Raw genomic sequence first — 57,671 nt, 5'->3', positions numbered from 1 at the left:
TCCAGCGCTACCTTGGCAATACGCCGGGTTTCATCGCCAATCCGTTCCAGATCAGCAATAGTCTTTAAAATTGCCATGATCAAGCGTAAATCACTGGCCGCTGGCTGGCGCTTAGCAATAATCCGGGTGCACTCCTGATCTATCTGCAATTCCCAGTCGTTTACCTTTAAGTCGTTCTGAATGACTTGTTGCGCCAACTCGCTGTCGCTATTGGCAATGGCCTCCAGGGCATCAAACAGCTGTCTTTCAATTAAGCCGCCCATCGCCATCACGTGGTTACGAACCTGCTCTATCTCTTCGTTAAACTGACTGGAGATATGCTTTGATAAATTTAACTTGTCCATTGAATGACCCTTGCTGCTAGTAAATGTGCTGTCTGCTGAACCTGCTAACCAAAGCGTCCGGTTATGTAATCCTCGGTGGCGCGCTGGCTGGGATCAGTAAACATTTTATTTGTTTCATCAAACTCTATCAGCTGGCCCATGTTTAAAAAAGCGGTGTAATCCGACACCCGGGCAGCCTGTTGCATATTGTGTGTCACTATAACCAGAGTATAGTGCTGTTTTAAGTCGTACATCAGTTCTTCAATCTTCAGCGTTGAAATCGGGTCTAACGCTGACGCGGGCTCGTCCAGTAACAGCACTTCCGGTTCTATCGCTATCGCTCTGGCAATAACCAGACGCTGTTGCTGACCCCCGGATAAATTAACCGCACTGTCATGTAACCGGTCGCGTACTTCTTCCCATAATGCGGCTTTACGTAACGCCGACTCAACCAACTCATCCAGCTGACGGGCCTGCTTAATACCCTGTAAGCGTAGGCCAAAAGCCACATTTTCGTAAATGCTGTGAGGAAAGGGATTCGGCTTTTGAAAAACAATACCCACCCGACGCCTGAGCTCGGCCACTTCAACCGCAGCATGGTAAATATCCTGACCATCCAGCAGCACCCTGCCCGTTGTTTCAGTGTCTTCTAATAACTCATTCATCCGGTTAAAACTGCGCAATAAGCTAGACTTACCGCAGCCTGACGGGCCGATAAAGGCGGTAATTTTATGCTCAGGAATGCGCAAATTAACTTGCTGCAACACGGTTTTATCGGCAAATTTCAGCGATAAATCGTGCACTTCCAATTTTGCGGTAACCTCTGCCGTCATATCCTACCCTACTATTGTTACAGTTTTATTACTCTGAGACCGACTGGTGGCGATAGCGCGAATTTAAACGCTTGCGCAAGCGATAAGCCGTCAGATTCATTATAAATATTAAGGTGATCAGCACCAGCACTGAGGCAAAGACCAGCGGCTCAGCCCGCTGCGCGTCGGGGCTTTGTAAACCGGCATCATAAATATGCATACTTAGACTGGTAATTTTCTGTTGCAGCTGCAGATAGGGAAATTCGCTGCTTAGCGGCAGCGAAGGTGCAGATTTCACCACACCGACAAACACCAGCGGCGCGACTTCACCGGCGGCGCGGGCTATCGCCAGCATCAACGCCGTTACCATCGCCGGCGATGCCTGGGGTAACACAATTTTCCAGATAACTTCTGCCTTGGTTGCGCCCAGGGCGAAACATCCCAGCCGCAGATTTTTTGGAATGCCAGCCAGCCCCTGTTCAGTCGCCACAATTACCACTGGCAGGGTCAGGAGCGCCAGGGTTAAAGATACCCATAACAGGCCAGGCGTGCCAAAGGTTGGTGTCGGCAAACTGTCACGATAAAACAGATTGTCGATGCTACCGCCAAGAAAATAAACAAAAAAACCGAGGCCAAACACGCCAAACACAATAGAAGGTACTCCCGCCAGGTTGTGCACAGCCACCCGGATCAGGCGGAGCAGCGGCCCCTCTTTGGCATACTCATGTAAATAGACTGCCGCCAATACCCCTAATGGTGTCACCAATACCGACATCAGCAGCACCATCAGCACCGTACCGAGTATCGCCGGAAATATACCGCCATCGGCCGATGAACCACTAAGGAATTGCCACCAGTTAACCAGATATTGCAAGAGTTTGTTGCTAATATTGCCCTGCATATCGCCGGGCCAGAACACGCCGATACTTTGCACCACAATAAACGCCAGTAACCCACCCACCAGCAACAGGCTCAATGCTACTGCGCCGGCGTTTAACCAAATCCAGGGCGTACCCTGACGAAACCAGTTAGCGAGCATGGCTACAACCTCTGATACTTTTTGCGTAACCGCTGCCGGATAACCTCAGCGGCAGTATTAGCAACGAAGGTAAACAATAGCAAGACTAAGGCGGCTACAAATAACACTCTGAACTGACTGCTACCAACTGTCGCTTCAGGCAGTTCTATAACCAGGGTGGCGGTTAAACTGCGCAGTCCTTCAAATATATTAAAATTAGTTATCGGGCTATTACCGGTTGCCATCAGAATAATCATGGTTTCACCAATTGCCCGGCCAAAACCGACCAGAATGGCGGCAATCAACCCTGGTGCAGCCAGTGGCAAGCTGATCCGCAGCACAGTCTGCCATTGCGTAGCGCCCAGCGCCAAGGCGCCGCGGGTTAGCTGCGGTGGTACCTGATACAGCACATCATCTGCGATAGTGAAAATACCCGGAACCACCGCAAAACCCATCGCAATACCAATAACAAGCGCATTTCGTTGTTCATAAAAAATACCCAGCTGATCCAGATACAACCGTAAACCACCGGCAAATAATGTGCTGTCCAGACGGTGTGCCACGACAAATACTAAAATGCTCACCAACGCCAGCCACGCCATCAGTAGCAGTATTTCCCGTCCGCCACTACAATGTTGCCGCCAGCTAACCGGCAACCGGGGCCATAGCGCTGCCAGCGCCAGAATACTCAGTGGCAGCAATACGACCCATAGCAATAACGCCAACAGATGGCTTTCAATAATCGGTGCCAGCCAGACTGCGGCAATAAACCCCAGAATAACAGTAGGAAACGCCGCCATCAGCTCAATTAAGCCTTTAATCCGGCGACGCGGCCCGGCCGGCAGAAAACAAGCGGTATAAATGGCTGCCATTACAGCCAGTGGTGCGGCAAAAAGCATGGCGTAAAAGGCTGCTTTCAGGGTACCAGCGGTTATCGGAACTAATGAGAATTTCGGCTGGTAATCATCAGCAGCAGAAGACGTCTGCCAGACAAAATCAGGCCGGGCAAAACCTTCGTACCAGACGCTATGCCACAGGGTTTGCCAGTTTACCTCGGGGTGCGGATTATCGATGGCATAGGCATGCTGACTAGTCGAAGTGAACACGTTAAGCTGCTGATTATCTTCAGAGAATTCTAAAGCAGCGGCATCAGTAATACCGCTGGCATGTTGCCACAGCGGCCTGGCCATCGCCGAGTAATATAACGCCAGCCGGCCATCAGCCGCCAGCGTAGCGAAGCCCCGCCGGTTATGCTCGGGCGCTATATGGATTATCGCAGCCTGCTGGCCCGGCAGTTCCCGTATCAGCCGCAAATGGGCAGCGTTACTGTTCTCTGCCAGCAAAAACCACTGCTGCAGGCGGCCACTCTGATAACCGGCCAGCACTGCCTGATCTGCAGCCAGCCAGCGTAAGCTGGTCAGGGTATCGTTGGTTGCCGTCAGCTGCCACTGTTGTAAGCAACTCAGGCTAAATTTTTCTGAATAAAGACAGGCGTTACCGTCAGCTGTTGCCAGCAGCGTATAGTCGCCATTGCCGGAAACTGCCCTAAAGGCCGGTTCAGCTGACCAGCCAGAGGGGTGTCCGCCCGCGTCTGTCTGTTCAGGCGCGGACCGGTACTGCGTTAGCACCGGCGGCAGCGCTGTGCCGCTGACATCACGAAATAACGGTACCACTTCGCTGAATAAATAAATAAACAAGGCCGCCAGCATCAATACCACGCTGACGCCAGATAAACCAATTACTGCATGTAACAGCCGGTTGTACCAGCGCCGGCGACGCTGCAACCGGTATGAGTTGCGCTGTTTTAACGGCCGTGGCAGTGTCATAACGATGCCGGCCTTGCGGGTAACCCCAGCTCCTGACGCCAGAAGCGGATTTCCTCAGCGGGCAACGGTAAAAAGCCATCCTGCCCCACTAACTGCTGGCCAGTGGCAGACAGCACCAGATCGAAAAAGGCCTGCTCGTTTGCGGTCAACGGCTGGCCCGGCACCCGGTTAACATAAACATACAGCTGTCTGGCAAGCGGGTAGTCTCCGGCCAGGGCATTAGCGGCCGTGGGTGCAATCACCCTACCGTCGGCCGTAACTAACGGCAATACTTTGACCTCTTTCGTCGCATAACCAATCCCAGAGTAACCAATGCCAGCCACCGACTGACTTATCGCCCTGAGCATGGCAGACGACCCGGCCAGCTGGTTAGTACGGGCTTTGATATCGCCATTGCACAACACGTGCTGTTTAAAATAGCCGTAGGTACCAGACACTGAATTACGGCTATACAGGCTGACAAAACGTTGCTGCCATTGCCCGCTCAACCCCAGCTGGCCCCAGGTCGTTATATCATCTGGCGCGCCACAGCGCCGGTTTATAGAGAACATTGCATCCAGCTGGCTCAGGCTCAGCTGGCTTAACGGATTTTCGGGATGAACATAGATGGCAAGTAAGTCAATCGCTACCGGTACTGCGGTTGGTGGGTAACCAAAGCGCTCAGCAAACTGCTGTAATTCGGTCTGGCGCATAGTGCGGCTCATTGGCCCCAGCTGGGCGGTGCCCTCTATTAGTGCTACTGGCGCGGTAGAGGAACCGATGCTTTGGATCTGAAAATTTACTGCCGGGTGACGACGGCGATATTCTTCGGCCCAAAGCTGCATAACCTGTTGCAGGGTATCTGAACCAACGCTGGATAAGGTACTGTCAGATCGGGCGGCCACTTGTGGCACAGCGGCATTGCTAATAATGAGTATCAGCACCGGCAATATTGTTCGCCATCTGGTTGGCACCATTTGTTTTATACCCATCCTGTCTGACTTGCTGGGGCTATCTTATAACAGCAACGCACGACAAGACAGCAAACCAAAAATAATTTGTCAGGTAGCGTTTTAAAATCAGAAAGTTGTGTCTACACTCTAAAACACTTTTTAACGTTTATTGAGCATAACTTACCGCGTCAACGGCGGTTCAACCTATAGTGATAGTAAGGGAATATCGATATGAAGCAGTTAGTCCTTACCGTTATTGGTAAAGATAAAGCAGGTTTGGTAGAGCAGTTAGCCAGAGTCGTCAACGACCATAACGGTAACTGGATGGCCAGTAACTTAAGCCATCTTGCGGGTTATTTTGCTGGTATTGTGCAAATAGAAGTGGCAGAGCCAGACTTGGGCGCTCTGGTTACCTCACTGAGTGAAATCAGTGATTTAGACATTAAAGTGCAACAAGGTGAGCAAAGTGAGCTGAATAAACAACAGCAGTTACGCTTTGTGATAACCGGCAATGATCGCCCCGGCATCGTCCGCGAGCTATCGTCGGTGATTAAACATAAAGGCACCAATATCGTCCAGTTTTCCAGTAATAAACAAAGCGCGCCAAACTGGGGGGTACCGCTGTTTCATGCCGAAGCGACCGTGCAACTGCCTGCCGGCCTGAGTCGTGACGAAGTGATTAAAGCGCTGGAGGCTATTGCTGCCGATATTGTGGTTGATGTAGAAACCTGAGTAGGCCAAAAGCCCACTACTTAGACGATATCCACAACTCATGATCAAAACTGCACCCAGCTTATTGCTGGGTTGCGTGTTTCATCATTTTGTCACAAAAATGCCATAGTGTGCTTTGCAGGCAGTAAGCAGGAGCAATCAAAATGGATCAGCCGGCATCACAACACCCAAAACACGGGGCGCACCCTGACTACCCGTTATTTCCGCGCGAACTCAGCTGGCTGGCCTTTAATGGCCGAGTATTGCAAGAAGCAGCCGATACCCGTAACCCACCCATAGAGCGGTTGCGATTTTTAGGCATCTACTCGAATAATCTCGATGAATTTTTCCGGGTGCGGGTCGCGGATGTAAAACGGCGGATCCTGCTGAAGAAATATCAGACCTGGGAGCACGAAGACGCAGAAACCCTGCTGCAGCAAATTCAGCAGCAGGTAAAAGAGTTGGGCAAGCAGTTCAATAAAATTTATCTGGATATTCAGCTGGAGCTGCGCAAGCATAATATTGAGCTTATTGATGACAGCAAACTGACTGAAGCACAGTCTGCCTGGGTAAAAGCCTTTTTCCGCAGCGAAGTAAAACGGCATATTTCGCCGATTATCCTTTCCAGCACCGATAGCTCACTCAGCAAAATTCTGGAGGATAACACCACCTATCTGATGGTAGAAATGACCGGTAGTGGTAAGCCCGACTATGCCATTATTGAAGTACCCACGGCTGAAGTGTCACGCTTTATTGAATTGCCACTGCAATTGAATACCCGCAAAAAGAACGGCCACTACCGACGGCAGATATTATTGCTGGACGATATTATTAACCATTGTGCCAGTGATTTATTTAACGGTTTTTTTCAGTTCGATAGCATTTGCACTTTTTCTTTAAAGCTGACCCGGGACGCCGAGTACAATATCAGCGACACCCTGGATCAGAGCCTGATTGACAAAATGTCTAAAGGTATTCGCCAGCGTCTGAAATCGGAGCCAACCCGGCTGGTTTACGATGCGGCTATGCCCGAACAAATGCTAAAAGTACTGACTAAACAACTCGGTACCAGCTCTACTGATGCGCTGATTGCCGGTAGTCGCTATCGCAATTTTAAAGATTTTATTGGCTTTCCGAACCTCGGCCATCAGAGCATGGAATTTCCGCCGATGGAGCCATTGCCCAGCCCGGATTTCGAGCACTATCCCACCAGTTTTGATGCGATCCGGGCCACCGATATTTTGCTGTATTATCCGTACCACAACTTCAGTTATTTTACAGAATGGGTGCGTCAGGCGTCGTTCGACCCGAAAGTCAGCCATATTAAAATGACCATGTACCGGGTGGCTAAACACTCACGGGTTATTCATTCGTTGCTGGATGCGGTGCGCAATGGTAAAAAAGTCACCGTGGTAGTGGAGTTAAAAGCCCGCTTTGATGAAGAAAATAACATTAACTGGGCGCGGCGGATGACCGATGCCGGTATCGAAGTGATTTTTGGCCAGACCACCTTAAAAATCCACTCGAAACTCTGTTTAATTACCCGGCAGGAAAAAGGTAAAGCCATTCGCTACGGCCATATCGGTACCGGCAATTTTAATGAGAAAACAGCCCGTATCTACACCGACATGAGCCTGTTTACCTGCCATAGTGAAATCACCACTGAAATTGATCAGGTATTCGAATTTATTCAATACTCTTATCGGCCTTTCAATTTCCAGCATTTGATTGTCTCACCCACCTGGAGCCGGCCACGGTTACTTAGTTTAATTCAGCGCGAAATTGACTTTGCCACCAGTGGCCGTAAAGCCGAAATATTTTTAAAAGTGAATAATCTGGTCGATGAGGAAATCGTCCAGCTGTTATATAAGGCCAGTCAGGCCGGGGTCAAAATCCGGATGATCATCCGCGGTATGTGCTCCTTGTTGCCGGGGTTGCCGGGAAAAAGCCAGAATATTAAAATCATCAGCGTGCTGGACCGTTATCTGGAGCATGCCCGGGTTTACTTATTCCATAATGGCGGCGATACCGCGCTGTATATCTCCTCAGCAGACTGGATGACCCGCAATATTGATCAACGGGTTGAGGTTGGCGTGCCGGTATATGACAACCGGATTAAGCAGCAAATTATCAGCACGCTCGATATCCAGTGGCGGGATAACGTTAAGGCGCGTATTATTGACGGCAAACATTCCAACGCTTACGTTAAACGCGGTAATAAACGCAATCTGCGTTCCCAGCAGGAAATTTACCATTTCCTGGCGCGACAACAGGCGGTACAGGTTGATACAGAAAATTGACAGATCCTGAACAGACAGCGTCCTCGAACGCCGACTATATGGCGGCCGTTGATCTCGGCTCCAATAGCTTTCATATGGTTATTGCCCGGGTAATTGACGGTTCTTTGCAACTGTTGCACCGGGAAAAACAAAAAGTACAGTTAGCCGAAGGCCTGAATGATGAGCTGGTGCTGAGCGAAGAAGCCATTGAACGTGGCTTACAGGTACTGGCACAGTTTGCCGATACATTACAGCCTTTTGCGCCGAATGCGGTGCGGGTCATTGCTACCTACACCCTGCGTCGGGCCCGCAACTCTGCCACATTTTTGCGCCGGGCCAAAGTCGTTTTCCCGTTTCCGATAGAGGTCATATCCGGCCAGGAAGAAGCGCGCTTTATCTATCAGGGTGTGGCTCACTTTGAACATTTCAGCGCCAAACGGCTGGTAATCGATATTGGCGGCGGCAGTACCGAATTTGCCATTGGGGAAGGCTTGCAGCCACTGCGTTTAAGCAGCCGCAATATGGGCTGTGTCAGCTATGGCCAGAGCCATTTCGCTCAGGGTAAAATTAGCCCTCGGCGCTTTGAGCGTGCCATTTTGCAAGCCGAACAGGAGCTAGAGCCTATCGTCAGCAGCTTTCGCAATGCTGGCTGGCAGCAGGCTGTCGGCACCTCTGGCACCATTAAAACCATCAAAGATGTCATTAGTGGCCTGGGCTGGAATAACAGCAGCCTTCGCCTGAATGATTTAACCGCACTCAAACGCCATTTGCTGCAATATAATCATGCCAGTGAACTGGAACTAACCGGGTTAACTGACGATCGCAAGCTACTGCTCTGCCCTGGCCTGGCTATTCTGATTGCCGCTTTTAATATGCTGCAAATTGATGAGATGGTGTATGTCGATGCCGCGCTACGTGAAGGCGTGTTATATGAGATGAGCGAGCGGTTGCAGCATCACGATATCCGCGAGCATACTATCAGCAGCATGATGCGCCGCTATACCGTTGACGAGGCACAAACACAGCGGGTGCAACAAACCGCAGAGGCTTTGTTTAATCAGGTACAAGCGGCCTGGCAACTGACAGACGACGATGGTTTATTGCTTAGTTTTGCCTGTCGGGTGTTTGAAATCGGCTTACATATTAATTCGTCCGGTATTCAGAAGCACTCGGCTTATATTCTGCAAAACGCCAACCTGCCGGGCTTTAACCAGGAGCAGCAGCAACTACTCGCTTGCCTGGTACGCTTTCACCGGCGCAAAATCCGGGCAGATGAATTGCCCATTTTCAGTTTGTACCAGTTGCCCCAGGTAATAAACCTGCTGGTCCTGTTGCGGCTGGCAGTGTTACTGAATCAGAAGCGGCGCGACGATTTCGTGCCGGAGTTTACTGTCAGCGCCAGTGCTCAGCAATTGCAGCTGGTGTTGCCACCAGAGTGGCTGGCTCAGCAAAGTGTGTTATCGGCTGACTTGCAGCAGGAACAAAAAGCGCTGAAGAAAATTGCGTTCCGGCTCGACTGCCCGAACCTGCCAGAGACTGTGGTTTACTGAAGGCTTACCAATTTACTAAGGGCTTAGTAAAGCAGTAGTTATGTTAAGCCGTTGCCGCCTGACAGAGCTGCAACGACTCCCGGCTCGCCTTAACCTGTTGCAAGCCGCTTATCCGGCCCGCCTGATAACCCGCTTCCAGCTGCTGTGGATGCTGACAAAAGCGGCCAACAGCAAAATCTGCCGGCGGTGCAACCACCCGAACCCTGCAATCAGCAGGCGGTCTGGCAATAAAATCCAGTGCCTGATTATATCGTTCAGTTCTGCTTAATACAGCGCTGAACATCTGGGGATACTGTTTGAAAAACGGCTTCATAAGAACTGGCAGCCGGCTGGTACGTTTGCGGTAGCCTAAAGGTTGCGACAAAATAACAGTAATATCCCGGGCGCCCATAGCATAAGCTTTCAGCACCGGAATGGCATCAGCCAGGCCGCCGTCGGTCATCTGCTCGCCGTTAATTTGCGGAAAGTCCCGGTACATTAACGGAATCGCACACGAGGCCGGAAACAGCTGATGCATATTGTCTCCTGTCACCTCAAAATAATGCGCCAGCCCGGTACTGACACTGGTTGTTACTGCGTACAGCGGTACCTGGCGGCACAGATAGTGCTCAACATTGAGGGGAACGTCATCAAAAGAGGCATGCCATAACCAGCTGACATCGCAAAAATGGCCGCCTTTCAAATAACGACGCCAATTTAAAAAGTCAGCTCGTCTGGCGTGGTCCAGTAAAATTTGCCGGCTGCGGCCATGATCCCCGGCTAAATAACCAATTAAGTTAGTCGAGCCGGCAGAGACGCCAATGGCAAATTGAAACGGCTGATGTTGCTGCTCAATAAACGCATCCAGCACGCCAGCGGCAAAAATGCCACGCATTGCGCCACCTTCGACAACCAGTGCGGACGATTTTGGCTGGCTACAATTACTCATCGTACCTCCTGTTAATACTTTTTAGCCTAACACAGCCCTGCCGGGAGTTGTAGCTCAGATTTTAACCAGTTCTTGTAATTACTTTTCCGCAGACATTTCCGGGGCGAATGCGCTGACACTTCTAAGTAAAGCTAGTCATCGGTCTGCTTAATCTGTTTTAATCGCGCTATCATTTATTAAATTGCAGTCAGAACTTAGCATGGGCATTTTTGAACGTTATTTATCGGTCTGGGTGGGCTTGTGTATTGTCGCTGGCGTGCTGCTGGGCAATCTTTTCCCTGCAGCATTTCAAGCCATTGCCGCATTGGAATACGGCCAGATTAACCTGGTGGTGGCGGTGCTGATCTGGTTGATGATCTACCCGATGATGGTCCAGATAGATTTCAGTGCGATTAAAGATGTCGGTAAAAAGCCAACAGGCCTGATGTTAACGCTGGTAATGAACTGGCTGGTAAAACCCTTTACCATGGCCGCACTGGGCTGGTTGTTTTTTAAAGTGTTTTTTGCCGGTTTAGTCGACCCACAAAGCGCAAACGAATATATCGCAGGCATGATCTTACTTGGCGTGGCCCCCTGCACCGCCATGGTATTTGTCTGGAGCCAGCTGACCAAAGGTGATGCTAATTACACCCTGGTGCAGGTGTCAATTAATGACATTATTATGATATTCGCCTTTGCGCCTTTAGCCGCCTTGTTGCTGGGGGTAAGTGATATCGTGGTGCCCTGGCAAACCTTGCTGTTATCAGTACTGCTTTATGTGCTGTTACCGCTGGTCGCCGGGGTACTGACCCGCAAAAAACTGAACAGTGCTAGCAATGAGCAACGGATTGGCCAGTTTCTGGCAAACGCCAAGCCCTGGTCGATGATTGGTTTACTGGCAACCGTTTTACTGCTATTTGGCTTTCAGGCACAAACTATCGTCGCCAATCCACTGATTATTCTGCTGATTGCCATACCATTACTGATCCAAACCTACGGCATTTTTGCCATTACTTACATAGCGGCGATAAAAATGCGCCTACCGCACAACATTGCGGCCCCGGCCTGCATGATCAGCACGTCGAATTTTTTCGAACTGGCGGTTGCCGTCGCGATAGCCTTATTTGGTTTAAACAGCGGCGCTGCTTTAGCCACCGTTGTTGGCGTATTAGTCGAAGTACCAGTGATGTTATCACTGGTATATTTTGCCAATAGAACCCGGCACTGGTTTAGCTGAGCAACGCTGGCAACCTGCTTCACCAGACAACTAACACAGGAGATATGATGACTCACCCATTTGATATGTTAAACCTGACCACAGGCAAGCTTATTTTCACGCCCTGTCCCGGCACTAAGGGCACCGATGTGGCTAATTCGATAGCACAGTTAAAAACCGCTGGCGCAGCGGCCGTTATTACCCTGATGCCCGACACTGAACTTAGCCAGAATAATGCTGAAAATGTCGGTGCTATTTGTGAAGAGTTTGGTCTGCAATGGTTCCAGCTGCCCATCGCCGATGACTGCGCCCCTGCTGCACTTTTTGAGCAGGGATATGCTAACCATAAAGCAGCAATATTGTCGTTGTTACAAGCGGATAACACTGTAGCGATTCATTGTAAAGGTGGCTCAGGCCGCACCGGTTTAATGGCGGCAATATTAATGGCTGAACTGGGCTATAGTAAAGCCGATGCCACCGCCGAGGTACAAAGCCTGCGGCCCAAAGCGCTTTGCCATCCGGTGCATCAGGCCTATTTTGCCGCGTTATAAGGTGATGCACTAAAGCCAAACAGTAGCCTGCCGATTCGCTGTGTTAAACTGTACTTTAACCTGATTTAAACCAGCAACTATAAAAACTGTCGCAAACACAGGTCTTTATAGCTAAGCACTTTGTGGAGACGCTATGATCCGCTTATTTACAATTGACCAGAGCATTATCCGCGAGATCCCGGTAGCTGGGGCCACTGATGATCTGGAGCTGATGCGCACCGCGCATTGGATAGATGCGCATGAGCCTACTGAGCCGGAGCGGGAACTGCTAAGTACCCTGCTCAGCGTTGAGCTGCCCGAGTCAGATGATGTGGAAGAAATTGAAGCGTCCGCCCGTTGTTTTGTTGATCAGGCGGGCATTCATGTTCATTCGCTGTTTCTGGCGCCGCAGGAAGGGCGCCACGTTACGGTTACTGTTGCCTGTATTTTGCAAAATGAGCGTCTTATTACTATTCGTGAAGACGACATTGCTGATTTCCGGCTGCTGCGGTTACGGGCGCGGCGTGGCCAGGTAAGCTGCTCTGATCCGGCCGGGCTGCTGGTCACTATTCTCGAGCAAAAAGTAGAAAACCATGCCGATACCGTGGAAGATTTACACCGCCAGCTGGAAGAAGTCAGTCATCTGGTGCTGGAAGAAAAAGACTCAGAGCTTTATCAGGCCATCAGCAAAATGGCGCGGCTGGAAGACAGCAATGGAAAAATCCGCTTGTGTTTAATGGATACCCAACGCGATATATCTTTTTTGCTGCGTAACCTGAAAGGCCGGCCCGCTCACGAAGAAACTCTGCGCGAAATTATGCGCGACGTTGAAACCCTGATGTCCCACACCACCTTTTTGTTCGATAAAATCAACTTTCTGATGGACTCAACCCAGGGCTTTATTAATATCCGCCAAAACCAGATTATTAAAACCTTCTCAATTGCGGCCGTGGTATTTCTGCCGCCTACCCTGGTGGCCAGTGCCTATGGCATGAACTTCAGCCATATGCCTGAATTGGAGTGGCTGCTGGGTTATCCATGGGCCCTGGGGTTGATGCTCCTTTCTGGCTTTGCGCCTTACTGGTTTTTTAAACGCAAAGGCTGGTTATAATAAGCGGTGTGGAGCAGCCGGTTTAAAATAGCCTGGTTATAACAGCTTGGCTTTTTGGCAGACAGCGCTTAAGGTAAGAGTACTTGTTGGCCACTGTTCTGGAACTCCTATGCGCCTGTCACTGCTAAGCCTTGCTGTATTACCTTTTTTATATGCGCCACTGGCCGTCGCCGAAGAGCGGCCTGAGCTGGCAAAGTCGATACAGAGCGTAATGCCCAAGGTCATTGACTGGCGGCGCGATATTCACCAGCACCCGGAGCTGTCGAACCGTGAAGTGCGCACCGCCGCTAAGGTTGCAGCGCATTTAGAAAAACTGGGCCTTGAAGTACGTACCGGCATTGCTCATACCGGTGTGGTTGGCATTTTAAAGGGGGCTAAACCCGGGCCCGTGGTGGCGTTGCGGGCCGATATGGATGCGTTGCCGGTAACCGAGCAAACCGGCTTACCCTTTGCGTCCAAAGTCGTTAGCGAGTTTAATGGCCAGCAAACCGGGGTAATGCATGCCTGTGGTCACGATGCCCATGTTGCGATGCTTATGGGTGCCGCCGAAGTGCTAAGCCTGCAACAAGCCGAGCTTGCCGGCACTATTATGTTTGTATTCCAACCTGCCGAAGAAGGCCCGCCAGCTGGCGAAGAAGGTGGCGCGAAAATGATGCTGGCCGAAGGTCTGTTTACCAACCCGACGCCCACCGCTATTTTTGGCCTGCATGTCTGGCCGGGTGAGCCTGGCCAGCTGCAGGTGAAAACCGAAGGCATTATGGCCGCTGCCGACAGCTTTCAGATAACGGTGAAAGGCAAGCAGGTGCATGGTTCCAGCCCCTGGCGCGGCATAGACCCGATAAACGTCACCGGTCAGCTGATTAATGCCATTAACCTTATTCCGGCGCGGCAGTTAGATGTGACCAAGGCTCCTGCAGTAGTATCATTTGGACAGGTACATGGTGGTATCCGCTGGAACATTATCCCGGATGACGTAAAACTAGAAGGCACCATCCGCACCTTCGACAGCGAGATGCGCGAAGATTTGATCGCGCGGATGGCCCATACCAGCGAACATATTGCCAAGGCCAGCGGTGCTGAGGCCGATTTTCATGTACATAATTTTGCGGCGGTAACCTGGAACGACCCGGCCCTGACCGACTGGGCCATGCCAAGCCTTACATGGGCAGCTGGCGACAACGGCGTGGCGCCAATCAAGCCGATTACCGGCGCGGAAGATTTCTCGTTTTATCAGCAGCAAATTCCAGGGGTATTTTTCTTTTTAGGCATTTCCCCGGATAACACCCCGCTTAGTGAGGTCCCCCCTAACCACTCACCGATGTTTGATGTCAATGAAGACGCTTTGATAACTGGCGTGCGGGCATTAACCGGCTTAGCGCTGGATTACCTGGCCGCACCGCCACAAGAGGTTGCACAGGAGGCAAAATGAGCAGTGACTTATGCCGTTGCCACTGGGTTGATTTAAGCAAACCCGATTACGTTGCCTACCATGATACTGAATGGGGCGTACCGGTGTATGACGATACTAAGCTGTTTGAGTTTTTAACCCTGGAAGCCGCCCAGGCGGGGCTAAGCTGGTATACAGTTTTAAAAAAGCGCGACAATTACCGTCAGGCTTTTGCTGATTTTGACCCGGTTAAAGTGGCCAGTTTTGATGAGGCCAAAGCCGCTGAATTACTGCAAAACCCGGGCATTATCCGTAACCGCTTAAAAGTAGCGGCCGCAATCAACAATGCCGCCCGCTTTCTGGAGGTGCAGGCCGAGTTTGGCAGCTTCAGCAACTATCAATGGCGTTTTGTCGATGGCAAACCTCAGCAGAACAGCATTGCCAGCCCGGCAGATTTTCGCGCCACCAGTCCGGAGTCAGATGCCTTTAGTAAAGATTTAAAGAAACGCGGCTTCAAGTTTGTCGGCTCTACTATTATTTACGCCCATATGCAGGCCTGCGGTATGGTTAATGATCATCATAACAACTGTTTTCGAAAAACTGCGCTGTAAAACTGATTGATATAAACCAATACGTATATATACTTTAGTGCATATGCATAGTGAGGTATATATGAAAAAGCCAACTGTCGTTTTTATTTGCACGGAAAATTCAGCCCGCTCGTTAATGGCTGAAGCTATCGCCAGACAGCGGTATAGTGATCGTTTTGAAGTATTCAGTGCCGGCACCGCACCGTCTGCGCCCGATAACAAAGCGCTGAAAGCCCTGCAAGACAATCATTTCAGTACAACTAACCTCAGTTCAAAGTCACTTAAAGAATTGACCGACATTGATATCGACTACGCCATTATCTTATGTAGTAAAGCCAATCAGGAGTGTGCAGAAGGGCTTGCCGCTAACCACGTACTAAGCTGGGACTTTCCCGACCCTAAAGTCGGCAATACTGATAAAACCTATGAAACCACCATCCATGAACTGGCTGAACGCCTGAATATGTTCGTACTACTTTACGATAAAGAGGTTAGGGTTAAGTGATTGATCCGGTCAATTTTTTTAAGTTACTGGCTGAACAACAGCGTTTGCAGCTAACCATGCTGATTATCAGGCAAGGCGAGCTGTGCGTTTGCGAGCTGACCGGGGCAACCGGGCTTATTCAGCCCACAGTATCCCGCCATCTGAACATTCTAAGGAAAGCCGGCTTATTGCTTGCTCGCCGGCAGGGACAGTGGGTGTTTTACCGGCTAAACCCACAGTTGCCAGACTGGATAACCCTTGTATTGCAACAAACGGCGCAAGCTAATGCGCCTCTGATAACGCCGCTATTGCATAATTTGCAGCAGATGCCTGAACGGCCAGGCCGCTGCAACTAAAAAGTATTGGTTCGATACGCAATCACTCTGCAAGTTTTACGTGACCAGGCGGTAAGATATTCACTCTCAGAGCTGTGCCCTGCCCTGGTTAGCTGCGATATGTTATTGCTGCCGGCCGCAAATTCAATAACCACGCGATTGATTACTGACTGCTCATTCTGGGCATAAAACCTGCTTCAGTTAAACACTATTGTCCCTGCCAACAGCCTGGAGGTGCTTAATGAACGCTCGTAATCAATACGCAATGCAAGACCCCCGCAAACAATACGCCACCGGCGATACCCATTATGACAAATCACAACCCGACCCGGGCCTTGATACCAAGCTCAGCCCGCAGGCCGACCATGGTGAAGACAGTTATCAGGGCAGCGGTCGCTTACAGGGCCGTAAAGCCCTGATCACCGGTGGCGACTCCGGCATTGGCCGCGCTGTAGCCATTGCTTTTGCCCGGGAGGGCGCTGATGTGGTAATTAGTTACCTGCCGAGCGAACAGCCTGATGCTGAAACCACCTTACAACAGCTAAAAAAAGCCGGGGTAAATGCCTATGGCGTACCGGGTGATATTGCTGATGAAGCTTTTTGTAAAGCGTTAGTGGCTCAGACCATCAGCAAGCTTGGCAGCATTGATATTCTGGTTAATAACGCCGGCAAGCAACAGTTTGTTGCTGACCTGGCAGATCTGAGCACAAAGCAATTTACCCAGACCTTTACCACCAATGTGTTTGCTATGTTCTGGCTTTGCAAAGCGGCGCTCACGCATATGCCAGCCGGAGCCAGTATTATCAATACCACCTCTATTCAGTCTTATCAGCCATCTGCTGGCCTGCTGGATTACGCTTCAACCAAAGGCGCTATCACCAGCTTTACTAAGGCACTGGCCAAAATGCTTATTGATAAAGGTATCCGGGTTAATGCCGTTGCGCCGGGCCCTATCTGGACGCCGTTGCAGCAAAGCGGTGGCCAGCCCCCGGAAAAGCTGGACAATTTTGGTAAACATGTGCCGCTGGGTCGCCCGGGCCAACCGGCCGAGCTGGCCCCGGCTTATGTCTATCTGGCGTCCCAGGAATCCAGCTATGTTACCGCTGAAGTTATCGGTGTAACAGGTGGGGAGCACTTACCTTGAGCTCCCCGTTAAAAGATACTGCCGCTGAGCCGGTCAGCTCGCCACTGGGCAAAATTAACCAGCATTTTCATCAATGCTATGCCAGGCGCAAACAGGATTTTAAAAATAAACTCAGCCAGGGCGAAGTATTACTGATTATCCGGATGGATAACAGGTTGGTCGCCAGCTGCGGCGATGACATTCAGGAGTTTACGGTAAATGGTGAAACCTATCATCAGTTAAAAGCGCTGGCCCATAGCACCCTGGCAGCCTATTACACGTTACTGCACTCAGCCCCGGAGTACGCAGTATCACTGCTAGCAAACTGGTTACCACAAATTAAAAGTGAGGCGGCGCCTGAACTGGCCAGCGCGATAGCTGCCATCATTCGCCAGCTGCTTGGCGATGCTCAGAAACACGGAACAATTAACCACTTGCAGATCCAGCGCTATGCTAACGCGCTGGAGCCGGTATTCGCGCAATTACTGGTTCTTAGCGCGGAAGATGAGGTTAAACAATTACATCGTCAGTTAACCTTGCTTACCAGCCGCTTTGATATTCCGACGTCAGATAGCTTTTTTATTGTTTTTGGCGGCCCACAAGCCCGCTCGCGCGAGTTAGCCAAACTGGTATTTACCAAATGGTGTGATGAGTCAGATGACCTGCTGGCGGATAGCCGCCACCATGTCCGCTATTTTGAAAATGCCACCACCATTGCCGATGCTATTGAGCTGGTCGCGACCCTGATGGCCGATCGGGAACTGGCGCAAACCTTCCTTGGCCGGGCCGAGGGCCTGGAGCAGGATGTACTGGGTAAGGCTGCTGAAAAAGTCATTGCGCGCTGCTGGCCCAGGCCGTAACGTAAGCCAGGCCGGTTACGGTTATTTAACTTTAAATTTGGCTTTTTTAAGCGGCGCGGTTTTATTATTACCCAGCACCAGCTCAGCCGGGAGGGTAAACGAAAAACTACTGCCGCGACCGGGTTCACTGAAAATCATCAGCTGGCTATTGTGGCGCGATAATACGTGTTTAACGATAGCCAAGCCCAGACCGGTGCCCCCGGTATTGCGGGCCCGCGCCTGGTCTACCCGGTAAAACCGTTCAGTTAACCGTTTCACATGATGCGGCGCTATGCCCTCGCCGGTATCATTTACCGCAAATATCGCCCGTTGATGCTGGCGCTGCCAGCTGACACTGATTTCGCCCCCGGCCGGGGTGTATTTGATAGCATTGGTCACCAGATTAGAAAAGGCACTGCGCAATTCTTCTGTAACCCCGGTTACTTTTAAATCAGCTTCAATATTAAAATTAATTTTGTGCTGTTTTTCGTGATTCAGCGCCTGGGCTTCCTGCTCCAAAGTCGCCAACATGGCCGGCACATCAACTTCATCGTCAAACTGCACCCGGGCCGAGGCTTCAATCCGCGACAAGGTCAGCAACTGCTGCACCAAACCATCCATCCGTTTGGTTTGCTCCAGCATCACCGTATGGGCTTTTTGCCACATGGCCGGCTCGGGCAAACGCTCGGAATCAATGACTTCCAGGTAGCCCTGCAGCACCGTTAACGGGGTGCGTAGCTCATGCGAAACATTGGCGACAAAATCTTTGCGAATTTGCTCCAGTTGTTTCAACTGGGTGATGTCCCGGATAATCAGCAAGTATTGCTCGCTGCCGTAAGGCATCATTTTGCATTCCAGCACCAAATTGCTACTGCCACTGGCGCTGATTTCCAGCGGCTGCTGAAACTGCTTTTGCTTTAAAAAGCTTTGAAATTCCGGATTACGTACCAGGTTGTCAATCCGCTGGCCCTCGTCACTGGGCCAGCGCAAGCCGACCAGCATCTGAGCCAGCTTATTACACCAGATAATAGTCCAGTCGCTGGTCAGCACCACAACCGCTTCAGGCAATGCTTCCGCACCGTCGCGGAAGCGTCGCACCAGGTTGCGCAGCTCTTTGCGCTTTTTCCGCTCACGTCGCTGCTGGTAATAAATACCATCGAATATCTGTTGCCAGAAACCTTTGCCTTCCGGCGGAGTTAACTTGCGATCATGCCAAAGCCATTTGGTGATTAAAAACAGGTGATGATAGTTAGATGCCAGCAAATAAAAGCTCAGCAGTAACATAAACAACATACTCTGGCCAAAAGGCCAGCCAACCAGCCCTGCCAGGGAATAAAAAAGGAAGACTTTACCGAAAATCTTCCCTTTAGAAAGCTGTGGCCGCATAAAACCTACTTAGCAGAAAAGCGATAGCCTGAGCCCCGCACAGTTTGTACCAGCTTATCATGCCCTGCGATAGAAATCGCTTTACGCAACCGACGAATATGGACATCGACGGTGCGGTCTTCGACATAAACATTGGTGCCCCAGACATGGTCCAGCAGCTGTTCACGGCTATAAACCCGCTCCTGGTGGGTCATAAAGAAATGCAGTAGCCGAAACTCAGTCGGGCCCATATCCAATGGCTGCTGCTGAGCCATGACCCGGTGTGCCACCGGATCAAGTTTCAGCCCTTGTACTTCAATTACTTCATCCAGACTGGTTGGCGAGACCCGGCGGATCACCGCTTTAATCCGGGCCATCAGTTCCTTCGGAGAGAATGGTTTAGTGACATAATCATCCGCGCCCACTTCCAGGCCGCGTACTTTGTCTTCTTCTTCACCGCGGGCGGTAATCATAATGATCGGAATATTGCGGGTCAGCTCGTGTTGTTTCATCTTTTTGGCAAACTGAATGCCACTGCCACCGGGGATCATCCAGTCCAGTAATACTAAATCCGGATAAGGCTCTATCAGCTGGTTGACTGCGCTGGGGAAATCTTCGGCAGTAATTGCCTGATAGCCATTTTGCTCCAATACAAAACACAACATATCGCGGATCGGGGCTTCATCTTCCACCACCAGGATCTTTCTTGCCATAAGGTTCACCACATTCTGTTAGCCGGTATTTTATCCGGACGGTTCTAACTGTCTCTGCCACCTAGTATTACTGCAGTTTATGACATTTTTATGAAAACACGAGGTTAATCTTTGTTCAGGCCGTAGCTGCCGTTCAATACAACATGTAAATAACAATTATCACAATATTAAAACCTCAGGCCACCCGCAATTGCATGACAGTAAAATGAATTTTTTTTGACAGCCAGACTGCCGCACCGCGGCCTGCCATCGCCCGCCGTCACTGTCACTCAAGCGTCGCATTACTGTAATAAAAGCGTCATTCGCCTGCTGTAGGGTGCCAGCAACTTGATTGGCAACACCTATAACAACTCAACGGAGAGATGGTAATGGCTTTACGCAAACTGTTAAAACTAAGCGCAATAGCGTCAGCATTAATACTGGCCGGCTGTGGTGGCGACTTGGTAGTTAATGCTGGTGGCAATGATAACGGCAACGGTGGTGGCGGCGGTGGTAACCCACCACCAGTTACGTCAGACTGTCCGTCGTTTGCGACTGAAGGTGACAGCCTGGCCGGTGTTGACCTGCCGGTTTGTGAAATCAGCGGTACCATTACCAGTGACACCCGACTGAGTAATGACATAGCCTGGTCGTTAAGCGGTAAAGTCACCGTCGGTAACGACAATGCTGACAGCGCTACCCTGACTATCGAGCCGGGTACCTTTGTTTATGGTAAAAGCGGTGCAGATTATCTGGTTATCGCCCGCGGCTCAAAAATCCAGGCAGTCGGCACGGTCGACGCGCCAATCGTAATGACCTCAGTTAATGACATGCTGGGCTTGTCAGACGATGAGTCCACCGCTGAATGGGGTGGCTTAGTATTATTGGGTAATGCGCCCAGCAATAAATGTGATCAGGCGGCTCTGGATAGCTGTGAAATTCAGGCAGAAGGCGAAGCCGGCCCATATGGCGGTGCCGATGAAGATGACGACAGCGGCGCGCTGCGCTATGTGCAAGTACGTTATGCCGGTTTTGAAGTTATTCCGGATAACGAATTAAACGGTATTACTTTTGCCGGTGTCGGCCGCGGTACAGAAGTAGAATATATTCAGGTGCACAACAACCTGGATGACGGTGTCGAATTTTTCGGCGGTACCGTTGATGCCAAATATGTGGTGTTAACCGGCAACCGTGATGACTCGTTAGACTGGGCTGATGGCTGGAGTGGCCGGATGCAGCACGTGCTGGTGCGCCATAATCCGAACGATACTAAAGGTAACCGTGGTATTGAAGCTGACAACCAGTCAGGTAACTTTACTGCTGAGCCGGTATCGAAGCCACGCATTGCCAACATGACCATTATCGGTAACAACTTCGATGGCGAAGATGACTCAGAAGGCGTATTACTGCGCGCTGGCACCGCTGGCGAGCTGTACAACTTTATTGTTACTGGCCCGGCAGGTATGGGTGAGTGTTTTGAAATTAACTCTGCTGAGTCAGTAACCAACGCCGGTAATGGCGAAATTATCTTCCGCAACTCTATCCTGGACTGCGCAGAGCCTACTAAAGACACTGAAGACGATGCAGGCAACGTTACCTTTGATGCTGAGGCCTGGTTCCTGGCGCAGCCTGGTAACCTGATTGGCGATGCCTTGTTAGGTGGTTATATCCCGGCACCAAACTCACCTGCGCTGGGCAACGGTTATAACGTCGCCAACAACGTTGACAGCTGGTTTGATAATGTTGATTACATCGGTGCCTTCGATGGCGAAGAAGACTGGACTGTCGGCTGGACAGTCGGCATTCACCCGGAAGATGACCTCGCCGCCTGCCCTACCGGCACCAGCGAAGTGAATAGTTTGTCTGGCCGTTTAAACTGCCAGTTAACCGGTGACATTACCGCTAACGTAACCCTGGCGGCCGGTGCAGATTATGTACTGGATGGACGGGTACGGATTGGGGTCGATAACACCACTGCCGCGACCTTAAGCATTGAGCCGGGCGTGCGGATATACGGCAAATCAGGTGCTGACTTCCTGGTTATTACCCGCGGTTCAAAAATTGAAGCCAACGGTACTGCTGCCAACCCTATCGTCATGACGTCAGTGCAGGACATTATCGGCTCACCAACGGCTGCCGGCCAATGGGGCGGTTTAGTATTGCTGGGTAACGCGCCAAGCAATAAATGCGACCAGGCTGACTTAGCCAGCTGTGAAATTCAGGCAGAAGGCGAAGCCGGCCCTTACGGTGGTGCAGATGCAGAAGATAACAGCGGTACCTTAAACTATGTCGTAGTGAAACATGCTGGTTTTGAAGTTATCCCGGATAACGAATTAAACGGTATCACCTTTGCTGGTGTCGGTTCAGGTACTCAGTGCTCAAATATCCAGGTTCACCAGAACGTAGATGACGGTATCGAAATGTTCGGCGGTAGCGTTAGTTGTAAAAACGTAGTGTTAACCGCCAATGGCGACGACTCAGTGGACTGGGCTGACGGCTGGAACGGTAAACTGCAGTTTGTGCTGGTTAAGCACGGTGCTGACGACTCTAAATCTAACCGTGGTATCGAGGCAGACAACCAGTCTGGTAACTTCACCGCTACCCCGGTATCAAACCCAACTATCGCTAACATGACCATTATTGGTAATAACTTCGATGGCGACGATGATTCAGAGGGTGTACTGCTGCGCGCGGGTACGAATGCCCAACTGGCCAACTTTGTTATCACCGGACCGGAGGGTATGGGTGAATGTTTAGAGTTTAATTCTGACGAAACCAAAGCCTTAGCGGCCAGCGGTGAGCTAACCATGACCCACTCTGTCATTGCCTGTAGCGAGCCGTTTGCTGGTGATGTTGGTGCCACTCTCAGCACAGAAGATTGGTTCTTAGGCCAGGAAAGCAACAGCGTAGCGGCTAACCAGGCTGCAGTTGTAGACGGTATCTTCACCATTGATGCCACCGTAGCCAAAGACATGTCAGCCGTTGACAGCTTCTTTGATGCAGTTGACTTCGTCGGTGCGGTTGAAGCCGGTAATGACTGGACAGCTGGCTGGACCGTTGGTTTAGAAGACTAACAGCAGCAAACACTGCCAGCTTAGCCTGGCAGTGTTTTTTTATTCCATCGCATTGAGCCTGCTCCTTAGTTAGTTCAGTGCAACACAGATGTAACAGTAAAAGCTGATAGGACAAGTTCAGATGAGCAGCATGCAAAAGTTTAATTTCAGTCGTGTTGGCCGCAGTGTCTTGCTGGCCCTTAGCACGGCAACCGCCCTGGTTTCGCTGAGTGCAGTCGCTCAGGAAACACCAGCGGCAGCAACCCAAAATGAAGAAGACGTTGAACGTATTTCTGTATCCGGCCGTCTGATGAGCTCTGCTGCCTCAGCTGCAGCAGAACGTCGCGAGCAACCCTATGTCGCGGAAGTGCTTGGCATGGAGCAAATTTCCCGGGCTGGTGACAGTAACGCTGCAGCAGCCTTGCGCCGGGTTACCGGTTTAACCCTGGTAAAAGACAAGTTTATTTATGTTCGTGGTTTGGGCGAGCGTTACTCCAGTACCTTACTGAATGGTGCCATGGTGCCAAGCCCGGATCCGACCCGTAACGTTATTCCGCTGGACATGTTTCCGGCCGGTATTATTGAAAGTTTAGTAGTACAAAAAGCCTACTCACCAGAGCTGCCAGCGGCTTTTGGTGGCGGTAATGTTAATATCCGCACGACTGCTATCCCCCTGCAAACCAGTTTTAACCTGTCGATAGGTACCGGTTATAACAGTCTGAACAGTGACGACGGTTTTGAGTATGCCGGTGGCGGTGATGACTGGCGCGGCAAAGACGATGGTCAGCGCAGCATGTCAGCAGAACTGGCCAGCGCCCAACAGCAGTATGGTATTTTAACGCCGATTAATATCGCTGAAGCGTTAGGTGGCATTACGGCCCCTAACCTGGCGCAGGCGGAGACTATAGTACGCGAACTGGGCACAGCGTTTAACCGTGATATCGATATCAGCTCAACCTCCGTAAAACCTGATTTCGACGCCAGTGCCTCTTTTGGTAGTCGTTTTGATCTGGCCAAAAATGTGGTTTTCGGCGTGATGACTGGCCTCAGCTATGACCGCTCAACCCAGAATATCGAAGAGCGCGAGCGCTATTATTCAGTATCAGGTGACAACCTGGTGCCACTGAACCGCTATGACGATATTAAAGGCACCGAACATCAGGTGAAATTATCGGGCATGCTGAACTTCGGTTTAGAGCTGGGTATCGACCACCGGTTGGAAACCTCGACCATTTATCTGAGCGACACCAAAGACGAAATTAAGATTAAAAACGGCGACAGTATCGAAACCATTAACGAAACTAACCGTTCTAATACCGATACCAGTATCTTGTATGAAGAGCGCACCATGCTGAGCAATCAGCTACGGGGTAAGCACAACTTTCCGTACTTGATGGATTTAGCAGTAGACTGGCAATACACCGATGCCAAGGCACGGCGCAACGCGCCAGGTGAAATTGAGTATCGTTATCTGAACGAAACCCAGGATGATGGCTCGGTATTTTCGTTCCTGCGTCGCAATCAGAATGCCGTAAACTACAGCTTCAGTGATATGAAAGATAACACTGAAAACCTCAGCTGGAACGCCAAGTTACCGCTGACCCTGGGCAAAGCAGAGATGACCTTCAGTGGTGGTTACAGCTATTTTGAACGCAGCCGTAATGCCCAGACCGATCGCTTTAACTTTGATACGGTAGGTTACAGTCTTGAACAACTGTCAGGCAGCTTTTCAGAGATTTTCTCTGACAGCAATATTTTAAACCCGGCGAACCGCTTTAAAATTTCTAACGTCACCACCCAGGCCGACGATTACCTGGCTGCGCAAATGATTGATGCCGGCTACGGTGCCGTGGAAATTAACTACGATTATCTGTTGCGGTTAAACATTGGCGTGCGTTATGAAGACTTCAAGCAGATTTCATTGCCACTCACTGCTGATGGCCAAGTCAGTGGCAACGTAACTGATTCCGTGCTATTGGAAGACGGTTTTTACCCGGCGTTGTCACTAACCTGGTTTGTTAATGATGACCTGCAGGCCCGCTTTGGTTACAGTAAAACGGTGGTGCGCCCCGACTTACGCGAAGTAACTCCGGTATTGTACGTTGACCCGTTAACCGACTTTAAAGTAACCGGTTTTGCCGGCCTGAAAAGCACCGACATCAGCAGCTTTGATGCCCGCTTAGAATGGTATTACGACAGCAGTAATTACAGCCTTGGTCTGTTCTATAAAGATCTGGAAAACCCGATTGAAGCCATTGAATTGTCGGGCTCTGACGGTAACTTGCTGATGTCATTCCGTAATGCTCAAAGTGGCAAGGTGTATGGTGCGGAAGCAGAATTCCTGCAGCAGCTGGACATGTTTAGCGGTGAGTTTGGTAAACTTGCCAATAACTTCTTTGTGGCAGGTAACCTGACCGTCAGCGAGTCTGAAATTAGCATTCAGCCGTTCCCGGGTGCTGATTTAACTAACCTGACGCGGGGCTTAAGTGGCCATTCCAAGTATGTCACTAACCTGCAGCTTGGTTTTGACTCTGACGACAATAAACACAACGCTACGCTTACCTATAACGTTTTTGGTAAGCGGATTGCGTTTGCTGGCGTAAATGATAAAGACGATGCATTTGAGCAGCCATTTCACTCCCTGGATTTCACCTACGGCTATACGCCGCTGGAGAACATGACAGTAAAAGTAGGCCTGAAAAACTTACTGGATGAAGAAGTGGAAATATTGCAGCAGGGCGAAATTCTGCAACAGCGCACTGAAGGCCAGAGCTACAGCTTAAGCTTTTCTTACAAGTACTAAGCCAGCAACTGGCTATAGTGCAAAAACAAAAACGCCGGTCACTGACCGGCGTTTTTATTGGCAACAGCTTAAAACTTGTGTTTGATGCCGACGGCCAGGTAATCGCGGTCCGGCGCTGCCAGGTCCAGATTAAAGCTACTGTACCAGGCAAACAAAGTAGTATTTTTACCGGCTTTATAATCAACACCAACACTGACTGCGTCGTCATCTTCCAGTGTCTGATACTGGGCTTTTAACTCGGTTTTACCCAGCGGGTAAGCTGCGCTGACTAACCAGCCATCCTGCTCCAGGCCGCTGACAATATTTTCCTGGGTATGATACATAGCACCCAGTTTCACGCCTGATACTTTTGTCTGAGCATGGGCCCGCATCGCATCAAACCCAGCCACATCAGAATCGACGGCAATAGCAGCGTAGAAATTACTGTCTTTCAGGCTGTCATCACCATAATAGACTGCTGCAGAGAACGCGTCTTCAGCATCTGCCGCGTCTTCCATAACGTAGGTTAAGTGCACACCAAAGCCATTAAACGTTGGGGTGTAATAGGTTACAGAATCGCTGGCCCGCACTTCACCGCGCCATAAATTCTTTACGTCTGCTTCATAGTCGCTGAACAAATCAATTTTGCCCTGGGCATCTTTTAACGCCGTATCATGCCGGCCCAGCCGTACTTCACCGAAATGGCCTTTTAAACCAATATACTGGTTACGTGAGGTAATGTTATCACCATCCCCAACATCAGCCAGGTCTACGCCCCACTCTACCTGATACACCAGTGTTAAACCGTTATCCAGTGCAAAATCACCTGTTAAACCAAAGCGTGAACTGTTGCTCTTTAACTCAGAAAAGCGGCCTTCGCCTTCATCGCTGGACTGGGCTGAGACATTTAACTGACCATACACCGTTACCGGATCGGCCTGCACTGTTGTCGCCGCTGCCAATGCCATTGCTACTACTACCGCTGATCTTTTCATATTCTGCACCTGAGTTAGTTCTGCTCTGATAACTGCTGCCGCACTCATCACCACACTTCTTGACGGCCGCTATAATATTGCCATTTTATGACAGTTAGATGACAAAGTGGCACTTTTATGACTTTTAAATGATGCTTTTATGACTTACCGCAACTAAAATGCCGCTATATTTAAGCAAAAGTATTTATCAAATTAAGCAGATAGCCAGCTTTAATTGCAAATAGCCATAAAAAAAGGAGCCGCAGCTCCTTTTTTTACTAGAGAGGGGTTACCCCAGGCTTAACCATAACGACCAGTAATATAGTCCTCGGTTCTTTTATTCTTCGGGTTGGTAAAGACTTCGTTGGTGGCACCAATTTCGATTAAATCACCCAGATGGAAAAACGCAGTGCGGTCTGATACCCGTGCCGCCTGCTGCATATTATGGGTAACAATAACGATGGTAAAGTTTTGCTTCAGCTCATCGATCAGTTCTTCAATAATTGAGGTAGCGATAGGATCCAGTGCCGAGCAAGGCTCATCCATTAAAATAACATCCGGACTGACCGCGATACTACGGGCAATGCATAGCCGCTGCTGCTGACCACCTGATAAGCCGGTGCCAGGCTGGTCTAAGCGGTCTTTGACTTCATTCCATAAACCTGCCCGGCGTAAACTCGACTCCACCACATCGTCTAATTCGGATTTACGGCTGGCCAGGCCGTGCAGGCGGGGGCCATAGGCAATATTTTCATAGATTGATTTTGGAAACGGGTTTGGCTTCTGGAATACCATCCCTACCTGCGCCCGCAGCTGCACCACGTCCAGCGACGGGTCATAAATATCGCGACCATCCATTTTAATGCTGCCAGTCACCCGGCAGATATCAATCGTATCGTTCATCCGGTTCAGACAGCGCAAAAACGTTGACTTGCCACAGCCTGACGGGCCGATAAAAGCGATAACTTCATTTTCAATAACATCAAGGTTAACGCCATGAATTGCTTCATTGTCGCCGTAAAACACTTTGACGTCGCGGGCTGTCATTTTTACCTTGCCGCTGCTGTTGGTCTCAATTGCTGTCATCGCTAAATCCGCCTTAATTACACCGTGTAAGGTTACATCGTGTTCGGTTAATTTTAAAATTTGTTCAGTTACTCTCCCGGGCGTTACCGGAATAGTTATCTTATGCTGGCAGCACGGTTTAGCCGCAACGCTTACCAGCGTTTCTCATACTTTTTACGCAGCCATATTGCCAGCGCGTTTAACGACAACATTAACGCCAGCAGTACGATAATAGCGGCAGAGGTCCGGGCTTCAAAAAAGTTGCGCAGCTCGTTACCCTGCCACAGGAAAATTTGCACCGGTAACGCCGTTGACTGCTCAAACGGCCCGGTTGGCACCTGAGCCACAAAGGATTTCATACCAATAAGTAACAGTGGCGCTGCCTCCCCAAGCGCCTGGGCGACGCCCAGAATAGCGCCGGTCAGAATGCCTGGTACCGCCAGTGGTAATACATGGTGGAAAATTGCCTGCATCTTCGACGCGCCAAGGCCCAGTGCAGCCTGACGGATAGACGGTGGTATGGCTTTCAGGGTGGAACGGGTGGCGATAATAACGGTGGGTAATGTCATTAAGCTTAATACCAGACCGCCGACAATGGGCGCCGAAATAGGCAGGTTGAACCAGCCAATAAATACCGCCGCCCCAAGCAAACCAAATACAATGGACGGCACCGCCGCCAGGTTATTGATATTCACTTCGACCAAATCGGTAATTTTGTTCTTGGGAGCAAATTCTTCCAGATAAATAGCGGCTGCAACGCCCATCGGCACAGCCAGAAAGATCACCACCAGCATCATATACAGCGAGCCCATAAAGGCGCCGGCCAGACCGGCTGAGGCCAGTGAACTACGCGAATCCGGGTTCATAAACAAGGCGAAGCTGAAGCGGTTTTCAATAATACCCTGCTCAGACAGCATCGTTACCCACTCCCGTACTTTCGGGCTCAGCTGCTGTTGCGAGTCTGGCAGGCTACGGTCAATGTTGCCTTTTAACCAGACATCGATATTCGCATCGGTTAGCAAGTGTACGGTTTTGGTCTGGCCAATAATGGCCGGATTATCAATAACCATATCGCGCAGGGCATAGCGCTCACCAGAGGTCACAAGTCGTGCGGCATGACGCCGATTTTGGCGCTCTGATGCTTCTGGTATCACCTTATAAAGGCCGTCCAGAATTAACCGGTTAAAGTTGACCATTCCCACTTCCGACCGCCATTCAACGTAGCGTTGCCGGAACGCATTTTCAGTCTCATCCGGCTGCTGCACCGGTTTATCACTGATTTGGATAATTTCCGGGTCAAAGTAAATATCCAGGGTTATGGCCGATTGCCAGAACGCGGGTAAGCCCTTGGCGAAGATATTGATAAACAAAATAGCTACCAGGGTCAGGCTGATTAACACCGCGCCCAGACCAATACTTTTGAACACCTTTTCCTGGCGATGGCGCCGATTAAGCGATGCTGCAACTTTTTGCTGGGTTTTACTCAGCGGCGCAGGGTTAGCTGCTGCTGGTTCTTTCGCTGGGTTCATATTCATCTCAGTCATAAGTTACTCGTATTGTTCCCGGTATTTACGCACGATCACCAGTGCCACTACGTTCAGCAGCAGGGTAATAACAAATAACGTTAAACCCAGCGCAAAGGCCACCAGTGACTGCGGACTGGCAAAGTCATTGTCGCCGGTTAACTGATTGACGATAGTCACGGTAACGGTTGATACCGCCTCAAAGGGGTTCGCGGTCAGCGTCGGGCTGTTACCGGCAGCCAGTACGACGATCATGGTTTCGCCAATTGCCCGGCTGGCGGCCAGTAGAATGGCACCAACAATACCGGGTAATGCCGCAGGCAGCACTACTTTACGCACGGTTTCAGACTTGGTTGCGCCCAGCCCGAGCGAGGCATCACGCAAGGCTTTCGGCACCTGAGTGATAATGTCATCAGACAGGGAAGAGATAAAAGGAATAATCATAATGCCCATTACCACCCCAGCAGTCAGAGCAGATGTCGCCCGGATCGTCAGGCCGATACTGGCGCCAAAATCAGCCAGAAAGGGCCCTACCGTCACCAGCGCAAAAAAACCATATACTATAGTGGGAATACCGGCCAGCACTTCAATAACGGGCTTAGCGGTAGCCCGGAATTTAGCCGGGGCATATTCCGCCAGATAAATAGCAACCATCAGCCCCAGTGGAATAGCCACTAGCAGGGCAATAACCGCCACCAGCATAGTACCTGATAACAGCGGTAACAAACCAAAACTGCCCTGACTCCCGGTCAGTGAGCCTTCACTGACGCCTGTTGTCGAAAAGCGGGGGTTCCAGGTGGTACCGAAGAAAAAATCTGCCGGCGGAATAAAGCTGAAGAACTTAAAAGTTTCTCCCACCATCGACAGCACGATGCCAATAGTGGTTAAAATAGCCACCGTAGAGCAGATAATCAGCACGGCTTTAACGGTGCGCTCAATCTGATGCCGGGCGCGCAATTGCGGTTGAATGCGTTTATAACTGAAAAACAAACCTGCTGCGGCTATCGCTGCTATCAGGCCGGTTAACAGTAAGGCGCTGCTGCTTTTTAGCTGCTGCATGTAGGCTGCTGCCGCCAACTCCCATTGCTCCGCTTCAGCCACTACGCCAAAATTGGCAGCCAGGTTACTGATGCGGCGCATAATAACATCGGCATTCATGCCCTCTGCGGCCAGCGCTTGCTCAGGCAACTGGGCGGCAACCATATTACTGATCACGCCGGGTGACAGTAGGGTCCACAGCACCAAAATAAAGAAAGCAGGAATAACCGCCCACAAGCCAACCATCATGCCGTAATGATGCGGCCTGGAGTGCATTTTTTGCTGCGGGTTAACTGTCGCCACCTTGCGACTGCGCACCATGCCAAGCTGATAGCCGACCGCCATCAACGCCAGCAGCAGTACAATTAACGAAAAATTACTCATGCTTGCTCCATTCGCCAATCCGGATTATCCCACAGGGGACATACTTCTATAATAAGCCGCGCAAGCTTAACGCGTCCATATTGCAGTTTTATTACAACCACTGTCACATTACTGAAATAAAAAAGAGGACCATCCGGCCCTCTTCGTTACTTTATCATTACTTCAGCCGTTACAGCGATTTTTTTGCCCGAATATTGGCCAGTATAGTCGCTCTTTCATCATCATCCAGCGGAATTAAGCCTGCCGCTTCCAGCGGGCTGCCAAAACCTGACGCAGCATCTGAGACAAAGTACTCAGCAAACTCTTTTAAGCCCGGAATAACCCCAAGATGCTCACCTTTTACATAGAAGAACAGTGGCCGTGACACCGGGTACACACCGTCGATAATATTATCAACGGTCGGTTCAATATCATTTACTGTCGCCACTTTAATCCGGTCGCGGTTGGCTTCATAGAAACTCAGGCCAAATACCCCAAGGGCATTTTTCTGAGCCTGCAGCCTGGCCAGAGTTTCCGTATAATCACCGGCAATTTCCACCACGCTGCCATCGGTACGCATCGCTAAACAAAAGTTATTTTGCTCTGCTTTTGGTAATGCCTGTACTTCTGCGAAGGTTTTACAACCATCTAAAATTACTTTTTCTTCGTAAACTTCACGGGTGCCGTGATTTGAACCCGGAATAGCCAGTAAAATGGCCTGATCTGGCAACGACTTATCAATTTGCTGCCAATTGGTATAAGGGTTCGCTACCATTTTACCATTCTGTGGTACTTGCGCAGCCTGGGCCAGGAACACATGTTCAGGTTTTAACTTGAAAATGCCGGCGTCGATGCGCGAGGCAAATACAATGCCATCGTAACCAATCTTAACTTCGATTATTTGTTTGACGCCATTTTCTTTACAGGCAGCAACTTCCGCCGGGCGAATTGCCCGTGATGCGTTAGCAATATCGATAGTATTAGTGCCCACGCCCTGACAGAATTGACGCAGACCACCTGATGAGCCACCCGAGCCCACTACCGGCGTCCGGAACTGCGCAAAGTTATTGCCAAACTCTTCGGCCGCAATAGAGGCAAAAGGCAGTACTGTTGATGAACCCGCTACCTGCACGGTATCACGATTGGCATGCGCTTGCCCTGCAAACGCCAGGCTGACGGCTGAAGCAACAATCAGTTTGGTAAGCTTATTCATTTTCATTTGATAGACCCTCGGCTAAAGATATACATTTAATGTAGACCATTATGCGATACTTTTATTGCAGTATTATGACAGCTAGATTAAGCGCCAACTCTTCATGTTCAGCATAATTTACCTTGTCGCTAACTGCCTGGCCTGGCTATACCTTAAATGCCTGACAACCGTCAGACAAGTGTTTAGCCAGTCTATGCAATTGCTCACTGGCATCAGACGAGCGCCCGGCCTCTATGTTCAGCTGGCGGATATCATCATTTAGCAGGGTAATGCTATCGGCAATAGCAGTGGCCACCTGTTGCTGTTCATCTGTCGCCACCGAAATTTCAGCATTTAACTGCACTATATGTTTTACCGCAGTGGCAATTTGCCGGAACATCTGATCAGTCTGACGTGCTTGCCCGACGCTCTCGCTGGCCTGCGCTGCCGCCTGCTCCATGGCCACTACTGCAGAATCAGCTTGTTGCTGTAATTGCGTTATCATGCTGCGGATAGATTCTGTCGCTTGCCGGGTATTAGCCGACAACATCCTAACTTCATCAGCCACCACAGAAAACCCCCGGCCCGCTTCACCGGCTCTGGCCGCTTCTATCGCCGCATTAAGTGCCAGCAAATTGGTTTGCTCAGAGATTTTCCGGATCACTTCCAGCACCCTGGATATCTGGGTACTATCCTGCTGCAACTGGCTGATCACGTGACTGGCCTGCAGCAATTTCTGCTCCAGTTGCTCGGTTGTTGCCATACTACTGGCCGCAACCAGACTACCATCATGGCTAAATTGCTCGGCCTGCTGCGCACGACTGGCAGCGCTACGGCCATTTTCCGCAACCTGGCGAATTGCCATGCTCATCTGTTCAATAGCTGCAGCAACCTGACTTACCTGTCCGGTTTGCCGGGCAGACCCACTGCTCACCTCGTCACTAACCGCTGACACCTGTTCTGATTGCTCATTTAACGCGACAGCACTACTTGCCAGGTTACGGATAAGTTCTGCAAAAGCCTGCAACATGGTATTCAGCGCCCTGGCTGCCCGGGCAATTTCATCTTTACCCTGATCATTGGCCCGTAATCGCAAATCAGATTGCTGCGCGACTTGCAGCACCAGCCGTTGTAATCCATTTAATGGCAACGAGACAGAACGCTGAATAGCAAACACCAGCCCGGCTATCGCTATGGTCAGTAACAAACCACCAAACAGGTATCCATTAACTAACTTGTCGGTAAAATTAACTGACTTATCCCTTACCGCAGCCGCAGCAGCAATTTGCTGCTGAATAAAAGCGTCGGCCAAATCAGTAAAAAGGGTTATCCGCTTTTCTATTTCAGCATTTATCGTCGACTCATTTAGAATACGCACCAACAGTGCGTCACTACCGGCAAAAGCCAGCCACTCCTGATACTGCTTTATAGCTCCGGCAAATGCCTCGTCCAGTGCCTGATAACCCTGTTCGTCCTCCAGCTGCGGCCGTTTTGCCGAAAAGTCCTGCCAGTGCTGCTCTGCCTGACCCAACTGCGCCAACACTGTTGTCCGGGTATTGTCCGCCGAAGCCCAACCGGTACGATACTTGCGGATCTCAATTAGCCCCTGTTGCTGCAATAGTTTCTGTGCACTCATTACATCAGACAAAATCACCAGATGCTGATCGTACAATTGATGAAATAATTTATCTTTAGTTTGGGCTGCCCAGAAACTTGCCACCAGCACAAAAGCCAGCAGCAGTAACGGTAGCAGGCCGAGTATTACAATTCGTTGGGAAATAGTGAGGTTAGACAACATAGTGGTATCTCAGACAGCTGACAGAGTTTACCGGCTGAGGATACCTCAGTTGAATGACGAATTAATGACACAGGCCTGAGACATAAAAAAACCCACCTGCCAGGTGGGTTTTACTGTTAAGCCAGCGGGCTTATTTTTCGTCTTTGCTTACCGCCACTCTTTTAGTCGGCGGGTTTAACCACACCACATGACCCGTATGGGGTGAAGTGCGGGTTAAGCTGTTTGCTTCAGTCAGGCGGTCGTTATCAACCACATAAGTGTATTGCTGTTTGCTCAGGCTGGAGCAACCGCTTAAACCGATAATAGCTATTGCTGCCAACGCTGTTACTAGGTGTTTGTTATTCATTTTCATTGCTGTACTCCTGCTACGTCTTACCCAGACTATAGTCAGGACAATGCCGGCTGTCTAGCATATTTTTATTACAGTTTAGTGACGGTTTGAAATATTTTTATATTTTTTTATGTTGTTGTTTTATAAGGCATTTTTAAAGTTTCAACAATAAGTAGACTGTCATAATAACGTCACCTATTTTATATATTTGTTAAATGTCATTTTTAACCCTGAATAGACCTCAGCGGGGACGCCGCGGTTGCAGTTCAACCCTCGATGACTGACCACTGCTGACTCTGCTCATAAATATAGCCTGCTGCGCCAGATTGGTGCTGTGCTCAGCAATGCGCTCCAGTGCTCTGGCAGCCCAGTTCACGCCTAATGCCGTATCGACCTGCGCAGCCCGATCGCTGTTATCAGTCAGATTGCTACGCAAAATGGCGCCGTAGCATCGATTTACCGTTGCAGCCAGACTGATCGCCTGTTCGGCCAGTACAGCGCTTTGCTGCTGCAGTGCTGTAAGAGCTAAAGCCAGCATCCGTCCAACCGGTTCGGCCAGGGTCGCAATGGCGGTCATTTGCTTTGCTGTGGGGGTATTTGCTGAATTTAGCAATGCCTGCTGGGCAATCTGGACGTTCTGATTGCAAATCTGTTCAATGTCACTTATCGCTTTTAACAGCGCCAACACCAGTCTTAAATCACGGTCACTGGATGTGTGACTTAACATATCAAGACAATGATCATCCATTACCACCTCGAAATCCTGAGCGCGCTGCAACTGATTTAGCACTTGCTGTGCCTGCCGCCTATCATTGCTCTGATATGCGTTCACTGCCTGTTCAAACTGCTGCAACGCCATATTGCTTACTGCGTGCAAGCGCTGCCGGGCCTGGGCCATTTCAGCACTGAAACCGGCCTGGCTGTTGTCGGCCCCTTTTGAGCTGCTATCTGCCATCACCTTTTTCCTGTGACAACCTTAATATTGCGGCATCTTAACGCTGCCACGGGTGACGGTAAAGCGCAGCGTAGCACTAACGTCTTTCTTAACGGCTACTTGACATATGGATAAATGAATATATGATTATTCGAATATTTTAGCCACCTGGTTTTCTCGCCTATGTTGTCACCTCTGGTATTTTATAAGGCACTTGCCGATGACACTCGCTTAAAATGCTTGCTGTTAATTACTCAGCAGCGAGAACTGTGTGTCTGTGAACTGATGACGGCGCTTGAACAAAGCCAGCCAAAAATTTCCCGTCATTTAGCGCAGCTGCGCAATGCCAATATCCTGGCAGATCGACGTAGCGGCCAGTGGGTATTTTATTCGCTGCACCCACAGCTGCCTGAATGGGCACAGCAGGTACTGCAACAAACACTGCTGGCCAACCAGCCCTATCTGGCGCCTTGCCAGCAACACCTCACTCTGGTTTCAGACCGGCCTGCTGCGCAAGGCTGCTGCTAACATTTAGAAGGAAAGCAACATGAGCATAAAAGTTGGTATTAACGGTTTTGGCCGGATTGGCCGTTTGGCGCTGCGCGCCGCCTTCGACTGGCCCGAGCTGGAATTCGTGCAGATTAACGACCCGGCCGCTGACGCTGCCACCCATGCCCACCTGCTGAATTTTGACTCGGTCCACGGGATTTGGCACCACAATGCCAACGCTGAAGGCAACACTATTGTGATCGAGGGTAAAACCATTAAGGTTAGCCACAATAAAGCCATTAGCGATACCGACTGGTCTGACTGCGACGTAGTCATTGAAGCCTCTGGCAAAATGAAAACCGTTGCCGTATTACAGGATTACCTGAAACAGGGCATAAAACGGGTGGTGGTTAGTGCACCGGTAAAAGAAGCCGGGGCGTTGAATGTCGTTATGGGCGTAAATCATCAGCTGTATGATAAGAACAAACATCAGATTGTGACAGCAGCCAGCTGCACCACGAATTGTCTGGCTCCGGTGGTAAAAGTTATTCACCAGCAGCTGGGGATTAAGCATGGCTCAATTACTACTATTCACGATTTAACCAACACCCAGAGCATTATGGACACCCCACACAAAGACTTACGCCGGGCCCGCGCTTGTGGCAGTAGTTTAATTCCCACCACTACCGGCTCAGCCACTGCTATTGTCGAAATATTTCCCGAGTTAAAAGGTCGCCTGAATGGCCATGCAGTAAGGGTGCCACTAACCAACGCCTCGTTAACTGACTGCGTATTTGAAGTTGAACGCGCGACGACAGCAGAAGAAGTGAATGCCATGTTTAAGGTTGCCGCAGAGGGCGAGCTTAAGGATATTCTGGGCTATGAAACCCGGCCATTGGTATCTATTGATTATAAAACCGACCCGCGCTCCAGCATTATTGATGCCCTGAGCACTATGGTAATTAACGGCACCCAGGTAAAAATTTATGCCTGGTACGACAATGAGTGGGGCTACGCTAACCGCACGGTCGAACTGACAAAAATGGTCGGATTGCAGGACCAGGCTTAATTATGGGATTGGCGACACTCTCACCGGCAGTACGCCAGTATTTACTGGTAACAGGCAACTACTGGGCCTTTACCCTGACCGATGGTGCGCTGCGGATGCTGGTAGTACTGCATTTTTATAGCCTGGGTTACAGCGGCCTGAGCATTGCCATGCTGTTTTTGTTTTATGAAGTTTTCGGCGTCATTACCAACCTGGTGGGTGGCTGGTTGGGCGCACGAATTGGTTTAAATAAAACCATGAACATTGGCTTGTTCCTGCAAATTGTCGCGCTGTCAATGTTGCTGTTGCCCGCTGAATATTTATTGGTACCCTGGGTCATGGCAGCCCAGGCTTTATCGGGCATTGCTAAAGACTTAAACAAAATGAGCGCGAAAAGCAGCATTAAAATGCTGGTTGCCGGCGAGGCGCAGGGCACATTGTTTAAGTGGGTCGCCTTGCTGACCGGTTCTAAAAACGCTTTGAAGGGCCTGGGATTCTTTATTGGTGGCTTATTACTGAGCTTGTTTGGTTTTCAGCTTGCTATCTTGTGTATGGTCATAATGCTGTTGCTGGTCTGGATATTAAGCTTATTAAAGTTAAAGCAGGATTTAGGCAGAAGCAGCGCCAAACCAAAATTCAGTGAAATGCTGTCAAAAAGCCGGGCCATCAATATTTTGTCCGCTGCCCGCATGCTACTGTTTGGCGCCCGGGATGTCTGGTTTGTTATTGCCCTGCCGCTATTTTTAGCCAGCCAGCTGGGTTGGGATCACTGGACTGTCGGCGGTTTTTTAGCGCTATGGGTCATCGGTTATGGCGGTATCCAGAGTCTCGCTCCACTGCTGCTGGGCAAGAGCAAAATACCGGATGGCAAAACCGTGACCCTGTGGGCGTTACTACTTTGCACGATCCCAGGGTTGATTGCCATCACGCTAACGGCCAACTGGCAAATCGAACTGGCACTGTTAGGTGGCTTACTGCTGTTTGGGGCAGTTTTTGCTATTAATTCAGCTGTCCACAGCTATTTAATAGTCAGCTATGCCAAAAGTGATGGCGTATCGATGGACGTTGGTTTTTACTATATGGCCAACGCGATGGGCCGGTTACTGGGTACGGTACTATCAGGCTGGCTGTATCAAACTTCAGGCCTGATAAGCTGTTTGTGGGTTGCCACTGTTATGCTGATCGTCACGGTATTTATTTCCGCCATGTTGCCGAAAATAACCAGAGATGATGACGCAGCCCCACAGGTCAGGCGATAACATTAGCCCGCGGCTGCCAGCAAACCGTGCTCAATTAGGGCGTGTTGACGTTTGCTGGTTAGATTTTGTTCGCTCTGGCGACGTTTTGATCGCGAAACAAGGAACGCCGTTTAGTTATTCTAAATAAGCGACGAGTGACAAAGAGCAAAACGTCGCCAGACGAACCCTACGGGCAGCGTATGGCTGGCATTTCTACTGCGTTATCGCTTGCTCATGTAGAATTACTACACATCACAAGCTCTGCCTTGTATAAATACCAGCCACTCAGCTGCAAAAACAACCACCAAACGTCAACACGCCCTAGCAACCGCTGCAATAAATCCTACCGGCAATTCGCGCAACATAAAAAATGCGACTACAGTAATGTAACCCGATAAATTTGTAGTATCGACGTTAATGCCGGATAACCCAGTACTCACAGAAACTGTCATTGTCAGCCAACCCAATCAGCTCCAAAAGCTGCGTACCAAACGCTTACTGCAAATAACCGGCCTTACCTTGTTTGGTCTGGTTTTAGCGGTTGCGGTGGCAGGCGGTACCACTAAGTGGGTATTGCTTGGCGGCTGCTTTGCCCTTGCTTTAGCGGCCCTGCTGGCGTATCAGCGTCAGATTGTTGCGGCTACCTACATCCTGTTATGGGCCATGTGTCTGATGTTGTCCGCTCTGGCTTTTATTTCAGGCGGCATTCGTGATCTGGCGCTGCTGGGGTATCCTGGCGTGCTGGTTTTTGCGGCAATGCTGGGCAACAGCCGGCTGTTTTTCTCGTTAATCAGCTTTATGCTGGCATTCTGCGCGGTGCTGACCTATCTGGCGATCAGTGGCATTGTCCAGCCGGTTATTCCAGCGATCAGTGCCGCTCACTTTGTATTTACAGGCGCGATTCTTATGGTTACCGGCGGCTGTGTGTATTTGTTGTACCGGGATCAGCAGCGCCTTATGCATTCGCTGCAAAGCGAAAACCACCGGGTAAAACAAAGCCAGGCGCATATTGAGCATCTGGCGTTACATGACCCGCTTACTGCCCTGCCTAACCGGGTATATTGTCAGCAACATTTCCAGCGCTTATATGGCGAATGCCTGAACAATGCGCAACGGCTGGCAGTCATATTTCTCGACTTAGATAACTTTAAGCCAGTAAATGATGCATTAGGTCATGCTGCCGGCGATTTACTGCTACAGCAACTGGCCCGGCGGCTGGAAAATCTGCTGAGTGAACACGATATATTGTGTCGTTTTGGCGGCGATGAATTTTTATTGCTGGTACCCGGCTTTGCCAGCAACGAAGCACTGGCCGCAAAAGCCAGTGCCTTACTGCAACAAACCACAGCACCATTTTTTATTATGCAAAATCAGATAGAAATCTCCGGCTCAGTGGGCATCGCTGTCGCGCCGGAGGATGGCAATGAATTCAGTGAAATATGCAAACATGCCGATATGGCCATGTTTCAGGCAAAAGCCGATGGTCGCAATGTGTATCGCTTTTATCACGACGAATTAAACAAAGCCAGCATCGACAAATTTAACCTGTTAAAGCTGATGCGCAAGGCATTAAAGAACAACGAGTTTCAGTTGTATTTTCAGCCCAAACTGCAGCTCTGCGACCAGAAAGTTATTGGCGCCGAAGCGCTACTACGCTGGCCGCAGGCCGATGGCAGTATGATTGCCCCGGATGAATTTATTCCGCTGGCAGAAAGCAGTGGCCTGATTGTTGAAATTGGTGAATGGGTCTTACAACAAGCTTGCCTGGCGTGCAGCCGCTGGCAGCAGCAAGGCTATAGTTTAACTATCGCGGTGAATTTATCCTACGTCCAGTTTCGGGATGGTAAACTGGAGCAACAGGTTCAACAAGCGCTTAGCGCCGCTGCACTGCCAGCCCATGCACTGGAAATGGAATTAACTGAATCGCTGTTAATTGGTGAAGGCGACAATATTGCCCAGCAACTAGCTGCGTTGCACCAACTGGGTATTCGTTTTTCAATTGATGACTTTGGCACTGGTTACTCAAACCTGGGCTATTTACGCCGGTTTAACGCCAGCCGGCTGAAAATTGATAAGTCGTTTATTATGTCACTTTGTGTATCTCAGCGTGATGAACCGCTGGTGCGGGCTATTATTCAGATGAGTAAAAGTCTGGGGCTGAAAACCGTGGCAGAGGGTATCGAAGACAGCGCCACCGCCGCGCAGCTGGCGCTGCTAGGCTGTGACGAGGGTCAGGGCTTTTACTGGGCCAGACCGTTACCTGAAACGGACTTTCTGGGATATGTCAGCGCCGAATTAATGAATGAGGCGAGAAAAGCAAAACCTGATTAAACTTTGCTGCGTATAGCCTGTTTTCGCTTAGTAGTATAAGTTGCTTATGAATCACACATCTTCTGCAAAAGGCCTTATCGTTGTTACCGGGGCAGGCCAACGGGTTGGTTTGCACTGCGCGACTGCTTTGCTACAACAAGGCTATCAGCTGCTGGTAAGCTACCGCAAAATGACTAGCGGTATTGCAGCACTACAACAAGCCGGAGCCCATTGTGTCGCGGCCGACTTCAGCCAGCTGGCCAGTATGGCTGAGTTTATTGACGCACTGGCACCTTATCCGGCCATTCGGGCTATTATTCACAATGCTTCTAGCTGGCAAGCGGATTTGCCCGTACCGCAGGCGGTAACGGCACCTGCGCTGCACGACCAGTTGCAACAGGACGCAGCCATCTTCGATGCCATGCAGCATATCCACGCCCGGGCGCCCTACTTGCTGAACCGCGCATTATTACCAAAGTTACTTGCCAGCACCACCGGCGCCGACATCATTCATTTAACTGATTTTGTTGCCAGCGTGGGCAGCAGCAAACATCAGGCTTATGCAGCTTCAAAAGCTGCCCTGGAAAACCTGACGCTATCACTGGCCCGCCAGTTGGCACCGGACGTCAAGGTTAATGCCATAGCGCCCGCACTATTGATGTTTAACGAGGGCGATGATGCAGCCTATCGTCAGAAAGCGCTGGCAAAATCGCTAATGGCCGTAGCACCGGGCCCGGATGAAGTATTGCAAAGTATTGTATATTTGCTGAACAGCGAGTACATCACCGGCAGGGTGTTGGCGCTCGATGGCGGCCGACATTTAAAACTACCCTGACTACCTGACATAGCCTACGGCCCGCGGGCCGTTGGCTTTGTTGCGGCCGGGATCAGGCAGCGACTTTTTTCACCCATGCTGCACACCAGCCTTCACTGGCAACCAGTTTACCCGGAAAGATCGCGCAAGGCCGCCATTTCTGACCATCTTCTCCCTGCACCAGGTTACAATTAGCACAATTCTGACCTTCAACTTCCGATTTATGGGTGTATTTCATCGCGGCGGCCAGAGGATCATCCAGTTTAAGCTGCTCTGCTGCCAACGCACTTAAACTGATACCGCCAGCGGTCAGGCCGATGATGGTGCCAGCAGATACTTTAAAAAAGGTACGACGATTGAAGTTGCTCATAGCTTACTCTCCTGCATTTAGTAGTTATTATAATACTGGTTAACATGCACTGTGGTTTTGACGGACATCAACTAATTAGTACAAAAAACATCCTAGACTTTAGTCTCAGCCCCGCCGGTAATACTTTACCGGCCACTTATTTCTGCCATAGTGGTTTTAATAATAGTGCATATTCTGGAGTTAATATGTTGCTTTGGTTAGTAAATTTTGGATTACTGCTTGTGCTGCTTGCTGGCTACTGGCTAAGCAGTGCCAGCATAGTAAGCAGTATTGTGCTGGTTTTGGTACTTGCAGGCTATTTTAGCTTGCTGCATTACACCCGGAACCGATTTGCAGCCAACGCTGCCCCAGCCGCTCCCCGGCAGCCTGAACTCGATATCAGCAAAATTGAAATATCGACCTCGAAGCTGGCCATTGGCTCGGCAGAAGTGTCCTATTTTATCGATAGCCTGAACAATGACATTAAACTTAGTGCCCAGCACAGCAGCCAGATTGCTGATAACAGCAGTGAGTTAAGTCATACCGGCAGCCAGCTGAATGACAGCTTGCAAACGCTGAATAAAAGTATTCAGCAAACGGCCAGCGCCTGTCAGCAGGCTGATCAACAACTTGACAGTAGCGTAAACAGTCTGGAACAGCTGGCCAGTTCAGTCAGTCATTCTGCCAAAGAACTGGAGCAACTGCGTAACTCTGCTGATAATATTCAACGGATAACTGAGGTGATCAATAACGTGGCCGACCAAACCAACTTACTGGCCCTGAATGCCGCTATTGAAGCAGCGCGGGCCGGCGAGCAGGGTCGTGGTTTTGCCGTGGTTGCAGAGGAAGTGCGGGCGCTGGCCAGTAAAACCTCTGGTGCCACCGCCGACATTGCAAAAATGCTGGCAGAGATCCGGCAACAAAGTGGCCAGACTGCCGATCAGATGAGCCTACTGGTAGCCAAAAGCAGCGAGGTTCAGCAACAGTTACAGCAAGTCACAACCGGCTTTACCCGGATTAACAGTGAAATAGGTCAGGCCGCAGCAGCCAGTAGCCAGCTTGAGAGCGCCGGCAGCCGGCTGGCTCAAACCAGTACGGCTATCACGCAGGCGATCAGCAATGTCAGCAGCGGCCTGAACGCGATAGAACAGAAAGGCAGCAGCATCGCCAACCAGGCTATTGATTTGTCGATGGAAACTGAAAGCATATACCGCGAGCTGAGTCAGCTGGAACATCAGAGCTTTTACAGCCCTATTCTGGCAGAGGCGAAACAAGCTGCCGAAGCGATTGGCAGTTTACTGCAGCAAGGCATCAGCAGTGGCAAATTCACTGAACAACAACTGTTTGCTAAAGAATACCAGCCTATTGCCAATACCAACCCGCAGAAATTTCACACGGCTTACGACAGCTATACCGACCAGGTCTTTGGGCAGGTGCAGGAGCCTATTCTCAACCGGCACAGCCAGGTGCTATACGCGGGAGCCGTCGACCGCAAAGGCTATTTCCCAACTCATAATAAAAAATTCAGCCAACCACTCAGTGGCGACTATAATAGAGACTTGCTGGCTAATCGCAGCAAACGGATTTTCGCAGATCGCACCGGTAGTCGCTGTGGCAGTAATACCGAAGCCATGCTGTTGCAAACTTACAAGCGCGATACCGGCGAAATATTACACGATTTATCAGTTCCCATTTTCGTTAACGGTAAACACTGGGGTGGCTTCAGGATTGGTTTTAAACGCTGAAGCATTAATAACAAGGACCCGTAATTATACACTGGTGCCGCATTTTACTTTATGTTATCGGCCTGTCCGGCCTGCTGGGCTGTACCACCGCTACCCTGGTGCAGCCATACGATGAAAGACTATTGACCGGCAGCGAGCAGTTTTACCGCAATGCAGCCACCATTATTGAACATAGCAGATCGCAAAGCCCGCTTGAGCGACCAACTACTGAAGATAGCACCCACCCCGGCCATATCGCCAATATGGAGAATCTGTACGCCGAACTGCTGATTGATACTAATATTTTGCTGCTCCGGGCCCTGGCAAACAGCGAGCTGGTTGACGAAACCGGCCAGCGTCTGCAAAACAAAGTTAGCGGCTATATTGACAACGCCTTACCGTCAAACTGTGACAACAGCGCCGATGATGTCCGGGCCGAATTCAGCTCACTGACGGTAAAAAACTTTGTTGATTTAAAATGCCTGGTAGTGACCTGGCAAGCCCAGCATGAGGCCGCACCCGGCAAAGTACTGACCCAGGCAGACTGGTCACGCCGCCATTTATCTCTTATTCGCTTTATTGTCGCAGTGCAACAAGCTGAAGTGGCAAAACTGCGCCAGGTCGGACGTTAACGGAGCTACCATGACTACTCTGAACAATACTGAGATTGGTGATGTACTGGCAGATGCCATGGCCAGCGCCAAACAGGCTGCCAAAGATAGCTGGCCAGCTGTCAGCGAACTGGCAGACAACATTGCCCGCAGCATTTTAATAGACCTTGAGTATATTGCCCGGCAGAAGTTGCTGGGCCAGATAGACGAATATGGTGCAAAGCTATTTCTGGAAGACCAGCGGATGGTCGCCAGAGCCCGCCTGCGCTCGCTGGCCATCGTGACCTTGCAGCTGGCAGAGGACATTATTAACGCTATGCTGCGGGTATTTAATGCCGCCGCCCAAAAAGCCCTGGGTTGGGTGTTATTTCCGCTAAGCCCGGTTTAGCGGGCTTGCAACTCAATCCGCAATAGATAGTTCGTGGCGGTGATGTACAAATAGCGGTTATCCGGCGTCAGGGCAACATTGGCGGCCGCTAAGCCCGTTTCAATAGTGCCTAAATGCATGCCCTCTGCGGTAAAGACCCATACTCCGCCCGGGCCGGTGGCGAGCAAATGACCGGACGGCAACACTTTTAAACCGTCGGGTAAACCACGGCTTGTTTTAGTATAACTTGTGGCATCATAAAACAGCTCCGCCGCCCCCAGGCTGCCATCTGCGGTTACCGGATAACGCCACCACTGCGCCGCGCTGCTTTGTGAATTAGCGACATACAGCCACTTTTCATCAGGCGAAAACGCCAGGCCATTTGGCCGCTGCAGGTTGGTGGCTAACTGGCTGACTGTGCCATCCGGTGCCAGCCGGTATACGGCATTCACCGCCAACTGCTTCTGACTTGATTTATCGCCGCCCGTTAACCCATAAGGCGGGTCGGTAAAGTAGTAAGCGCCGCTGCTATGCTGCACCAGATCATTCGGGCTGTTAAATAACTTGCCCTGATAATGATTTACCAGCGTTTGATACTGCGGCTGGCCATCGTTGATGCCTGCTAGCTGCGCCAGACGCCGGTCACCATGCTGCGCCAGCACCAACTGATGTTGCTGGTTAAATATCATGCCGTTAGCGCCCTGTTGCGGATTATCATCCGGATATAGGCCGGTGTACCCCGACGGGGTCAGATACATGGAAAGCCCCATAGTCTCGTTCCAACGGTATACTTTATTGGCCGGTACGTCAGAAAACAGCACATCGCCGCTGCCTGGCTCGACTACCGGCCCCTCTGCCCAGCTAAAGCCCTCGGCCAGTACTTCCAGCTTGGCCTCGCTGGCTACAATATCCAGCATTTCCGGCATCCGCACCTGCACAGGTTGCTGCGGCAGCTGAGCAAACGCCAGTCCGCTTGATAGCCACAGCAGACAAGCCAATTTTCTTTGCACTTTCATCTGTATATCTCCTGAATTTGCTGCTTTAGCAATGACTGACATATTCAAATTGCTAAATGTTGTCTATAACTATAACTCAGCTCAGCATGTTGCCTGGCAACCTGAGGTACTTTTATGAGTTATCGTTTATGAGTTACCGTGGCCATTTTACTGTCAGTCAGGACAGTCAGGTTATTTTTACCTATGCCGCTGGTGGCTGGGATGTAATGACCGCCCGTGACTATTGCGCCAGTTTCAAAAAGGCGGCTGCCAACGTTTATCACAAGCCGTGGGCTCATATTTTGCTGCTGGATGACTGGATTCTGGCAACGCCGGAAGTCGAGCCGGTTATTCTGGATTTAGCCCACTGGTCGGTGGCAAATAAACTGCTGTGTACCGCTAAAGTATACCGGGAAAATATGTTAAAACAGTACCAGCTGGCAAAAATGAACCCGGTTTCCAGTGCAACCTACTGCCAACAGGAGTTCACCGAGCAGCAGGCAGCGCTTGACTGGCTGGCTGGCGAGGGCTTCAAGGTAGATTGCAATCAGTTCGAGTCTGGCAAAGTCTAGCGCTTCTTCGCAATAAAGCGTAGCGTAATACAGTTCAGCGCAATAATAACAAAGATATGAGCAGTCGCTGGCAGCTGGTCTTATCCTTGCATAATCTCTGGTAAAAACACGGTCGCCGTTGGCACCGCTGGCATTTTCAGACAGGAGAGATTATGAAAGTTGAATCATTCCGCGATTTACTCGACTGGACGTCAGGCTACCATCAGCATTTATCAAACTGCTTTGCCGATAGCGCTAAAGCCCATTCAGATAAACGCCCGCAGTTACTGTTGAATTACCTGGCTGATAAAGAAATGGACCTGGCCACCCGGGTTCGTGGTTTTAAAGATGTCGGTGAAAACAAAGCGCTGAATACCTGGTGTACAGAGCATATTGATAAACATCCGCTGATGGCTGAAGCAGCCTGCGACGACGCTTTTACAACCATGGACACCAACCAAATCATCACCGAGGTAGAAAAGCAGCATGAGCTGATTATTCTGCTGTACCAGAATCTATTTGAACGCAGCCACCCTCCGCAGATGCAGGAAATGCTGGCTGAAGTTCGTGATCTTGAAAAAGAACACGCTCAGCAAATGATGTACGGGGCCAACCGGCTGGAAGATATTTAATACCCTGCAGGGTTTTACAGCTAACTGTAGTTACCCGGGAAACAGGTAATTTTTACCAACATGCTGATATAACTTTTACAGCATTGTCGGGCCTTGCAATGCTAACAACGTAACAGGAGACAGACTATGAATGAACCAAAACCCCTTGCCGGAAAAAAAGTTGCCATTTTAGCCACCAATGGCTTTGAACAAAGCGAACTGACCTCGCCTCGTAATGCTTTATTAAATGCTGGTGCTCAGGTCGATATCGTGTCACCACAAGCGGGTAATATCACTGGCTGGTCTGGCAAAAACTGGGCTGAAGAGGTGACGGTTGATAAAGTACTGGCTGATGTGAAAGCAGAATATTATGACGGCCTGGTGCTACCGGGTGGCTTAATTAACCCGGATACGCTTCGGCAGGATAAACAAGCGATCAACTTTATTCAGGGCTTTTTCAGTGACACGGCTAATAAGCCAGTTGCTGCTATTTGTCATGGTCCCTGGCTGCTGGCAGAAGCAGGTGTATTAAAAGGCCGGAAGGTGACCTCGTTTGGCAGCATCAGCACCGACTTAAAAAATGCCGGTGCCAATTGGGTAGACGAGCCGGTTGTGGTGTATAACGGCCTGGTCACCAGCCGCAACCCCGATGACCTGCCAGCGTTTAATAAAAAGCTACTGGAAGAAGTACGGGAAGGCCGCCATTACGCCTGACAGGTAATACCTTTAGCTTGGGAGCGGGATAAATTCCTCTTCATCTCCGGGTACCTTAGGAAAACGCCCCTGCTGCCAGTCTAGCTTGGCCTGTTCCAGCCGCGCTTTGCGGCTGGAAACAAAATTCCACTCCATATAGCGGGTAGCGATAGCCTCACCCCCTATCAGCGCAATCCGGCTCGGCACCGTAGCGGTAATCGTCACCCCCGCGGCAGGCCCCAGCACCGCCAGTTGTTGCGCCTCAAGTTGGCTTTCCTGCAGTTTAAGCTGGCCTGACACCAGATACAGGCCACGCTCAGGCGCATCGGGTAATAACAAGCTTTGCCCCGGCTGCAAGGAGGCCTCCAGATATAGTGTCTGGTAGAAGGTTTTCACCGGTGAACTCAGGCCATAGGCAGAGCCAATTAACACCCGCACCGGCACGTCATTAATGACCCCGGCCGGGATAGCTGATGCCGGGTAATGATAAAATGCCGGTTCAGTTTCTTCATCCGCTTCCGGCAGCGCCATCCAAAGCTGCAAACCATGCAGCCGGTGCAGACTATTGGTCACCTCTGGCCGCTCTCGCTCTGAGTGGACAATCCCCTTACCTGCTACCATCAGGTTAATATCACCAGGTGTTATTGGCTGATAGCTGCCCAGTGAGTCACGGTGCAGTATTTCACCGTCAAACAGGTAAGTTACCGTCGCCAGGTTAATATGCGGATGCGGCCGCACGTTGACCCCATTCCCCGGAGCAAACTCGGCAGCGCCCATTTCATCGAAAAAAATCCAGGGGCCAATACTCCGACGCTGGCGCACAGGCAAGCTACGCCGCACGGTAAAACCACCTAAATCATGCGCTCGCGGCGCTATTATCAGTTCAATAGCCGCACAGCCCTGCTCGACATTACAGGCAGCTTCCGGATTTTTGCTGGTAATACTCATCCTGTCCTCGTTTTTTAAGCCGGGTTACGCTTGCACCTGCCAGTAAGTAAAGCACTGAAGTTATGGTAAAACAAACTTGTAAAAGCAGCCTGTTTTTCTGATAGTAACCGCCTGGTAATGATGGTAGAGAGTGCTTTTCAAATAAACTAACTCATCTATAATCAGTTGAAGTAGTGCTGTTTTATCCGGCGAAATAGAGTATAAGTTGTTTCATGACAAGCAAAGAGGCTTTGTTAAGCCCCACTAAACCCCGCCATTCACTGGTTCGTAAACTGACCCGGCAGAACCTGACTGTGTTACTGGGTAGTATGCTGATCAGTTTTCTGCTGATTGCTGTAATGCTTTGGCTGACTGCCCGCGAACGGCAGGGTAGTGCGGCCGAACTGGCCGCTATTCAGCTTGCCGGCAATGTGTCAGCCATGCTGGTGTTTAATGACCCTGATGCCGCAGAACATGATCTGGAACTGCTGGCCAGAAACCGCGATCTCAGTGGCGTGGCACTGTATGATGCCGGGGGTGAGCTGTTTGCTGCTTTAGCCGATGTGCCAACCCTGCCCTGGCAACAATTGCCCGCATCCGCAGAGCCGGAACGACGCTATCAGGGACTGGAAATTGCGCTGACCGTGCCAGTGGTGGTAAGAGATAAAACCGAAGGTGTGTTGTACGTGCGGGAAAATTTACATCAGCTAATGAACTGGTTCCTGCGGGGCCTGTTGATTATGTCAGCGCTGATGATCGCCATTTACTGGTTGGCAGCCAGACTGTTAATTTCTATTCAGCGTAAAGCTCTGTCCCCTTTGGTCGCGTTATCAGCACTAGCTGAAAAAGTGGCAAGCGAACGCAACTTTTCGCTACGAGCATCAGTAATCGACAATGACGAAATAGGCAGCTTAACTCAGCGTTTTAATGAGTTATTGAAGCGGGCTGAGATATGGCAGGCCGAGCTTAGCAGTAAACTGCAGCAACAGGCGGCCCGCGGAGATGAGCTCGAGCAGCTGGCACACAATGATAGCCTGACCCAACTGCCAAACAGACACAGTTTTGGTCAGTTGCTTAATCAGATGGTGTTGAATAGTATTAGCCATAATACAATGTCGGCACTGATGTTTATTGATCTTGATAACTTCAAATTCGTCAATGACAATTATGGCCATGATGCCGGCGATGCCGTGCTGAAAGAGGTTAGCACCAGGATCCAGGCTGCCATCAGAGCTGACGATACCTTGTGCCGGTTAGGGGGTGACGAGTTTGCGTTGTTGCTGCCAAAGCAGGTAACACCGCAACTGGCCGAACAGGTGTGTAGCAGACTACTCCGGCAAATAAACCAACCGATCTGGGTAAAAAATGCGCAAATGCCAGTGTCGTTAAGTATTGGCGTGGCACTGTGCCCTCAGCACAGCACTGACTCAGCCACATTACTGCAGTTAGCCGATGAAGCCATGTATCAGGCCAAAAGGGCGGGGAAAAATGCATATCAGATATACCGTGCTGATTAAATCTTTGCTGTTGTGCGTTATTAGCATGCAGTTGCAGGCACAACAGGTGCCTAGCCTGGAAGAATTGCTGCAACAGCCTACCTCAACCGATCCGAGACTGATTGAAGTGTCGACCTCGGCACGCCACGCCCAGAGTGCAGGCGAGTCTTCGCAAGTCACCTATATCGTTACCGATGAGCAGATCCGGCGTTTCAGCCTGCGGAATCTGGAGCAAATTCTCAGCTTCTTCCCAGGATTGTACGTCAGCTCTGACAGCAGTTACGGTTATCTGACTGCCCGCGGGATAGGCAGGCCCGGCGATTATAATGCCCGCATCCTGTTACTGGTCGATGGCACCAGAGTAAATGACAATATTTACGATGCAGGGATGATCGGCAATAATTTTTATATTGATCCACAACTAATTGACCGGGTGGAGTACAGCCCCGGCAGCGGGTCGGCACTCTATGGTAATAACGCTTTTCTGGGCGTGGTTAACGTTATTACCAAGCGCGGTAACAAACTGCAGGGGGCTCAGCTGGCAGTGGCCGCTAACCAGCACGATCAGCTTGACCTGTCGCTGTCTTATGGGCTTCGCCATGCCAGTGGCCATGAAGGCTGGCTGTCTTTAAGCCGTAGTCAGCAAGACGATATTGCTGTTGCCGATATTAATGCGCCAGCTATCCTGACGTCACAGCGCACCCTGAATGAAGACTTAAACCACAAACTGGCAGCCAGTTACCGCTATCGGCGGCTGCAATTACAAATGGCCGGCGTGTCCAGAACCCGACAAGAGCCAATGCTGCTGGCAGAAGACCCATCACGTAGCGACATATTTAAAATAAAAAATCGTAATTATTTTATCTCGCTGCAACATGGTCACAGGTTAACGGAGCAAACTGAGTTATACACCCATTTATCGACTAATGGGTTTCATCTGACAACCTTCACTCCATTTATTTTTCCTACCGGAGAAGTGCGCCGCTACCATTTTGATGTGACCGGTAAATGGACCAATCTTGACTTACGATTAAGCTATACGCCAGACCCATCCCATCATCTGCTGTTTGGAATTGACGGCCAGCACGATCAGCATCAGAGCTACCGGTTCAGTATTGACGATGACATTCCGCTGCTGGGTGCCAGCAGTGACAACAACCGGATCGGACTTTATCTGCAACATGGCTGGCAACTTTCTGATAAGCATAAATTTATCAGTGGCTTTCGCTATGACTACACCAAACAGGATGTCCGTGAGTTCAGTCCCAAACTCGGTTGGGTTTGGCAAATTAATGACAAACAAAGTGCCAGGCTCAGTTATGGTACCGCATTTCGCGCACCCAATGAGTATGAGCAGAAAACCAACTTATATAATGAACTTCCGGTACCCGAATCTGAGTTAATCAGGACATTAGAAGCAAACTGGCAGGCTCAGTTAGCCAATAGCTGGTCTGTTGGTGCCAGCCTTTATCACTCTCGGGTCCGTAACCTGATAACCGGCAACTTTGGCGAAAGTGCCATTGTTCAGTTTTTTAATGACCGCTCGGTCGAGGCGCTTGGCCTTGAAACCACTACGGCAAAAGACTGGCAAACCGGCGCAAAGCTGCAACTTTCTCTCAGTATACAACGCGCCCGTTATAACACTGATCAAATTGAACTAACCAATTCGCCAGAGCGTTTATTTAAAACACAGTTCAGCCAGCCGCTCTGGCAGGAAAATATCCATCTGAACTGGCACATGTTCGCTGCATCGGCCCGCACCAGCCCGTCATGGCAGATGCCCGGTTATGCCCGGCACGACCTGCTGCTTTCGTGGCAACCCAGCTCGCAGCTGTCTATTGTGCTAGGCCTGAAAAATGTGTTTGATAAAACATACGTCGATGCCCCGCTGCCGTCTGCCGCTATCTTAAGGCAACCCGGGCGCAGTACCGAATTATCACTTAACTGGAATTTCCGGTAATGAGCCGGTTGCTGATAGCACTTTTGCTAGCCGCAACGGCGTTATATCAGCCGGCGCTGCACGCCCAGTCGGCTCAGGCATCATTAAAAGCTGCGTTATTATACCGGTTTGTGCAGTATAGCGAGTGGTCGGTAAATCCGCCGGTACAGCAAATCTATTGCATTGCCGGTGATGCCGAAGTATTTAAAGCCCTGACCACTATGCTGCCGGAGCAGGCCCAAACCGTCTTGCTGGAAAATGCCGAGCAGGCGACAAAGTGTACCGTGTTGTTTCTCAGTTTAGAGCTCGCCTCACAAACTGGCTGGTCACCGTTACTGCAAAGCTCTGGCCGTCTGACCGTTGTGGAGGGAGCCGAGCTGTTTCGACAAGGCGCTATGTTTGGCTTAATTGCCGAGCCACAGCGGATCTCATTTCGGGTTAACCTTACCCTGGCTCGGCAAAACGGTTTTCATTTAAGTGCACAGATGCTGAAGCTGGCCAAGGAAATTCATTAGTTCCAGCATACCAAGCTGTTGCAACTTAAGCCTTGTTCTGCTGTTGTCCGGGCTTACGCCAACCGGCATGGCATTTTTTGTTTCCTTTGTCACAACACTGTCTGTAAATGTCAGCTAAGATTAAGCTTAAAAAAAGCCAAGGCTTAGCGCAAAAATGGACTTTATTAACGAATTACTTAATGGCGATTTTATGCCGCACGGCCATTGTCTGCTGTGGCGAACCGATTTACTGATCCTGCATGTTGGCGGTGACATGTTAACGTTTATCGCGTACATGCTTATCCCTTTAGGCCTGGTGCGGCTGGTCAGAGCGCGCGACGATATGCGCTTTGACTGGATGTTTCTGATGTTCGCCGGCTTTATCTTTTTCTGTGGCGCGACGCATTTGCTAGGCATCATTAATGTCTGGCATGGCTATTACTATATTCATGGCATTATTAAATCAGCCACTGGTTTAATTTCTATTGCCACCGCCATTTCACTCTGGTACCTGCTGCCTCAGGCAATCAGTATTCCCAGTAAACGCAATATGCAAACCAAAATTAACGAGCTTACCCTGGCTGAGCAGCAACTGGCAGAATCAAACCTGCGGCTGGAAACCGAGGTAAAAAAACGCACAGCACAACTGGAAAAAATGGCGACCACCGATGAGCTGACTGACCTGATTAACCGCCGCGAGACCATGCGGGTGCTGGATGTTGAAATGTCACGTGCCAGCCGCCAGCAGGCGGCGCTATGTATTATGATGCTGGATTTGGACGACTTTAAGGCCATTAACGACACCTTCGGTCACCAGATTGGCGATCAAACACTGAAAACCGCGGCAACGTGCTGCCTGCAGCAACTTCGAAAAACAGATTACGTCGGTAGAATTGGGGGTGAAGAATTCCTGATTATTTTACCAGACACCAGTATCAACAGCGCTATTGAACTGGCAGAACGCATCCGCCTCTCGCTGCAGCAATATACCACAGCCAATGACAGTATACCGCCATGCACTGCCAGCATCGGCGTAGCACAAAGCCGCACAACCGATACGTCGGCCAGTCTGATCCAGCGCGCGGACGATGCGTTGTACCGGGCAAAAGCAGCCGGGCGTAACAAGGTAAGTCAGGCGGCGGACTAAACTTGTTTATCTTAGAGGTTTTAATTGCATAAAACTTTGAACCAATGCAGCAAGAAACTAAAGCTGTGCTGATTAATTGTCAGGCTACAATCTGTTAGCCGCTACTTTTAATGGCGCAACCGAGGCTTGGATGTTTTTCAGCTGCTGCTGACTAACTTGCTGCTGATACAGCGCCGGTTTACCGAACAAATACCCTTGTAATAAGTCGACTTTATTATCAATTAGCCATTGTGCTTCAGCCGTGACTTCAATACCTTCAGCAATAGTAGTAATACCATTAGTTTTAGCGATATTGATTAAGCTCGATACGATATTTTGCTTAAATCTATCAACATGTATATCCCGCACCAGCTCCATATCTATTTTGACATAGTCCGGGCGGATTCTTTGTAGCAAGTTTAAACCTGACCAGCCTGAACCAATATCGTCCATTGCTACCTGAAACCCAGCGTTGCGATAAAACGCCAATATGCCTTTCAGATGATTCAAATCGCTCGCTTTGTTAGTTTCAGTTACTTCAAACACAATGTCGGCTGGCTTTAATCCCAATTCGTAAATAGACGCGGCAGTAGAGCGCAGACAATAAGATGGGTCGTAAATGCTGGACGGGTCAAAATTTATAAACAGCTTACCCTTTAGCTTAGCAGCAGCAAAATGCTGAACAGCAGAACGTCGGGCTACTAAATCTAGTGAAAATAGCAAGTCGGACTGCTCTGCTAGCATAAAAGCCAGCTGAGGTGGCACTATGGCGTTATTATCATCACGGATTCTAAACAAGCCTTCGTGCGAATAAATAACCGGGGTTTGCTGTGCAGTTGGGGCATGCACAATTGGCTGAAACCAGGTTTCATAACGCTCTTGCTCGATGCTGTTAATCAGCCACTTTGCTTTGTAGCGATTAATTAATACATCAAAGGTGGTAATGCGTGCAGTAGCCTCTATATCAGGCTGCTGCATGGTTGCCGTAGTGGTAACTTTAGTACCTGCAAGCTCTGCCTGCTCCAGCACCCCATTTAATGAAGTTAGAAAGCTTTCTATCGTTGCCGAAGGTATCTTGGCAGAGATGCAATGGGTACTTTCCTGCTTAGCTTCAAAGTGTTGGCTGCCGTAAAATTTGGCTAACTTACCAAAGGTCTCGGTGGTTGGCACAAACACCCAAAAAAAAGTGACCTGTTCAAAAAAATAATCGTCTACCGACTCACAATCTGCGCAATACATAAGATAATCCTAAAAGAATTTTCAGTTAAACGTTGAGACTGATAATCCAGATTACCAATTGCTAAACTATTCTGATAAACAACTAGTCGCCACTATAAACCGGCAGCTGCTGATTTGTTACCGCAACCAACCAATACCGTAACTCTTGCTCTAGTGGCCTATCTACTGTTAATAACGCAAACTTGGCGCCGATTTGCTGCAAAAGATCGCTCAGGTTTACGCTGATAGTCATAGTATTTTCTGATTGCTGCCGCCGCAGCTGACAAGCTTGCCAGGCGGCTAGCATGGTCGCGACGGTCACTTGCTCGGTTAACTCAATAATCCGCATTGCATCGCGGGCTGCAATGGTGCCCATACTCACTTTATCCTGATTATGACACTCGGTTGAGCGCGAAAATACCGAGGCTGGCATCGTAAGCTTTAAAGCTTCCGCCGCCCAGGCAGAGCAGCCAATTTGCACGGCTTTAAAACCATGATGAATACTTAATTCAGCTGCGGGAGCAGCAGATAAATTAGCTGGTAAACCGTTGTTTGCATTGCTATCGAGTAAGGTAGCCATTTGCCTGTCGTGCAAATCAGCCAAACTGGCGACCAGTGTCTTTAAGGTGTCCATCGCCATCGCGATATGGCCGCCATAAAAATGGCCACCATGCAGCACCCGTTCGCCCAAACCATCGATAATCGGATTATCGTTAGCGCTGTTTAGTTCATTCTCAATAGTGTGCCGCAGAAACGGTAAGGTATCACGCAGCACCCCAATAATATGCGGTGCGCAGCGCAGCGAGTAGCGGTCTTGTAACCTTGCAGTATCTGCCGCAACCTGGCGCTCCAGCAGATCTTCGCGTAGCCAGGATGCAACTTGCTGTTGACCGGCATGAGGCTTTACAGAGAACAGTACTTCATCGAAATGGTAAGCATTGCCATCAAGCCCTGCAACGCACAGAGCGGTCACTTTAACCGACAAACGACTCAGGTAATTCGCTCTTTGCCAGGCCAGGCAGGCAATGGCGGTCATCACGGCAGTGCCATTCATTAACGCCAAAGCCTCTTTCGGCTTTAAAACGTAAGGGACAGTACCAAGCTTGGCAAAGGCTACCTTGGCACTCATTTTTTGCCCTTTCAACAGCACGTCCCGCTCACCTATCAGAGCGCCCGCAACATAAGACAACGGGGTGAGATCACCACTGGCACCGACGCTACCCTCCTGCGGTATCAGCGGTAACATGTCTTCGTTTAGCATTAATGTCAGATACTCTAACAAGGCCATACTGACACCTGAGTAACCCTGTGCCAGAGAGCATAAGCGCACAGCAAGAATAGCCCGGGTTTGCGCTGGTGAAAACAGCTCACCTAAGCCACAGCCATGAAAACGGGTCAAATTTATAGCCAGTTGCGCAGTCAGGTGGTGCGGGACGGCTACGTTACAACTGTCGCCGTAACCGGTGGTGACACCGTATACTTTCCCTTGCTGGTGCAATAAACGCTGCACAAACTGCTCGCCAGATGTAATTTTGTCAACAAAGGCTTTATCACTTGAAAGTTGAGCAAGTGCCTGTCTTTGCGACAGAGCAACGATGTCTTCAATGGCCAGTTTTTTTGCCCCAAATAGTACTGCTTTTTTCATATCTGGTTTTCCTGCAATGGCCAGTCAATCTCTTTGCCCATATCACTAAGGGGGATAGCCGTTGTAACATGATAATGTAACGGCAACTCGGGTGCTGACAGCTGCTCAAGTGCCCAACTTTTTATATCCTGGATAAGCTTGCTCTCGTTCTCTTCTGATAAAGGCGCTGCAACAATAAGCAGTGCCTTTAAACCACGACTGCCTTGCTCAGACATTGGCCTTACTCTGGCATTCAGCACCTGTGGGTGCTGAGCCAACTTTCGGGCAATTTCAGCAGGGAACACGTTTATCCCCTTTACCGACACCGCTAAGTCCAAGCGGCCGCATGGTTCAAAATGTTCGCTGTCGTGCCATTGCAAATTATCGGGCAAGGATACATCAGCGTTTGCCAATGTATCGAACAACAGTTGGTCAGAGCGTCTCTGCCAGCGCGGCAACAGCTTGTAGTGACTACCAGGGTCTGCTCTGACACCGATACCCGCAGTTTCAGAACTGCCATAAACTTCAGTTGTTACGATGCCTGACTGTTGCAAACGCTGCATAATCTCCGAAGGGCTTGGTCCGGTAGAGCACACCAAACTTACTCCTTCAGGTGCCATTAACAAACGTCTTTCAAACTGCTGGAGTAAAGCGGGTATCGTTATCAGCAAATCACCTGCGGCCAAGGTAGCATTTAACAGTGTAGCGTAAGCAGAAAAACCCCGAATAACAGGAATATCTAAAACTTGTGGCAGCATCACACTAAATAAAAAACCATATATATGATGTGCCGGTACCAGACTAATAATGCGCGCTGGAGGCCTTGCGAATGAGTGAAAATATTGCTGAAAAAAAACAATTTCAGACGACAAAGACCGCCATGGATGGACGATAAGCTTAGGGGTGCCGGTTGAGCCTGATGTGGCAAAGCAGATATCGGTAGCACCCAATTCACGGCTTTTTGCCACCACCTCGGCCCACTCAGCCAGCGTGTGCACGCGCAGCAAATAATCTTCAATACCGCTCTGGTGCATCTGAAAAAACGTAGCCACCCGCGTGGCTATAGCCATCCACTCAAGGGAATCAACAATCATTTCCTGTTCAGCACCCTTGCTCCGATGCTCTAAGGTAATAATCGTTGTTGCCTGCCAATTAAACGCTTTTAATAAATCAACACTTGAATCACTATGCTGGCCACGGCGCATTAATACCAGTTCATCGGCTATTAAAGCGCCAATGACGGGTACCAATGCAGCTGCAGATAAGCTAACTGTAGTTGTAGCACCACTCATTACAGGCGTTTAACAAACACCCAGTAAGAATCACCAACCATGGCTTTTTTCATGTGGACTTTTACGCGGGTGGGTTTCATTTCGTAATCAAAGGTATATTCGAACATGGTATTCAAATTGCCATTTTTTACACCATCATCAAAACGACCTTTAAATTCTTTGCTATTTGTGCAAGGCGCAACTTCTGTAAAAAAGCTTTTACCCACAACCGATTTCGGATCACGGCCGGTAATATCGCCTTCTGCAGCGTTATACATTAAAATTTTGCCCTGAGCGTCGAGTTGAATAGCGCCAAATGCCACGTCATCAAGCTGGCCTTTTGACATTTTTGCAAGTTTGTTTTCAATATCATTACTACCAAACTGAATAATTTCCATTTTGCCTCCATTTAATTTTGGGGATATATGTACCTGCAATTGCTCACCTTGGATCACTGAAAACAATAAGCATATTGCCTGATTACTTTAGCTTAGCATCTGTTCAATGATTAACATACCTTAAAACGGCAACTTGAATTACAATCATTATTGATGCCATACGGCGCTCAAAATGCGGATAAGTTTATTATTAACTCTGTTGCTGCGCTTTAAGATTTTCGCCACTAATAAAACACTCACAACAGCCGTCAATGATGGCTCGCCCTGGGCATTTTATGATGAAGAGCAAGGCGTT

At 49.9% G+C, this 57,671-nt stretch carries 52 protein-coding genes and 1 pseudogene (1 of these 53 running past the window's edge); 30 read left to right on the top strand and 23 right to left on the bottom strand.

The window, feature by feature from the left end; translation table 11 throughout:
- The 5 genes and pseudogenes from phoU to KG631_RS18220 all read right to left on the bottom strand — a co-directional run.
- On the bottom strand, window positions 1–344 hold the 5' portion of the coding sequence (phoU, locus tag KG631_RS18240) for a phosphate signaling complex protein PhoU (RefSeq protein ID WP_214001084.1). Its footprint begins 367 nt before the window's first position; the window shows 344 of its 711 coding nt (coding positions 1–344); its start codon is at window positions 342–344; the stop codon falls past the left edge of the window.
- 44 nt (window positions 345–388) lie between these two features.
- Window positions 389–1,156, bottom strand: a complete 768-nt coding sequence (gene pstB / locus KG631_RS18235; protein ID WP_214001083.1) for a phosphate ABC transporter ATP-binding protein PstB — start codon at window positions 1,154–1,156, stop codon at window positions 389–391.
- Window positions 1,157–1,184: 28 nt separating this feature from the next.
- Window positions 1,185–2,051, bottom strand: a pseudogene (gene pstA, locus KG631_RS18230) (phosphate ABC transporter permease PstA); the annotation flags it as partial.
- 125 nt (window positions 2,052–2,176) lie between these two features.
- Window positions 2,177–3,979 (bottom strand): ABC transporter permease subunit, encoded by a 1,803-nt coding sequence (locus tag KG631_RS18225; RefSeq protein WP_214001081.1) that lies wholly within the window; start codon window positions 3,977–3,979, stop codon window positions 2,177–2,179.
- Window positions 3,976–4,872, bottom strand: coding sequence for a phosphate ABC transporter substrate-binding protein (locus tag KG631_RS18220; RefSeq protein ID WP_365869407.1), 897 nt, complete (start codon window positions 4,870–4,872; stop codon window positions 3,976–3,978). The genes KG631_RS18225 and KG631_RS18220 overlap by 4 nt, the downstream gene beginning before the upstream one ends.
- Before the next feature lie 16 nt (window positions 4,873–4,888).
- On the opposite strand from KG631_RS18220, the gene KG631_RS18215 reads away from it, so the two are divergent.
- The 4 genes from KG631_RS18215 (at window position 4,889) to KG631_RS18200 (ending at window position 9,451) form a co-directional block, all read left to right on the top strand.
- Window positions 4,889–5,035, top strand: coding sequence for a hypothetical protein (locus KG631_RS18215; protein ID WP_214001164.1), 147 nt, complete (start codon window positions 4,889–4,891; stop codon window positions 5,033–5,035).
- Between the two features lie 107 nt (window positions 5,036–5,142).
- Window positions 5,143–5,643 (top strand): ACT domain-containing protein, encoded by a 501-nt coding sequence (locus KG631_RS18210; RefSeq protein ID WP_214001080.1) that lies wholly within the window; start codon window positions 5,143–5,145, stop codon window positions 5,641–5,643.
- 143 nt (window positions 5,644–5,786) lie between these two features.
- Entirely contained in the window at window positions 5,787–7,922 is a 2,136-nt protein-coding gene (gene ppk1 / locus KG631_RS18205) for a polyphosphate kinase 1 (RefSeq protein WP_214001079.1), read from the top strand.
- The gene (locus KG631_RS18200) at window positions 7,919–9,451 is read left to right on the top strand and encodes an exopolyphosphatase (RefSeq protein ID WP_301003997.1); all 1,533 of its coding nucleotides are present in this window, start codon (window positions 7,919–7,921) and stop codon (window positions 9,449–9,451) included. Before ppk1 ends, KG631_RS18200 begins: the two co-directional genes overlap by 4 nt.
- 43 nt (window positions 9,452–9,494) lie before the next feature.
- Here the strand turns inward: KG631_RS18200 and KG631_RS18195 are convergent, their stop codons facing one another.
- Complete coding sequence (locus tag KG631_RS18195) at window positions 9,495–10,379, bottom strand: patatin family protein (RefSeq protein ID WP_214001078.1); 885 nt, start codon at window positions 10,377–10,379, stop codon at window positions 9,495–9,497.
- A gap of 199 nt (window positions 10,380–10,578) precedes the next feature.
- Between KG631_RS18195 and arsB the strand changes: the two genes are divergently transcribed.
- The 9 genes from arsB to KG631_RS18150 all read left to right on the top strand — a co-directional run bounded on the left by arsB (window position 10,579) and on the right by KG631_RS18150 (window position 17,994).
- Window positions 10,579–11,595, top strand: coding sequence for an ACR3 family arsenite efflux transporter (arsB, locus tag KG631_RS18190; protein WP_214001077.1), 1,017 nt, complete (start codon window positions 10,579–10,581; stop codon window positions 11,593–11,595).
- Window positions 11,596–11,642: 47 nt separating this feature from the next.
- Window positions 11,643–12,125, top strand: a complete 483-nt coding sequence (locus tag KG631_RS18185) for a tyrosine-protein phosphatase (RefSeq protein ID WP_214001076.1) — start codon at window positions 11,643–11,645, stop codon at window positions 12,123–12,125.
- Window positions 12,126–12,258: 133 nt separating this feature from the next.
- Window positions 12,259–13,215, top strand: a complete 957-nt coding sequence (corA, locus tag KG631_RS18180) for a magnesium/cobalt transporter CorA (protein WP_214001075.1) — start codon at window positions 12,259–12,261, stop codon at window positions 13,213–13,215.
- A 109-nt stretch (window positions 13,216–13,324) separates the two neighbouring features.
- Window positions 13,325–14,644: an amidohydrolase gene (locus KG631_RS18175; RefSeq protein WP_214001074.1), complete on the top strand. Its 1,320-nt coding sequence runs from the start codon at window positions 13,325–13,327 to the stop codon at window positions 14,642–14,644.
- Window positions 14,641–15,213 (top strand): DNA-3-methyladenine glycosylase I, encoded by a 573-nt coding sequence (locus tag KG631_RS18170; protein ID WP_214001073.1) that lies wholly within the window; start codon window positions 14,641–14,643, stop codon window positions 15,211–15,213. The genes KG631_RS18175 and KG631_RS18170 overlap by 4 nt, the downstream gene beginning before the upstream one ends.
- A 61-nt stretch (window positions 15,214–15,274) precedes the next feature.
- The gene (locus KG631_RS18165) at window positions 15,275–15,697 is read left to right on the top strand and encodes an arsenate reductase ArsC (RefSeq protein ID WP_214001072.1); all 423 of its coding nucleotides are present in this window, start codon (window positions 15,275–15,277) and stop codon (window positions 15,695–15,697) included.
- Window positions 15,694–16,032: a metalloregulator ArsR/SmtB family transcription factor gene (locus KG631_RS18160; protein ID WP_214001071.1), complete on the top strand. Its 339-nt coding sequence runs from the start codon at window positions 15,694–15,696 to the stop codon at window positions 16,030–16,032. Before KG631_RS18165 ends, KG631_RS18160 begins: the two co-directional genes overlap by 4 nt.
- 220 nt (window positions 16,033–16,252) lie before the next feature.
- Window positions 16,253–17,155: an SDR family oxidoreductase gene (locus KG631_RS18155; RefSeq protein WP_301003996.1), complete on the top strand. Its 903-nt coding sequence runs from the start codon at window positions 16,253–16,255 to the stop codon at window positions 17,153–17,155.
- Complete coding sequence (locus KG631_RS18150; RefSeq protein WP_214001070.1) at window positions 17,152–17,994, top strand: hypothetical protein; 843 nt, start codon at window positions 17,152–17,154, stop codon at window positions 17,992–17,994. The genes KG631_RS18155 and KG631_RS18150 overlap by 4 nt, the downstream gene beginning before the upstream one ends.
- A 21-nt stretch (window positions 17,995–18,015) precedes the next feature.
- On the opposite strand, the gene phoR is transcribed toward KG631_RS18150, so the two are convergent.
- A complete protein-coding gene (gene phoR, locus KG631_RS18145; protein WP_214001069.1) occupies window positions 18,016–19,359 on the bottom strand; it encodes a phosphate regulon sensor histidine kinase PhoR in 1,344 nt (447 codons plus the stop codon).
- A 5-nt stretch (window positions 19,360–19,364) separates the two neighbouring features.
- Window positions 19,365–20,051, bottom strand: coding sequence for a phosphate regulon transcriptional regulator PhoB (gene phoB / locus KG631_RS18140; protein WP_214001068.1), 687 nt, complete (start codon window positions 20,049–20,051; stop codon window positions 19,365–19,367).
- A gap of 368 nt (window positions 20,052–20,419) precedes the next feature.
- On the opposite strand from phoB, the gene KG631_RS18135 reads away from it, so the two are divergent.
- Both KG631_RS18135 and KG631_RS18130 read left to right on the top strand, forming a co-directional pair.
- Entirely contained in the window at window positions 20,420–23,104 is a 2,685-nt protein-coding gene (locus tag KG631_RS18135; protein WP_214001067.1) for a hypothetical protein, read from the top strand.
- Between the two features lie 121 nt (window positions 23,105–23,225).
- The gene (locus KG631_RS18130; protein WP_214001066.1) at window positions 23,226–25,886 is read left to right on the top strand and encodes a TonB-dependent receptor; all 2,661 of its coding nucleotides are present in this window, start codon (window positions 23,226–23,228) and stop codon (window positions 25,884–25,886) included.
- Window positions 25,887–25,954: 68 nt separating this feature from the next.
- On the opposite strand, the gene KG631_RS18125 is transcribed toward KG631_RS18130, so the two are convergent.
- From KG631_RS18125 to KG631_RS18090, 8 genes are all read right to left on the bottom strand, one after another.
- Window positions 25,955–26,860 (bottom strand): porin, encoded by a 906-nt coding sequence (locus tag KG631_RS18125; RefSeq protein ID WP_214001065.1) that lies wholly within the window; start codon window positions 26,858–26,860, stop codon window positions 25,955–25,957.
- Between the two features lie 279 nt (window positions 26,861–27,139).
- Entirely contained in the window at window positions 27,140–27,925 is a 786-nt protein-coding gene (gene pstB, locus KG631_RS18120; RefSeq protein WP_214001064.1) for a phosphate ABC transporter ATP-binding protein PstB, read from the bottom strand.
- A 131-nt stretch (window positions 27,926–28,056) separates the two neighbouring features.
- On the bottom strand, window positions 28,057–29,433 hold the full coding sequence (pstA, locus tag KG631_RS18115) for a phosphate ABC transporter permease PstA (protein WP_214001063.1): 1,377 nt from the start codon (window positions 29,431–29,433) through the stop codon (window positions 28,057–28,059).
- Between the two features lie 18 nt (window positions 29,434–29,451).
- A complete protein-coding gene (gene pstC, locus KG631_RS18110) occupies window positions 29,452–30,849 on the bottom strand; it encodes a phosphate ABC transporter permease subunit PstC (protein ID WP_214001062.1) in 1,398 nt (465 codons plus the stop codon).
- 169 nt (window positions 30,850–31,018) lie between these two features.
- Complete coding sequence (locus tag KG631_RS18105; RefSeq protein ID WP_214001061.1) at window positions 31,019–32,047, bottom strand: substrate-binding domain-containing protein; 1,029 nt, start codon at window positions 32,045–32,047, stop codon at window positions 31,019–31,021.
- A gap of 139 nt (window positions 32,048–32,186) precedes the next feature.
- The gene (locus KG631_RS18100; RefSeq protein WP_214001060.1) at window positions 32,187–33,818 is read right to left on the bottom strand and encodes a methyl-accepting chemotaxis protein; all 1,632 of its coding nucleotides are present in this window, start codon (window positions 33,816–33,818) and stop codon (window positions 32,187–32,189) included.
- A 130-nt stretch (window positions 33,819–33,948) separates the two neighbouring features.
- Complete coding sequence (locus tag KG631_RS18095) at window positions 33,949–34,170, bottom strand: hypothetical protein (protein ID WP_214001059.1); 222 nt, start codon at window positions 34,168–34,170, stop codon at window positions 33,949–33,951.
- Between the two features lie 220 nt (window positions 34,171–34,390).
- Window positions 34,391–35,104, bottom strand: coding sequence for a PhoU domain-containing protein (locus KG631_RS18090; RefSeq protein ID WP_214001058.1), 714 nt, complete (start codon window positions 35,102–35,104; stop codon window positions 34,391–34,393).
- Between the two features lie 162 nt (window positions 35,105–35,266).
- Between KG631_RS18090 and KG631_RS18085 the strand changes: the two genes are divergently transcribed.
- The 5 genes from KG631_RS18085 (at window position 35,267) to folM (ending at window position 41,003) form a co-directional block, all read left to right on the top strand.
- Window positions 35,267–35,611, top strand: coding sequence for a metalloregulator ArsR/SmtB family transcription factor (locus KG631_RS18085; protein ID WP_214001057.1), 345 nt, complete (start codon window positions 35,267–35,269; stop codon window positions 35,609–35,611).
- A 19-nt stretch (window positions 35,612–35,630) separates the two neighbouring features.
- On the top strand, window positions 35,631–36,641 hold the full coding sequence (locus KG631_RS18080; protein ID WP_214001056.1) for an ArsJ-associated glyceraldehyde-3-phosphate dehydrogenase: 1,011 nt from the start codon (window positions 35,631–35,633) through the stop codon (window positions 36,639–36,641).
- Between the two features lie 2 nt (window positions 36,642–36,643).
- Complete coding sequence (arsJ, locus tag KG631_RS18075; protein WP_214001055.1) at window positions 36,644–37,879, top strand: organoarsenical effux MFS transporter ArsJ; 1,236 nt, start codon at window positions 36,644–36,646, stop codon at window positions 37,877–37,879.
- Between the two features lie 396 nt (window positions 37,880–38,275).
- A complete protein-coding gene (locus tag KG631_RS18070; RefSeq protein ID WP_214001054.1) occupies window positions 38,276–40,189 on the top strand; it encodes a GGDEF domain-containing phosphodiesterase in 1,914 nt (637 codons plus the stop codon).
- A gap of 46 nt (window positions 40,190–40,235) precedes the next feature.
- The gene (gene folM / locus KG631_RS18065; RefSeq protein ID WP_214001053.1) at window positions 40,236–41,003 is read left to right on the top strand and encodes a dihydromonapterin reductase; all 768 of its coding nucleotides are present in this window, start codon (window positions 40,236–40,238) and stop codon (window positions 41,001–41,003) included.
- A 52-nt stretch (window positions 41,004–41,055) separates the two neighbouring features.
- Here folM and KG631_RS18060 read toward each other — a convergent pair whose 3' ends face one another.
- Window positions 41,056–41,352 carry a high-potential iron-sulfur protein gene (locus tag KG631_RS18060; protein WP_214001052.1) on the bottom strand — a complete coding sequence of 99 codons (297 nt, stop codon included), beginning with the start codon at window positions 41,350–41,352 and terminating at the stop codon, window positions 41,056–41,058.
- A 185-nt stretch (window positions 41,353–41,537) separates the two neighbouring features.
- Here KG631_RS18060 and KG631_RS18055 point away from each other — a divergent pair, with 185 nt between their 5' ends.
- The 3 genes from KG631_RS18055 (at window position 41,538) to KG631_RS18045 (ending at window position 44,054) form a co-directional block, all read left to right on the top strand.
- Window positions 41,538–43,076, top strand: a complete 1,539-nt coding sequence (locus tag KG631_RS18055) for a methyl-accepting chemotaxis protein (RefSeq protein WP_301003995.1) — start codon at window positions 41,538–41,540, stop codon at window positions 43,074–43,076.
- A 98-nt stretch (window positions 43,077–43,174) separates the two neighbouring features.
- Window positions 43,175–43,687 carry a hypothetical protein gene (locus KG631_RS18050; protein WP_214001050.1) on the top strand — a complete coding sequence of 171 codons (513 nt, stop codon included), beginning with the start codon at window positions 43,175–43,177 and terminating at the stop codon, window positions 43,685–43,687.
- Between the two features lie 10 nt (window positions 43,688–43,697).
- The gene (locus KG631_RS18045) at window positions 43,698–44,054 is read left to right on the top strand and encodes a hypothetical protein (protein ID WP_214001049.1); all 357 of its coding nucleotides are present in this window, start codon (window positions 43,698–43,700) and stop codon (window positions 44,052–44,054) included.
- Here the strand turns inward: KG631_RS18045 and KG631_RS18040 are convergent.
- Entirely contained in the window at window positions 44,051–45,049 is a 999-nt protein-coding gene (locus KG631_RS18040; RefSeq protein WP_214001048.1) for an SMP-30/gluconolactonase/LRE family protein, read from the bottom strand. The genes KG631_RS18045 and KG631_RS18040 overlap by 4 nt on opposite strands.
- 128 nt (window positions 45,050–45,177) lie before the next feature.
- On the opposite strand from KG631_RS18040, the gene KG631_RS18035 reads away from it, so the two are divergent.
- The 3 genes from KG631_RS18035 (at window position 45,178) to KG631_RS18025 (ending at window position 46,904) form a co-directional block, all read left to right on the top strand.
- Window positions 45,178–45,600, top strand: a complete 423-nt coding sequence (locus KG631_RS18035; RefSeq protein WP_214001047.1) for a hypothetical protein — start codon at window positions 45,178–45,180, stop codon at window positions 45,598–45,600.
- Window positions 45,601–45,752: 152 nt separating this feature from the next.
- On the top strand, window positions 45,753–46,211 hold the full coding sequence (locus tag KG631_RS18030) for a hypothetical protein (RefSeq protein ID WP_214001046.1): 459 nt from the start codon (window positions 45,753–45,755) through the stop codon (window positions 46,209–46,211).
- 126 nt (window positions 46,212–46,337) lie between these two features.
- Window positions 46,338–46,904, top strand: a complete 567-nt coding sequence (locus KG631_RS18025) for a type 1 glutamine amidotransferase domain-containing protein (RefSeq protein WP_214001045.1) — start codon at window positions 46,338–46,340, stop codon at window positions 46,902–46,904.
- 12 nt (window positions 46,905–46,916) lie between these two features.
- Here KG631_RS18025 and KG631_RS18020 read toward each other — a convergent pair whose 3' ends face one another.
- Entirely contained in the window at window positions 46,917–47,831 is a 915-nt protein-coding gene (locus KG631_RS18020; RefSeq protein ID WP_214001044.1) for a pirin family protein, read from the bottom strand.
- Between the two features lie 212 nt (window positions 47,832–48,043).
- On the opposite strand from KG631_RS18020, the gene KG631_RS18015 reads away from it, so the two are divergent.
- The 4 genes from KG631_RS18015 to KG631_RS18000 all read left to right on the top strand — a co-directional run bounded on the left by KG631_RS18015 (window position 48,044) and on the right by KG631_RS18000 (window position 52,886).
- The gene (locus KG631_RS18015) at window positions 48,044–49,327 is read left to right on the top strand and encodes a sensor domain-containing diguanylate cyclase (protein WP_214001043.1); all 1,284 of its coding nucleotides are present in this window, start codon (window positions 48,044–48,046) and stop codon (window positions 49,325–49,327) included.
- Window positions 49,299–51,266 (top strand): TonB-dependent receptor, encoded by a 1,968-nt coding sequence (locus KG631_RS18010; RefSeq protein WP_214001042.1) that lies wholly within the window; start codon window positions 49,299–49,301, stop codon window positions 51,264–51,266. Before KG631_RS18015 ends, KG631_RS18010 begins: the two co-directional genes overlap by 29 nt.
- Window positions 51,266–51,760 (top strand): YfiR family protein, encoded by a 495-nt coding sequence (locus KG631_RS18005; protein ID WP_214001041.1) that lies wholly within the window; start codon window positions 51,266–51,268, stop codon window positions 51,758–51,760. Before KG631_RS18010 ends, KG631_RS18005 begins: the two co-directional genes overlap by 1 nt.
- A 154-nt stretch (window positions 51,761–51,914) precedes the next feature.
- Complete coding sequence (locus tag KG631_RS18000) at window positions 51,915–52,886, top strand: GGDEF domain-containing protein (protein ID WP_214001040.1); 972 nt, start codon at window positions 51,915–51,917, stop codon at window positions 52,884–52,886.
- A gap of 84 nt (window positions 52,887–52,970) precedes the next feature.
- On the opposite strand, the gene KG631_RS17995 is transcribed toward KG631_RS18000, so the two are convergent.
- The 4 genes from KG631_RS17995 to pyp form a co-directional block, all read right to left on the bottom strand.
- Complete coding sequence (locus KG631_RS17995; protein ID WP_214001039.1) at window positions 52,971–54,104, bottom strand: EAL domain-containing protein; 1,134 nt, start codon at window positions 54,102–54,104, stop codon at window positions 52,971–52,973.
- Window positions 54,105–54,186: 82 nt separating this feature from the next.
- Window positions 54,187–55,728 carry an aromatic amino acid ammonia-lyase gene (locus KG631_RS17990; RefSeq protein WP_214001038.1) on the bottom strand — a complete coding sequence of 514 codons (1,542 nt, stop codon included), beginning with the start codon at window positions 55,726–55,728 and terminating at the stop codon, window positions 54,187–54,189.
- Window positions 55,725–56,999 carry an AMP-binding protein gene (locus tag KG631_RS17985; protein WP_214001037.1) on the bottom strand — a complete coding sequence of 425 codons (1,275 nt, stop codon included), beginning with the start codon at window positions 56,997–56,999 and terminating at the stop codon, window positions 55,725–55,727. The genes KG631_RS17990 and KG631_RS17985 overlap by 4 nt, the downstream gene beginning before the upstream one ends.
- Entirely contained in the window at window positions 56,999–57,376 is a 378-nt protein-coding gene (pyp, locus tag KG631_RS17980) for a photoactive yellow protein (RefSeq protein WP_214001036.1), read from the bottom strand. Before pyp ends, KG631_RS17985 begins: the two co-directional genes overlap by 1 nt.
- Between the last annotated feature and the right edge of the window lie 295 nt (window positions 57,377–57,671).

Origin of the sequence: Arsukibacterium sp., from assembly GCF_018402695.1 — a bacterium.
Taxonomy (GTDB): domain Bacteria; phylum Pseudomonadota; class Gammaproteobacteria; order Enterobacterales; family Alteromonadaceae; genus Alishewanella.
Note: the sequence above shows the minus strand (reverse complement) of the source record. Positions and strands in the feature narration are given on the sequence as shown.

Bases quoted from the DNA above. Each gene is read 5' to 3' on its own strand.
- KG631_RS18040 (WP_214001048.1), bottom strand. From the start codon at position 45,049: ATGAAAGTGCAAAGAAAATTGGCTTGTCTGCTGTGGCTATCAAGCGGA.
- corA (WP_214001075.1), top strand. From the start codon at position 12,259: ATGATCCGCTTATTTACAATTGACCAGAGCATTATCCGCGAGATCCCG.
- pyp (WP_214001036.1), bottom strand. From the start codon at position 57,376: ATGGAAATTATTCAGTTTGGTAGTAATGATATTGAAAACAAACTTGCA.
- KG631_RS17995 (WP_214001039.1), bottom strand. From the start codon at position 54,104: ATGTATTGCGCAGATTGTGAGTCGGTAGACGATTATTTTTTTGAACAG.
- KG631_RS18210 (WP_214001080.1), top strand. From the start codon at position 5,143: ATGAAGCAGTTAGTCCTTACCGTTATTGGTAAAGATAAAGCAGGTTTG.
- KG631_RS18185 (WP_214001076.1), top strand. From the start codon at position 11,643: ATGACTCACCCATTTGATATGTTAAACCTGACCACAGGCAAGCTTATT.
- folM (WP_214001053.1), top strand. From the start codon at position 40,236: ATGAATCACACATCTTCTGCAAAAGGCCTTATCGTTGTTACCGGGGCA.
- KG631_RS18215 (WP_214001164.1), top strand. From the start codon at position 4,889: ATGAGTATCAGCACCGGCAATATTGTTCGCCATCTGGTTGGCACCATT.
- KG631_RS18060 (WP_214001052.1), bottom strand. From the start codon at position 41,352: ATGAGCAACTTCAATCGTCGTACCTTTTTTAAAGTATCTGCTGGCACC.
- KG631_RS18080 (WP_214001056.1), top strand. From the start codon at position 35,631: ATGAGCATAAAAGTTGGTATTAACGGTTTTGGCCGGATTGGCCGTTTG.
- KG631_RS18095 (WP_214001059.1), bottom strand. From the start codon at position 34,170: ATGAAAATGAATAACAAACACCTAGTAACAGCGTTGGCAGCAATAGCT.
- KG631_RS18015 (WP_214001043.1), top strand. From the start codon at position 48,044: ATGACAAGCAAAGAGGCTTTGTTAAGCCCCACTAAACCCCGCCATTCA.
- pstC (WP_214001062.1), bottom strand. From the start codon at position 30,849: ATGAGTAATTTTTCGTTAATTGTACTGCTGCTGGCGTTGATGGCGGTC.
- KG631_RS18225 (WP_214001081.1), bottom strand. From the start codon at position 3,979: ATGACACTGCCACGGCCGTTAAAACAGCGCAACTCATACCGGTTGCAG.
- KG631_RS18005 (WP_214001041.1), top strand. From the start codon at position 51,266: ATGAGCCGGTTGCTGATAGCACTTTTGCTAGCCGCAACGGCGTTATAT.
- KG631_RS18175 (WP_214001074.1), top strand. From the start codon at position 13,325: ATGCGCCTGTCACTGCTAAGCCTTGCTGTATTACCTTTTTTATATGCG.
- KG631_RS18070 (WP_214001054.1), top strand. From the start codon at position 38,276: ATGCCGGATAACCCAGTACTCACAGAAACTGTCATTGTCAGCCAACCC.
- KG631_RS18055 (WP_301003995.1), top strand. From the start codon at position 41,538: ATGTTGCTTTGGTTAGTAAATTTTGGATTACTGCTTGTGCTGCTTGCT.
- phoB (WP_214001068.1), bottom strand. From the start codon at position 20,051: ATGGCAAGAAAGATCCTGGTGGTGGAAGATGAAGCCCCGATCCGCGAT.
- phoR (WP_214001069.1), bottom strand. From the start codon at position 19,359: ATGCGGCCACAGCTTTCTAAAGGGAAGATTTTCGGTAAAGTCTTCCTT.
- KG631_RS18025 (WP_214001045.1), top strand. From the start codon at position 46,338: ATGAATGAACCAAAACCCCTTGCCGGAAAAAAAGTTGCCATTTTAGCC.
- KG631_RS18135 (WP_214001067.1), top strand. From the start codon at position 20,420: ATGGCTTTACGCAAACTGTTAAAACTAAGCGCAATAGCGTCAGCATTA.
- KG631_RS18130 (WP_214001066.1), top strand. From the start codon at position 23,226: ATGAGCAGCATGCAAAAGTTTAATTTCAGTCGTGTTGGCCGCAGTGTC.
- KG631_RS17985 (WP_214001037.1), bottom strand. From the start codon at position 56,999: ATGAGTGGTGCTACAACTACAGTTAGCTTATCTGCAGCTGCATTGGTA.
- arsB (WP_214001077.1), top strand. From the start codon at position 10,579: ATGGGCATTTTTGAACGTTATTTATCGGTCTGGGTGGGCTTGTGTATT.
- KG631_RS18045 (WP_214001049.1), top strand. From the start codon at position 43,698: ATGACTACTCTGAACAATACTGAGATTGGTGATGTACTGGCAGATGCC.
- pstA (WP_214001063.1), bottom strand. From the start codon at position 29,433: ATGAACCCAGCGAAAGAACCAGCAGCAGCTAACCCTGCGCCGCTGAGT.
- KG631_RS18100 (WP_214001060.1), bottom strand. From the start codon at position 33,818: ATGTTGTCTAACCTCACTATTTCCCAACGAATTGTAATACTCGGCCTG.
- KG631_RS18170 (WP_214001073.1), top strand. From the start codon at position 14,641: ATGAGCAGTGACTTATGCCGTTGCCACTGGGTTGATTTAAGCAAACCC.
- ppk1 (WP_214001079.1), top strand. From the start codon at position 5,787: ATGGATCAGCCGGCATCACAACACCCAAAACACGGGGCGCACCCTGAC.
- KG631_RS18000 (WP_214001040.1), top strand. From the start codon at position 51,915: ATGGACTTTATTAACGAATTACTTAATGGCGATTTTATGCCGCACGGC.
- arsJ (WP_214001055.1), top strand. From the start codon at position 36,644: ATGGGATTGGCGACACTCTCACCGGCAGTACGCCAGTATTTACTGGTA.
- KG631_RS18010 (WP_214001042.1), top strand. From the start codon at position 49,299: ATGCATATCAGATATACCGTGCTGATTAAATCTTTGCTGTTGTGCGTT.
- KG631_RS18155 (WP_301003996.1), top strand. From the start codon at position 16,253: ATGAACGCTCGTAATCAATACGCAATGCAAGACCCCCGCAAACAATAC.
- KG631_RS18085 (WP_214001057.1), top strand. From the start codon at position 35,267: ATGTTGTCACCTCTGGTATTTTATAAGGCACTTGCCGATGACACTCGC.
- pstB (WP_214001064.1), bottom strand. From the start codon at position 27,925: ATGACAGCAATTGAGACCAACAGCAGCGGCAAGGTAAAAATGACAGCC.
- pstB (WP_214001083.1), bottom strand. From the start codon at position 1,156: ATGACGGCAGAGGTTACCGCAAAATTGGAAGTGCACGATTTATCGCTG.
- KG631_RS18165 (WP_214001072.1), top strand. From the start codon at position 15,275: ATGAAAAAGCCAACTGTCGTTTTTATTTGCACGGAAAATTCAGCCCGC.
- KG631_RS18030 (WP_214001046.1), top strand. From the start codon at position 45,753: ATGAAAGTTGAATCATTCCGCGATTTACTCGACTGGACGTCAGGCTAC.
- KG631_RS18090 (WP_214001058.1), bottom strand. From the start codon at position 35,104: ATGGCAGATAGCAGCTCAAAAGGGGCCGACAACAGCCAGGCCGGTTTC.
- KG631_RS18195 (WP_214001078.1), bottom strand. From the start codon at position 10,379: ATGAGTAATTGTAGCCAGCCAAAATCGTCCGCACTGGTTGTCGAAGGT.
- KG631_RS18125 (WP_214001065.1), bottom strand. From the start codon at position 26,860: ATGAAAAGATCAGCGGTAGTAGTAGCAATGGCATTGGCAGCGGCGACA.
- KG631_RS17990 (WP_214001038.1), bottom strand. From the start codon at position 55,728: ATGAAAAAAGCAGTACTATTTGGGGCAAAAAAACTGGCCATTGAAGAC.
- KG631_RS18020 (WP_214001044.1), bottom strand. From the start codon at position 47,831: ATGAGTATTACCAGCAAAAATCCGGAAGCTGCCTGTAATGTCGAGCAG.
- KG631_RS18105 (WP_214001061.1), bottom strand. From the start codon at position 32,047: ATGAAAATGAATAAGCTTACCAAACTGATTGTTGCTTCAGCCGTCAGC.
- KG631_RS18035 (WP_214001047.1), top strand. From the start codon at position 45,178: ATGAGTTACCGTGGCCATTTTACTGTCAGTCAGGACAGTCAGGTTATT.